Consider the following 46,601-nt stretch of genomic DNA (forward strand, 5'->3'; position numbering starts at 1 on the left):
GGCTGCAAAGGTAGTAACTTTTTCCGTCCCGCGCAAGGGGTTACCCCAAAATTTTTTTTTCTCCCCCCATCTGCTCCGCCCCCGCGCGCGCTCCCCTCCGAAAGCGGGTGCAAAAGTAGAAAAGCGTTTTTAATTACGCAAATCAATTTTCAAAATTTTTTTAAGAAAAACGACAAAAATTCAGGCAACGTTCTGTTAGACAGTAAGAAAAATTTTTAAAAATTTCATTTGAAAAGACGCAGGGAGTACTGCAGGTTAAACCTTTCTTGTTACAAATTGCGATGCAAGTTCCAGAGTATCAGGCTTACCCACGTCAATTACATCGGAATGGGATAAATCGGCACCCTGAATCAAAAATTCCTTTGATAGTTTAAGATAAGCATCAACAATTGAGAACTCACCCTTTGCTGGCAGTTGCTTGAATATTTCGGGTGAAATAACATGAATGCCAGAAAATGCATATGCAGTAAGGGCTTTGGAAGGATTAGTAATAATAACCTTACCAGTAACCATGTTCCTCCAACCAGATAGTACCATTTGCTCATTGAAAAGGAATACCCTGGAAGCCTCTCTTTTACTTACAGCTAGCGAGGCAAGCGCAGATGAGTTAAGATGATACTGATATAGGTAATGTAAATCGATGTTTGAGATTATATCGACATTGTGAACCAGAAAAGGCTCGCCCTGATCGAGAAAATTACGGGCATGAACAAGAGCACCACCGGTGTCGAGTAATCTTTCAGTTTCATCGGAAATATCGATTTGAGCATTAAAACTGCTATTACGTAAAAAATCAATAATCTGCTGTGCGTGGTGATGAACATTAACCACTATGTGATTAAAACCGAAACCAATAAGGTTGTTAATGCATATTTCAAGCAGGGTTTTTCCGTTAACCTCAATAAGGGCTTTGGGTTTATCGGCTGTCAAGGGAAGTAATCGGGTGCCTAGGCCAGCGGCCAGAATCATTGCTCTCATATAAGCTTACTTTTTAATAGGTTTACAAAGTTTATCCTTGCTATTTGAGCTAGCACCACACTTTAAGCAAGTGTAGTCCTTACCCTCAACCTTAACCCCTGCTTTACCTTTCGCACATTTCTTTTTTGGCATTCTGCTAACGCTTTTCAAGTTCGATATGCTTAACTAAAATTCTTAATCCACTATCGCCATAAGTACTTTTTAGTTGCTTAACAAGGTTCTCTGCACAAAATACTGATCGATGTTGGCCACCAGTACAACCAAAACCAACCGATAAATGTTTAAAGTTTCGGGACAAATACTTATCTATTGCCGACTTAACTAATGAAAAAGCGTTATCGCAAAAAACATTTACTTCACCCAAAGAAAGTAGATAGTCTATTACAGGCTTATCGAGTCCGGTAAGATTCTTGTACAAATCGAGTTGGCCAGGATTGGGTAAATATCGGCAATCAAATACAAAACCTCCTCCATGCTCAGGATTTAGTGGTGGATAGCCACTCTTAATAGAAAAACTAAATACCTGAACGGTAAGTCCGTTAAAATCTTCACTTTGCTCAACTTGATATCTACCTAATAGCTCTTTGTTAAGCTGACTGAGATACCTTAAACAGCTATCGTCAACATTAGCAAGCAAATTGCTGAGGTTATGCAACGCAAGAGGAACGCTTTGAATGAAATGGGTTTTACGCTCAAATAGACCTCTGAAACCATAAGCCCCAAGTGTTTGCAAAATTCTAAAGATAGCCATATAAGGAAATTGGGCCACCATTTCACTCCTGTTAATAGAACGGTATTTGGACAGCTCATCGAGGTAATGCACTAGAAACTGCTGCCGAGTAGAATCGCTGAAATTAGCCTTTGCCTGGTATAGAAAAGAAGCTATATCGTAAAGGCCTGAGCCAATTCTGGCGCTCTGATAATCAATGAAGTATGGTTGGTTGGCCAGAATCATAATATTACGGGATTGAAAATCGCGGAATTGCAGGAATTGATTATCGCCATTGAGCACCTTTTCTGCTAAATAGCCAAAGACATTTTCCAACTCAGCCTCACTAAAAGTAACCCCTGAAGGCTTAAGGAAGCAGTACTTGAAATAGTACAAATCCCACATCACCGATTTGATATCGAAATGCGAAATTGGGTATAGCTTTGATTCATCAATACCATCAAAACCCAAAATATTGAACCGGGCAAGGTTGTTTATTGCTTGCCCAATCAAATTCTGAATTTCAAGAGTATCGCTGTTAACATCAGTTATTTTATCGTACAACGACAATGAACCCAAATCGGATTGTAAGTAGTACCTTCTACAGCTTGAAATACCCAATACCCTTGGAACCGAAATATTGCGATGGTGTAGATGTTCCGTGAGGTAGTAAAAGGTTTCGTTTTCCTTTACATCATCGTTAAATGTTCCAATGCACGACAGTTGCTGTGATTCAATCCTAAAGTAGATGCGTGCAGAACCAGAACCGGGCAGCTGAACAATGTTAAGGGCCGAATGCCCATATACCTCGGAAAAGAGCTTGGAAAGATTATCGATATGGGAAATGCTATGCATGGTTTGCGAAAAGTGAAGTTAGAATAACGATGAATATTAAAGCAGGAAGCATATTGATTACGTGGAAACGTTTTATCTCTAGTATATTAAACCCTAAAGCCACTAAAAGAATACCGCCTACAGCCGATAGTTCATTTACCATGCTTCCACTTAGGCTGCTAGCCGCAAAAGAGGCAATCAATGTCAATGAACCCTGATATAGCAGCAAGGGCAAGGCGGAAAACAGAACCCCTACCCCAAGGGTTGATGCTAGCACAATGGATGAGAACCCATCCATAAGGCTTTTAAGGTAAAAAAGTTTGGGTGTTCCCCCCATACCCTCCTCAATGGCACCCAGAACAGTTAACGAACCCATGCAGTAAAGCAGGAAAGCCACAACCAGTCCTTCCGAAAAGCGATTTCCTGATATTTTAAATCGATTTTTTAACCGGTTCGATAGGTTATCGAGCCTGCTTTGCAAATCGAGTAAAGTCCCCGATAGCACACCCAGAATTAAGCTGAATACAACCAGTAAGGGTTCATTGGTTTTAATTGCCATTGATAAGCCCAGTACCAGCGTAAAGAGCCCAACCACTTGAAAAAAAACTTTACTGTACTTTTCGGGCATACGGGATCCAATAAGCAAACCTATTGAGCCCCCAGCCAATACAGCTATTACGTTAACTAAAGTCCCAGTCACCTTTTAACATTTTTAATATACTGCTAAAATAGAATGTTTACGTCAGAATAAACAATTGTTAAAAAAAAATTTAAGAGTAAATGAATAAAGTTAGTATATTTGAATTGAAAAATATGATTTATGCCCTTACCCACTAGTAGTAAAATGCGTATTAGCCTTTTGAAAAAGGACGAAATCATTGATTTCGTGGAGTTTAATATTACAGGCGACGCTGAAAACTATATCCGTTGCGATGATGAGTCGTATTACCTTCAAACAAACGTGTTCAATATCTTTGCAGGATGCTTTGAGCGAAGCCATCATTTATTCGACTACATCTCGCCAACCATGTATAACGCCCGACGTTTCATTCCTCTCCGTAATGAACTTCTTGTAAACCTTGAACAACTTTTGGTTATTAAGAATGTATCGCAATTTCAGCAGTACTTAAGCCAAGTTTTTTTAGGTAAAGATTTGCTGGAGGTTTTAAAACAAATTGATCCTGAATACGAAAGGCACTGGAAAGGATATATTAGAAGGCTTATTCAGGTTAACCGGCACATCATGAGGCTCATTGATCAATGCATTAACGAAGAGCGTGTTCTGTGGGTAATTCCTTACTAAGCCGATTGGTTAACCCAACTCAAACCCAAGCATACCAACCTTTTCAGCATCTTCTTCAATCTTTAATACTTTGAAACCGGTAAAATCGCGCCGGTAGTTATATGTATTCCTGTAATCCTCAAAATCTTTAGCTATAATTCTAATATCATCGCTTTCGATACGATACGTTTTGTCTATTAAATCTAAAATATTTTCAGCTGAGCCGATAACTTGCTTTTCAGTAAGTGGATTTGGCGTAGGCCACCAAGGGGTTAGGCCAAGGTTAAAGTAACGGCTAACAGCATCAACTACCATTTTAGTTGCCATAACCTTTCCCTCCAGCGAGTAACCAGCAATATGCGGTGTTGCCACAAGGCATCGCTTAGCAAGTTCCAAATTCAAATCAGGTTCATTCTCCCACACATCTAAAGCAACAGCTACATTAGAGTTTTGCTCCAAATAGCTATGCAGCGCCACCTCGTCAACTACCCCACCCCGCGATGAATTTAAAAAGTATGCTGTTGGCTTGCACAAAGCCAAATTCTTACTGCTTAACATATGGTAGGTAGGGTAATTACCGGCTCGCGTTATAGGAACATGAAAGGTGATGATATCGGACACCTTTAGTAATTCATGTAGATCAACATAAGATGTTATATTCTCCCTCTCAGCCCTAGGCGGATCGCAGCAAACCACATTCATGCCTAAGGCATTGCCAAGAGCAACCACCTTACTGCCCACATTTCCAATGCCTACTATACCAATGGTTAGGGTTTTGGGATTAAGGTGATTTGAACTGATCCATTTCACAAGTGCAGCACCCACCCACTGCTGGACAGCAGCAGCATTGCAACCGGGAGCGGTTACCCACCTAATACCATTTGAATCGCAGTACTGAGTATCGATATGATCATAGCCAATGGTTGCCGAAGCAATGAACTTAACCCTTGAACCTTGCAGTAAATCTTGGTTACAGATAGTGCGTGTTCGAATAATTAGCACATCGGCATCTTTTACTACCTCTCGGTTTATAAGATGCCCGGGTAAATACTCAACATCAAAAAAGGGTTCAAAAACACCTTTAAGGTAGGGGATGTGACTATCGGCAACCAACTTCATAGGTAAATTTTGTACAAAGATAGCAAGTAAAAACTGTTATACCCTGCATTGTCAAACTGTCAAAATAAACTAATTTTACAAAAAATATGCATAATGATTGTAGCACCATTATCGGAATTTGGTACCTACCTAAACCTTCATCCCCTTTTTGAGCGGGTTGAACAGGCGCTAATTACTTTAGATTTCAGCAAACCAGGAGAAAAAATTTACATCGACGGGGAAAACCTCATAGCCATCCCCTCGTTTAATAAAGCACGCAGTGCAGGAGAAGCCCCATTAGAATCGCACGATAAGTATATAGATATTCAAATATGCCTGCAGGGCGAAGAAACAATGGGATGGCGCGACAGGCAAACCTGTAGTGCTATTAAGGAGCCCTATAATAGCGATAACGACATAACCTTTTACTCCGACCATCCAACATGTTTTATCACTCTAAAACCTAATCAATTCGCAATATTCTTCCCATCCGATTGCCATGCACCGTTGATAGGAGAAGGTTTTATAAAAAAAGTGGTGTTTAAAGTTAAATTGGCCATGTAATTGCATAAAATTTGTAGTAAAATATTACCAAACCAAACTGACCAACCTATGAAACGCAATTTATTGAGAATTGCAGCTGTACTGGCAATGCTAACCATGGGTGCCTGTGCAACCATACTTAACACAACAAAGCAAAAGGTAAGTTTAACATCAAATCCAATTGGAGCTGAAGTTTACATTAATGGTAAAAGCACCAATAAAACTACACCATGTACGGTTTGGGTTAAGCGCAAGGTAAAGAAAGGACCAGCAAACGGGCGCAACCAGTATATCTATGAGTTCCGTAAGGATGGCTTTGTCCCTTACACCTATACCGATAACGCAGAGGTTAGCAGTAAAATATGGCTAAACCTGTTTCTAAACGTAGCAGCCCTACCTGCTTTTGGCGTCGATTTTATCTCAGGTGGTGCATACTACTACAATAACGATGTTTTGGCAACCCTGCAAAAGGAGTCCGCCGGTTATGTGGTAATCAGGGACACAGTTGTTAAACAGGTTTACGTAACTTCCCCTGAAGCCAAGGGTTATATGTTTGAAAAATTATCGGATGTTGATGTTGATATCCCAAACAATAACCTGGAGTATCCCTTGCGCTTTGCGCTGATAATTGGAAACGAGGACTACAGTAGCAAGCAGGTTGATCTGAATAGAGAGGTTAATGTTGATTTTGCCCGAAACGATGCCAGCGCATTTAAGGAATACGCCATAAAGGTATTAGGGATTCCCGAAAGCAACATAATCTTTCTGCTCGATGCCACTGCTGGGCAAATGAATCAGGCCATTGCAAAAACAAATCTGATAATAAAAAATGCCAAGGGCAAAGCCGAGGTATTTGTTTACTATGCAGGGCATGGCTTACCCGATGAGGTTACCCGCGAACCATACCTTATACCGGTTGACATCAGCGGACAAAATGCCCGCGATGGAATTAAACTAGCCGACTTATATGCCAAGCTAACAGAATACCCCACAAAAAGGGTGATCGTATTTCTGGATGCATGCTTCTCGGGCGGAGCCCGCAATAAGGAGTTAGTTGCAGCCCGCGGGGTTAAAGTTCGCCCCACTGAAAGCGTGCTTCAGGGCAATATTGCTACACTATCAGCCGTATCGGGTGAACAAAGCGCTCTGCCATTCAAGGATAAGCACCATGGTTTCTTTACCTATTATCTACTCAAAAAACTAAAAGAGACTAAGGGCAACATTACCTTTAAGGAACTTAGCAGCTACCTCGATGAGATAATACCCCTACAGTCAGTGCTACTGAACAGTAAGGAGCAAACCCCTGTACTTAGAATGGGTATTAACCCAACCGAGGATCTAGAAAATTGGGTTCTTACAAAATCGAACTAATATGGCATTGTATTTGTTAAAGCTAGGTGCTAAACCTAGCTTTTTTTATTCCATGATTAAAAAGATTATTGGCATACTTTTTATTACATTCCTTTGCTTCCAAGGCATAAAGGGACAGGTAAAGTATAACGTAAGCGGTTACGTTAAGGATTCCCAAACGGGCGAGGTTCTCATTGGAGCAACAGTAATAGTAAAGGGAATCAATATAGGCACTGCAACAAATAGTTACGGGTTCTTTACAATTACAGTTCCAAAAGGTGAGCATACAATCTCATTTGGATACCTGGGATATAAAACCCAAGAAATAACTTTACAAGTCATTAAGGATAGTAGGATTGATATTGAGATATCGCCCAACGCACAGGAAATCCAGGAGGTGGTTGTTAGCCGGGAGAAAGGGAATAGCAATGTTCAACGAGCCGAAATGAGCCTTGTAAAGCTTGACATGAAAAGTGTAAAACAAATACCTGCCTTAATGGGTGAGGTTGATGTAATTAAAGCTATTCAATTACTGCCGGGGGTCCAAAGTACTGCCGAAGGGGGATCAGGATTTAGCGTTCGGGGCGGTGCTTCGGATCAGAACCTGATAATACTCGATGAGGCAACCGTTTACAATGCTTCGCATTTAATGGGATTTTTCTCCGTTTTCAATAACGACGCAATTAAGGATATAAAGCTCTATAAGGGCGATATGCCAGCCTCGTTTGGAGGCAGATTATCGTCAGTGCTCGATATTAAGATGAAGGAAGGCAACAGCAAGGATTTTAACGTAACCGGAGGAATAGGAAGCATTTCGAGCCGGTTAACGGTTGAAGGTCCAATACTAAAGGATAGGAGTTCGTTCATGGTATCGGGACGCAGAACCTATGTTGATGTATTTTTTCCACTATTTAATAATGACGATTTGAAACAAAGCACACTCTACTTTTACGACCTGAACGCAAAACTGAACTTGACTCTTAATCCCAATAACCGAATTTTTGTTTCCGGGTACTTTGGACGCGACATGTTTGGCCGCGATATCAACGGCTTTGGCTTTGGTAACCAAACGCTTACGGCAAGGTGGAACCATATTTTCAAGCATAACCTTTTCATGAATACTACTTTGATATCAAGTAATTACACATACTTTTTGGAATCTAATACCAACGATGCGAACGCCATTAGGTGGGAATCGAACATGGATGAGGTTAGCGCAAAAATTGATTTTAACTACGCAATTGGTCCAAAATATCAGCTTAGGTTTGGCGTATCAAGCGCATACCTAACATTTATGCCTGGTTTGATAAAAGGGACCAACTCCCAATCGTTTATTCAGCGTTGGGAAATCCCCAAACAGCATACGTTGGAGCATGGTATATACTTATCGAATGAGTTTGATCTAGGAAGAATTTCATTTAAAGCAGGTTTACGCATATCAGCCTTTCAGAACATAGGGAAAGGCCAAAGCCTTGTCCTTTCACCCGACTACAAGGTTACCGACAGAATATCCCATCCAAAGGGTGAGATTTATAATACATATATTAGTCCTGAGCCCCGAGTGGGCTTAGTTTACAGGCTTAGCGATAGCAGCTCAATAAAAGCCAGCTACTCGCATACCACGCAGTATGTTCAGCTGGCATCAAACTCACAAGGTGGAAATCCGCTTGATGTTTGGTTTCCGGCATCGCCCAATATTAAGCCCCAGCAAGCTGACCAGTGGACCCTTGGCTACTTTAGGAACTTTTTGAACAACCAAATAGAGGCATCGGCGGAGGTTTATTATAAAAACGTAAAAAATTTTGTGGACTTTAAGGATTTTGCCGATGTTCTGCTCAACGATGAACTTGAAGCTGACATCAGGCAGGGCAAAGCATACTCTTACGGATTAGAACTATTCACACGTATCGACCTAGGGAAGTGGGAAGGATGGGTTAGCTATACTTACGGCAGAACCTTTCGCAAAACACAGGGAGTTAATATGGGAAGGGTTTATAGCGCAACCTACGATAAGCCCCATAATGCAACCGTTGTGCTTAGCTATCGACTTAATAAGCAAATTACCCTTTCAGCCAACTGGATTTACTCCACGGGTCAAACCTACACCCAGCCAACCGGACGATACGAAATTGATAATATTACCATACCCATATACTCTGAAAGGAATGCCAAACGCTACCCGGACTACCACAGGCTCGACTTTGCCGTAAACATTAAAACTAAGAAAAGTCTTAACCGGCGATGGAAAAGCGAATGGAATATCTCTGTTTACAACCTTTACAACAGACATAATGCATGGACCATAAATTTTGTTCAGGACGAAAAGAATCCGAACATAACCTATGCCGAAAAAACATACCTATTCCCAATTATACCCTCAGTAACCTACAACTTCAAGTTTTAGCTATGAGAAAAATATCGACCATTATAGGGATTTTGACCTTAGCACTAGCTGCATGCACGGAACGGATAGACATTGAACTAGATTCATCGGATTCCAGGCTTATAGTTTACGGCAATATAACCACCGATACCATGAGCCACACCGTAAGGCTAATTAAATCGGTACCGTTCTATAGTCCAACTCCCCCTCCACCCGTTTCCAATGCCACGGTTTACATCATGGAAGGCAATACCCGCTACGACCTTACCGAGGATGCCAATAACCCCGGCTACTACTACACAACCCCGGATGTTTTTGGCAAATCGGGGACAACATACACGCTTCATATTGAAGATGTGAATATTGGGGGTGTTACTTCGTTTCAGGCTCAAACACAAATGCCAACACTGCTCGAGGGATATCAAACCAATTACCTGGATTCAATAAATGTAAGCTACAACAGGAACTGGGATGGATGGGTAGTTAATGGTTATGCTAAAGAGCCCCAAAACATGAGAAACTATTACATGTTCCGGGTAAAAATAAACGACATACTATACAGCGACAGCCTCAGTAATTTGATACTAGTTGATGATAAGTTCTTTAACGGCAATAATACAGAGGGTGCTGCCTTCTACTTTATTTCTGAGAAAGATACTCTCAAGATAGGCGATAAAGTAACCCTAGAGCTTTGCGCCATAACCCAGGATTACTACCAGTACCTAAACGAAGCCTTGAAGGCCTCAAGTCCACAATTCCCATTATTTAGCCCTCCTCCAGCCAATCCGATTACTAACCTAAATAATGGAGCCATGGGATATTTTAGCGCTTACGCAATTATTCGGGCTTCGTACACCATGAAAGAAGAGGATTTTGAGGGACAAAAAATGAAGATTTACAGATAATATTTGCTCCTAAATATTATAAACCACTTCAAGAAACAGCTCAAGTCTCAATTAAATACCAGCATTGCGAAAAACAATGTTAGGTTGGCAAATACCTTGCAATACGAGCCGTAAGCTTGCGGAAACGGAAGCGCTCAACAAAACGGTTAACCACGCGGAACATATCGCTTAGTAATGTTAGGTAGAATATTACTGACATTAGCCAGATAACCACCAGATTAAACCAGAATGTAGGGATTAGCAAAGTGCCTAGAATTTTATAGTAGGAATAAAAATGTGCTCTTCCATTTCGGGCAGTTGGGTATGCGTATATGGGTTCGTAGCGGCGAACAAGCTTGTTATCTACTTCAACAATCTTGGTAAAATCGTTTCTATTAGTTACCAAAGCCTCCAAAGCATTATTGTGATGCATTCGGCCTAACTCAAAAAGCGTGATTTTACCAACCAATTCCTTTTCAAGCGATTTTACCAGCGCATCGCGCCGTTCAACCCCAGCCCTATACTTTGAGTTGAAGTGAGATTTTAGGGTATCGAGCTTAGCAAGTGTTATGTCGATATAGCTAGGCGTAACTCTACTAATGCCCAGGAGTCCTGTGTCAGGGTAAGTAAAATTAATAATCGGGAAATTGTGCTTTAACCTTTCGAGTTCCATCTGCACAATGCTTAACCTCTGCCTGGTTCGAGGCGTTTGCTTGCCAACAGCCAAATCGGTTTGCGCTTCTTGAAGCAATAACACTAGCTTAGGAATCAGCAACGTGGCATTGTAGTTGTTATTGCTGATATCTTTATTGATAAAAAAGAAATGTTTATTATACTCATTGTTACTAAACTGCTGTACACAAATAGCCTCGTAAGGCCAACGACTCAGCGTTAAATCTCCTATAATTGGAACATACTCCGAATCGGAAAGGCTCTTGTGTAACTTGTTATAGCTGATTACCACACCGCTGAACATCAGCTGCGGAACAATGATTAAGGGAATCATTACGTAAATTGCTACAACCGAGTTTAATGCGGCTGAAAGGTTCAGTCCTATCATGCTTGCACAAAATGATGTGGAGAACAGAATGGCCCAGTAGGACCAGAACATTCCATGAATCTCAAGCACATAGGTTGATATTAGAACAAATAGTAACGATTGAAATGCTGAAAAAAATGAAAGTACTACAAGTTTTGAGTTGATATAGCTGAAATAGCTGAGGTTAAGAAACTTTTCACGGAAAAGAACTTTTCGGTCGTTAATTATCTCCTCAGCACTAATAGTCAGACCTAAAAAAATCATGGCCACCACGCTCATGAAAATGAACGCGGGAATATTATCGTTTTCGCTAAAAATGTAAGCATTTGGGTTACTGAGGGTTCCATGAATATACTTGGAGAAGAAACTGATAACAATCGCTAATACTGGCGAAGCCAGAATGCTAATGTTCATGAACTGGGAGTTAGCAAGCTTACTTCGTAAATTTCTCCTAAAGTAAATCCACATCTGCTGTAGTTTCGATGGGATTTTAAAGTTATTGGGCGGAATTGGTGAAGAGCATGCTGGTTCAGCAACAATAATCTTACTTTGGATATTTTGTAGGTAAAGCTCATACCATTCCTTAGCTGAACGTTTTCGCTTTCGGGTTAAGCGGCCATACTCGTTAACAACCCGGGCTTCAACAATCCTAAGAATAATGTCGGTATTAACATTTCCACAGGTAATACACTCACTCTCCTCGGGTTTTAGAAAATTGGCCATACGCTTGAAATAAACCACGGCATCCATTGGATTACCCTGGAATATTGGCCTCCCCCCCTGGTCAAGTACAATTATCTTATCGAATATCTTAAAGACATCGGATGAAGGCTGATGGATATTGGTAATTACAAGTTTCCCCTTAAATGTTTGCTTTCGTAAAATTAGCATTATACGCTCGGCATCGAGCGATGAGAGCCCGGAGGTAGGCTCATCGACAAATAGAACCGATGGCTCACGCATTAGCTCCATGGCAATGTTAAGGCGCTTGCGCTGCCCTCCGCTTATGTACTTATTGAGCGGGTTGCCAACCTTAAGGTCGCGTGCCTCAACCAGGTCGAAATCTACGAGGGTTTTATCTACCAGCTCTACAACTTCATTTTTACTTAGATGGCTGAAACAGAAAAGGGCGTTGTAGTAAAGATTTTGAAAGACCGTAAGCTCTTCAACCAGTAAATCGTCCTGGGGAACATAACCAATTACCCCTTCAAGTTCGTTCTTGCTATTATGAACATCGTACCCGTTGATATAAACCTTACCTGAAACGGGCTTTAAATTACCATTGAGCAGGTTAATAAGGGTTGACTTACCCACGCCACTTCCGCCCATAATTCCGACCAGCTGACCGGAGTAGGCTGAGAATGAAAAGGGGTAAACTCCATTCCGACTCCCCTTGTGCTTATACTCAATATCCTTAGCTACAATGGAAACGAAAGGCTTACCAGGGGTTTGAATAAAAACCGATACAACCTTGCTGTAGTAAACAGGCGACATACGTGGTCCACGAATTACCGCACCGGGACCGAAAAGGTATGTTCTCCCCGGCTTAAGCATTCGGCTATTCATGAAAAGTTCCAGCTCCCCAAAATACTTTACCAGCAAGGTGTTGGTGCTGGCAATCCTAAGTACGTAAAGTTGCCCCTGAAGTCGCTCATTTACCAAATGTTTAATTTCCGGTATAGGGTTATCGCGTTCAGGACTTATGAGAAGAACCTGTTGGTTCCATGGTATTTGGCCGGGCGACTCGCTTAGTATAAAATCGCGGCCGTTGGAAAACTCAAAATCACTAATATTGAACTGGTTGGCTACCCTACGGGCAAACTCAAGTCTATCGGGTGTGGTAAGCCTGCTATCGGCCAGGAATTCCAGCAACTGTAAAACCAGCCAAACCTTTTGATGCTGCTCAAACTCATGGTTGATAGAATCAATTATGGCATGAACCATGGGCGACTCGGTGTAGCGGTCAAGGCTTACATCCTCTAACTCCTTACGGTAGCTTACCCCAAAGTTGGTAAATCTATCGATAAATACTTTAGCCTGCTCATCGCTAAAGTCGTGATGCAGATAATCTTCCAAGACATCGAGAGCAAAGCCACTGTCGGATTTACTCTCAATGTTCACGAGTATGGCAAAAAGCTTTATAAGTGCATCGAGCAGCGACTCGCTCATGGTTTAAGGTTTGGATAAGCAAAGATAGAATTTTTCAATTGTATTGAACCGTACGGTTATAAATTGGATTGTAATTTTATAATCGCTTTACCAAAAAAATAGTAAAAACCACCAGTACCTAGCGAGTGCTTTTAATAACCATTAAACCATCGTAAAATTAATTCAATACTCAACGCATTACTCTTCCTTAATTTAATACCTGATACTTTGAATTGCGTGTGCTGGTATTTGCAATTGAGCCATAGCATTATTGCAAATCAGATAATAGTTTATTGGTAAATCGGTGGTGTTTAGTACAACCGTTACAATACTTCCGTCGGTGTTATTGAACGATGCGGCAAGTAAATTGCTGCGCGATGGGGAGGTGCTTATTCGCCGTGCTCCAGGCCTAATAAACTTGGAAAAATGGCCAAGGTAGTAGTATGCAGGGGTAATAAAAAGCTCACCTGTTCGTGTGTCGCCATGCATGGGAGCAAAGCAAAAATTTCCAGCATGGTTAGGTCCACCCTGCTCATCGAGCAGGATATTCCAATCAATCCATCCTGATGTGCCACTATTAAAGTCGTAAATCATTGATGTAGCATACTTTTCGGCATTTGGCCAGTAATTGTAATGGTCAGGCACAAATCGTTCAACCGTTCCCTCAGTGAAAATGATATGTTTTTCGGGGTAACTTTCGTGAACATTCCTTACGTTATCGTACATCTTTTTCCCGCCCCACCAATCCTCATACCAGTGATAGCCAATACCCCAAGCATATTTCGATGCTTCAGGGTCAGAAAATATAACATCGGCACGGTAAGGCATCAAATCGCGGTTGTGGTCCCAAACAATTATCTTTTTATCCTTTAGTCCATTGTTCCAAAAGGTGGGACCAAGGTAGTGCTTCAGGAAATCGCGCTCCTCTTCGGCAGTAAATATGCACGACTCCCACGTTTGACGAGCCATAGGCTCATTCTGAACAGTAACACCCCAAACTGGGATTCCGGCTTTCTCGTATTCCTTTACGAACCGGACAAAATAATTAGCCCACGACTGGTAGTAACGCTGCATAAGCTTACCACCGTAAAGCATATTATTGTTGTCCTTCATGAAAGCCGGTGGGCTCCAAGGACTTGCAAGGAGTTTAGTGGTACTGCCCGATATTTTCATCGCTTTTTTAATGAGAGGTATCCTGTACTGCATGTCGTGCGCTATGCTAAAGGTAGCCAGTGCGCTATCGCCATCGGCAATGTAAGTATAGCTACCGCTGCTGAAATCGCAGCTATGAATACTGGTGCGAATAAATGAGTAACCTATCCCCTTTACCGGGTGAAAGTAAGCATCGAGTAGCTTCTGCTGATTATCAGGTGTTAAACGGGCAAAGGTTTCGGCAGCAGCATCGGTAATGGCTCCACCAATACCAATTATCTCCTGAAACTGTTTACTTGGATTTACAAAAACAGCCACTTCGGTTTCAAAAGGTTGACGAGCCGAATCGAATTCTCCTTTTGAAGTTAGTGCTAGTCGGGTAACCGAATCGTTTGCTGTTGTGAAAACCTCATAGCTCTTTCCGGCAAATGATATGCCTGCATTGCTATCAACCCTAGTGTTTCCACCCTTTTGGCAAGATGATAAAACAACAAAAGTAAACGCGGTAAGAGCAAACAATTGTATCGCTTTCATTCCAATCCTTTTTTTGAGTTCGTTTAACAAAGATACATCGGTGGAGTGAAGACTTATTGGAATAATTCATAATAATTTTTAATGAGCAAGATTTGAGAAAATGTTGCAAAAAAAGATTTGCTTATACCATCAATACTTACCAACCATTAGTAGGCCTACCAGCTTCAGTATTAAATGTGATTTGTGTAGATTTGAGAAGCTAATAGATAGTTATCTCCTACTACATCATCCTCGGGTTAATGAAAAAAACGCGCATCAAATAATGCGCGCTCTTTAACTATAACACAAAATCCATGCAAATACGAAACATCAATAGGCAAACCTATTAAGTTCAATGTAAGTTTTAAGGCACTCATGTTGCACTTCAAGCAATCGTTCCTTGATACTGTTGTAGCTATTTAGCTCTGTGTAGTAATCAACAATTGATATTTCACCCTTTTGAAGCGCAAGGTATAACTTACCAGCAATATCGAAACTACTGATGTTTTGGCTAAGGTTATTTGTGAGTTCTTGCAATGCTTTAACCTTATTGTAAAGTCGTTGTGAGCTTTGCCTAAATGAGAATAGGTAATCGTCAGTAAGTAATTGCATATACCTCTCATTAGCCCTTGCATACCTCACTGTATTTGATTTTTCCCATAATGGAATGGAAATACCTGCAACAATACCCTGAAAGCGTTCACCTCCAACCTTTTCGCTGGCATAACCAGCGTTAAAAGTAGGCAAAACCTCTGCCTTTGAAAGTTTAAGTTTTAAACGACTATTTTCAATTTCGCTTTTTAGGTAGGCCAGCTCCGGATTTTGCGATTCAGCAAGTCCAAACCAGTAATCAAAACTATCGGGCAATTCCGGAACAATAATTACAGAATCAGCAATAGCTATAGAAACCGAACCATTCAAAACTCCAAGCTCATCGGCTAAGCTTTTCTGCTCAAGTTTTACTTGAGTGATTCTTGAATTTAACTCATGGTAAACAAGCTCTGCCTGGGTGTATGGAATTACACCTATTTCACCAGCCTCAAACTTTTGCTTAAGCGATTGGGCAATAACCAAAGCATTTTTCAGTTGCCTATTTAGCTCAACTAAAAGAGCGTTGTGGTAAACCAGGTCGGCATAAAGCAAACCAGCTTTTTGAAGTATCTCAGTGCGCTTTGACCTATACTCATTCTCTAAAGCACTTGACAGGCCTTTGGCAAGCTTAGCCCTGTAAATATATGCAGTTGGAAAATCGAACTGCTGAGTAATACTGATTGTGGTTTTGTTTCCAATATCGATAGGACTACCCCACTGGTAAATAACCTCGGCTTGGGGGTTACCCGGCGATAACCCTATACGGGTAGCAATCCTTTCGGCTTCAAGCTTTTGCCTTAGTGCTTTTAGCATAAGGTTGTTAGAATCAACCTGCTGCAAAACCCTATCAAATGCCATTTGGGCATTTGTAATGCCAGCAAAAGCAAGCGCAACAAAAACTAAGCTAACTTTATTCCTGGTTATCATAATCACTTACAATTTCGTTTTTATCAAACATGGTGTAAACAATTGGTATAATGTATATGTTCAGAAATGTTGATGTTAAAAGTCCACCCAGAATAACCTTAGCCATTGGGCTTTGAATCTCGTTTCCGGAAAGGTGTCCCTTAAAGGCAAGTGGAATTAAAGCAAGGGCTGCAGTAAGCGCAGTCATAAGAATTGCGTTAAGCCGGTCCGACGAACCCTTAACTACCACCTCCTGAACATCAAATCCCATTTTTCTAAAACGAATGTAGTTAGATATTAACAGTATTCCATTTCGTGTAGCAATACCAAAAAGCGAGATAAATCCGATAATTGCCGGAATGCTTAAAACTCCCGAAGTAAGCCATATGGCAAAAACCCCACCAATAAGCGCCAAGGGAAGGTTCAATAGTATTATTCCAGCCAAGCTGAAGTTACGAAATTCTACGAAAAGGAGCATAAAAATTATTAAAATTGAAATGAGAGAAGCTATAAGGAGTGTCTGCGATGCACGGGCCTCGCTCTCGAATTGTCCACCATACTCAACTCTATATCCTTCAGGGAAAGTGATACTCTCATCAACCCTGCTACGAATATCGTTAACAACACCTCGCAGGTCGCGCCCTGCTACGTTGGCCGATATAACCAGCTTACGTTGAACATTCTCACGACTAATTGTGTTGGGGCCGGTAGTTGAAATCACATCGGCAACCTGGTAAAGAGGAACCTTACCATGCGTAGGCGAGTCAATAAGAATCGATTTAATCCCTTCAATGGTAGATGTATAGGTTGAATCAAGCTTAACCACTAAATCGAAACGTTGCTGCCCCTCGTAAATATCGGCAAGTTTTTCGCCCCCAAGTACAATATCAACAAACTCATTGAACTCCTCAAGGCTGATGCCGTATTCTGCCAGTAGTGCCCGGTTGGCTCTTATCTGGATTTGTGGCACCTCAACCTGCTGCTCAACGTTTACATCAACCAAACCGTTAATACCCACTATCTCGGTTTTTATCTGGTTGGCTAGGGTGTAAAGTTTAGTCAGGTCGTCGCCAAAGAGCTTAATGGCAATGCTTGCCCGCGTACCAGTAAGCATATGGTCGATACGGTGCCCTAAAGGCTGCCCAACAGTAACTGCGATGCCCGGAATGCGGGCAAGCGATGCTCGAACATCGGCGAGGAACTCATCGTTGCTGCGCTCCTTAAGCTGAAAGTTCACGTCTATCTCCGAGCTGTTGGTTGCCTGCGAATGCTCATCGAGCTCGCCTCTACCTGTTCGGCGAGCTGTTGATGTAACCTCGGGTACTGCCAGAAGCATTTTTTCGATGTAGTTTCCCACCTTATTGGTTTCATCGAGCGAGGTGCCCGGTGGTGTAACCACCGATAGCGTTAGCGAGCCCTCATTAAACTCCGGAAGGAAGCTACGCCCCATTCCAAATAAGAGTATAACTGACAAAACAAGCAGTATCAGGGTGCTACCTAACACTAATCTTTTTCTACAAAGAACCCATTGCAACGACTTTTCATAGCCATCCCTGAGCTTAGCAGCCAACCATTTCTCGTTCTCGTTTTGTTTGAGGTAGTTCTCGCCCGTTAGCAACATGCGCGCCAGCACAGGGGTAAGAGTCATAGCAACCAGTAACGACATAAAAAGCGATACAATGAATGAAATACCAAGTGGTTTAAGCATTCGCCCTTCCATGCCGCTCAAGAAAAACAAGGGAACAAAGGCTACAATAATAATCAAAGTTGCATTCAGGATTGAAGCCCTAATCTCACGTGAAGCTTCATAAACAACCGTAAAGCTCGATTGCCTTTCGTGCTCAGGTTTCTCCCTATTTTGCCTCAATCGCTTGTAAACATTTTCAACATCAATTATAGCATCGTCAACCAGCGAACCAATGGCAATTGCCATTCCGCCAAGACTCATTGTATTTATGTTGATACCGAGCAATTTCATCACCACAAAGGTGGCAAGTAACGAAATGGGTATGGCAAGCAGCGATATTATTGTTGTCCGAAAACTACCCAGGAAAAGTAGAAGAATTATGGTTACAAAGATTGCACCCTCAATTAATGCCTGCTGAACGTTACCCACTGAGCGCTCAATAAAATCGGATTGACGGAATATTTTGGTGTTAAGTTTGACATCGGGGGGTAACGATTTTTTCAGATTTTCCAGATTAGCCTCTATTTTACGAGTTACCTCAAGCGTATTAATATTGGGTTGCTTTGAGATTGATAGAATAATTGCCGGCGAGGCATTGCTAGATGCATAACCCATTTTAGGAGCAGGTGCAATACGGATTTCAGCTATGTCGCTAATCTTTACAGGCATTCCGTTACGGGTAGCAACCAGTGTTTGACCAAGCTGCTCAATATCGGAAGTGCGCGCTATTCCTCGGACTACATACTCGTTGCCAAACTCCCTTATGTTAACCCCATTGGAATTCATACTGATAAATCGGCATGCGTTGGCCAGCTCATGCATACTAACTCCCAAATGAAGCATGCGTGTGGGATTTGCCACCACCTGGTACTGCTTGTAATCGCCACCAATAATGGTAACCTGCGAAACTCCACCAGTGGCAAGAATGAGCGGCTTAACCGTCCATTCTGCAATAGTTCGAAGTTCCATCATACTTGTACTATCGGCCTGCAGGCTAATGAAAAAGATTTCGCCCATCACACTGCTCTGTGGTGCAAGCATAGGTTGGTTTACGCCTAAGGGCATTTGTTGGGCAACCGCAATAAGCTTTTCGCTAACTACCTGGCGTGCCTTTAAAACATCTACCCCCCAATCGAACTCTACCCAAACAAACGAGAAACCCTGAGCCGATACTGACCTAACCCGCCTAACATCGGTAGCGCCATTCACAGCGGTCTCAATTGGAAATGTTACTAACCTCTCAACCTCCTCCGCTGCCATGCCGTGAGCATCGGTCATTACAACAACGGTAGGCGCTGTAAGGTCAGGAAAAACGTCAATGTCCATATTGGATACAGTTCGGAGTCCAATAACCGTAAGCACTAGGGTGCTTATAAGTATGAGATATTTATTTCTCAGTGAGAAACCGATTATTCTGTCGAGCATAGCCAATTTGTTTTAGTGAACATGACCCGAGTGAGCATCGAGCGCACCCGAACTTTGTGCCATCTTTACATACACGGCACCCCGAGTTACAATCCGATTACCAGGTTGCAAGCCCGATAAAACCTCAACCCTTGAACCATCGGTAACACCTAGCTTCACCTCGCGTTTAATGAAAGTTTCCGGGGTGAGCTGCACCATCACAAAATGGTTACCCTGCTCCTCCAGGAGGGCTGAAACCGGAACAGTAAGGGAGTTGCCCTTGGGTTGGCAAAGCAGGTAAACATCAACCACTTCGCCTACTGGCAATACCTCAACATTGGGCAATTCCAGAACAACCGGAATTAAATGGTTTTCCGATGATATTGTTCTGCCTACTGCAGCTAACCTGCCTCCTGATGATTTAAGGTTTACGACCATGCCGGAAGAGCTTACCTTAATATTTGCATCGGAAATTGAGCTTAGTAAATTCAGGAAACGGGGCTGAACGTAGCACTGTATACTTGAAACTGATAGTTTACTCAGCTTTACTAAAGGCTGACCTGCGTTTACGTAATCGCCATTTGATACAAACACCTTCAGAACCTCAGCATTTGCAGGGCTTACAATTTGTTGACCCTCGGCTGAATATCCGTTTTCAAAGGCCTTAAACGCTGCAAGTGCTACCTCGTAGTCGCTTTTTGCCTTTTGGAATTCAGCAGTGGAAATAACCTGCTCAGCTGCCAAAGCTTTTTGACGCTCGTAAGCGGACTTGGCAAGCTCATACCTACTTTTAGCCTCGGCATAGCGTAATGCAAAGTTATCGTCGGCCATGCCCCTGGAAATTAAGCTAAGCAAAACCTCCGACTTACGAACCTGCATTCCGGGTAAAACAGATTTTTGGGTATAGCTCACTACTCCCGAAATACCTGCCACCAAAACCATCTCGTCAGCCTGTGCCGGCAGAACCATGCCGGTAGTTTTTACAACCTGCCCAATTGGCTGTTGGGTAACTATTTCAGTAGCAAAATCAACAGCCCAAGCCTGCTCCTTTGTAAATTTGATAGTGTTTGATGTATGGTTATGCTGGGGCGAGTCTGCCCAATCGTGTTCGCAATGGTAAATAGTAAACTGCCCCAACCGGTAAAATCCTTTAATGCCATTTATTACCATTTCAATTGAAGCATCGGCCTTACCGTTTACATCAAATTGTACTTTGAGCCTGTAAATTCCATCGTTACCTGCATTTAAAGCTGTAAAGGAATACGTTTTACCTTCGGCTGTTACGTTAAGCATTAATGAATCAACCTTTACAGGTTTGAAACTCTTCATCCCTGTTACGTGAGCGGTAAGCTCAACCTCCTTGCCGGCGATTATTGGGTTGCCAACTATGTATATCTCAAGGCTATCAGTATAAGCTGTAAAGTGCGCAACTTCCTCTTCGGCATGTTCAGCTTGTTCATGCGAATGCCCTTCATGGTTTTGACTTTGCTGCCTTTGAGTATCATTACAAGCAGTAAAAATAAATGTAGCAAGGGCTATTAGTAAATAATTTTTAACCATTCCAATTCGAATTAATTATTATCCAAAAGTTAAAACTTAAACAATGGTTAGCTATACTAACCATGAATACAAATCAGCTAAATCGATTTAGAAAGGGGGAGCCCTTAATGTGTGGCAGCTAATAATTGGAATCTGCCAGGTATTAGAAATACCAGAAATGTAGATTCTTTGTGAAAGTTCCAGCCTTACGGCAGTATCGATACATCTGTTTAGATTAGCAAAAAAATCCTTAACAACGTTAAGATTTGAGATTACCTGCGAAATATCAATAACCCTAAACTTTTCGGCCTGGGTAAGGTCATTTAAAAGGTTGCATGACTGATCGTGGGAATGGTTATGGGAGGAATCGTGATGGTTACCATTGCTATGCTGGCAACACACCTGAGCAGCCTCAGCAAAGCAAACCTCGCCATTGTGGTGGTGATGCGGAACAAGCGAATGAACCAACATCATCCCCACACCCAGCCCCAATAGTATTATTGAAATGACCCTTTTCATGAAAAGCAATTGGGTGCAAATTTATTCTTTTCGATTGAATTGCGGCTTAATGGTTTAACCAAAAAACATATATTTGCATCAAACAATTGTGCATCATGTTCATATCTTCCACTCCACAAGTAACCCTGCTTGTTATTCATTCCGTGGTGTTTGCCATTGCCATAATCTACCTTATTACCAGCAGAAAAAGGCTAAAAGAGCGGATTTTAAGATACGAACAGCAAGTTTTGCTCTCGCAAATGAATCCGCATTTTGTATTCAACTCCTTAACAGCCATTCAAAGCTATATTTTCCGCAACGAACCCCATACCGCCAGCAAGTATCTCGCAAGCTTTGCAAAGCTTACCCGCCTAATCCTTGAAAACTCCCGTTGTGAGCTGTGTAGCTTAGAGAGAGAAATTGCCACCCTAAAGCTTTACCTCGACTTACAGAAGCTAAGGTTTGAAGGAAGGTTCGACTATACCATAACCGTTGCAGAACAAATTGACCCGGATGCAACGCTAATCCCACCTATGCTTGCGCAACCGCTCATTGAAAATGCCATTGAGCATGGCTTGTCGGGCATTAACTGGGCAGGTAAAATAGAGATTCGCTATACCCTAACTAAGCCAAAGCAACTGGTTATTGAAGTGGAAGACAACGGTATAGGAATTGAAAAATCGCGCGAAGTTCAGGAGAGTAAAGGGAAACAGTACAGGTCGTTAGCTACCGAAATAACCAAGGAACGTATTAAAAACCTCAAAAAGCTAGGAAATTCGGGAATCAAACTAAACATTACCGATAAATCGACCTTAAGCGGGAATGCCTCGGGAACTATAGCCCAAATTGTAATACCCCTAAAGTAATGGTAAAAGCAGTTATAGTTGACGACGAGATACATGCGCGGGAATCACTAACCCGAATGCTTAATGTATATTACCCATCTATAACCGTAATAGGTAAAGCTGAAAGCATAAAAAGCGCCTACGATTTAATAAAAACCCAATGCCCCGATATTGTATTCCTCGACATGCAGCTAACCGATGGACATGGGTTTGACCTACTGAAGATGTTTGAAAATATACCTTTTAAGGTGATAATAATTTCCGCCTATCAGGAATATGCAGTCAAAGCCTTTAAGTTTAGCGCTGTAGACTATCTTCTAAAGCCTGTAGACCCCGATGATCTTGTTAAAGCTGTAGATATTGCCCTAGCCCAAGCCCTGAACGATAAGCAACAGGAGCGCCTTAATGCCCTTATTGAAAACACCAGGAATATTGGGAAAAAGGATAAGCTACTTGCCCTCAGGAACTCCGATGGTACCTATATTGTTAACACGTCAGAAATTGTTCGATGCGAATCCGATAACAATGCTACCATTTTTTACCTTGTGGATGGCAACCAAGTACGGGTAAACCGAACTCTCAAGGAGTTTGACGAAATGCTTAACGAGTGCGGATTTTTACGTTGTCATCAATCGCATTTGGTAAATCAACGGCATATTGAAAAGATTTCCCGATTCCCTTCATCATTAATCACCATGAACAATGGCGATGTGATTCCAGTATCGTTTAGAAAAAGAAAATCAATTTGATTTTTAACCCACTTAACATTAACTTAACATTGGGTTAACCTAAAAGTAATAGGACATTTAAGAAACCAAGCATTTGAAAGGGTAATTTTGCGCGTCAAACTATAATACAATGGAAACATACTATTTATTTATTGTAGGTATCCTTTTTCTACTGGCTGCATCGGACCTGATGGTAGGTGTGGCAAACGATGCTGTTAATTTCCTTAACTCAGCCATAGGGTCAAAAGTTGCCAAAAGGCATTGGATTCTGTTGGTTGCTTCGGCAGGGGTATTAGTAGGTTCAATATTTTCAAGCGGTATGATGGAAGTTGCCCGAAAGGGCGTATTCCGGCCGGAAAACTTCTACTTTACAGAGATGATGGTTATTTTCCTTGCCGTAATGATTACCGATGTTATTGTTCTCGACTTCTTTAATACCTTTGGACTACCCACCTCAACCACAGTTTCCCTTGTGTTTGAGCTTTTAGGTTCGGCAGTTGCTGTTTCCATTTTCAAGATAATGAATACCGAGGGTGAAACCATTTCAAACCTAGGAAATTACATAAATAGTGGTAAAGCCCTAGCAATTATTTCGGGGATATTGAGCTCAGTGGTTGTTGCCTTTGTAGTCGGAATGGTTGTTCAGTTCATTGCACGACTACTTTTCAGCTTTAACTACCAGAAAAACCTGAAATTTGTTGGTGGAATATGGGGTGGTATTGCCATGACAGCCATCTTCTATTTTATAGTAATGAAAGGCGTAAAAGATACTACCTTAATTTCCAAGGAAACCATAAACTATATATCAGATCATTCATTTAGCATAATACTTTACAGCTTTTTAGTTTGGATAGTAGTATTCCAACTTCTAATTAGCCTGTTCAAAATGAATGTACTAAGGTTTATTGTACTTATGGGTACTTTTGCCTTAGCATTATCGTTTGCCGGGAACGACCTTGTGAACTTTATTGGTGTTTCGATGGCTGGGTTAAAAGCTTACCAAATACATGCAGCAAACCCAGAAATTGCACCCGAAGCACTGAGGATGACTGAATTAGCTGGTGAGGTAAGCACTAACTCTATGTACCTATTCATTTCAGGCTTAATAATGGTAATTACCCTTTGGACATCGCGCAAAGCAAGAACAGTTACCGATACCGAAGTGGGCTTAGCCCGTCAGGATGCTGGTATGGAGCGGTTTGGAAGTACACAGCTTTCAAGAATAATTGTGCGAATAGCCCGTCGGTTTGCAGAGCATGTCGATAAAGTTACCCCCCGTTTTATCAGGAAATTTGTGGCTAAGCAGTTCGATACCACAAAAGCACCCCGATACTCTAACCCAAAGGATGCCCCATCGTTCGATTTAGTAAGAGCCTCCGTTAACCTTGTAATGGCAAGTATACTAATCAGTTCGGCTACTGCACTAAAGCTCCCTCTTTCAACCACCTACGTAACCTTTATGGTTGCTATGGGAACATCGCTGAGCGATAAAGCCTGGGGTCGCGAAAGCGCAGTTTATCGTATTACAGGAGTAATTACAGTTATTGCAGGATGGTTCTTTACTGCCTTTGTAACCTTTACAATTGCTTTTGGAATAGCTACCGCACTTTACTTTGGCAAAGCACCCGCACTTATAATTTTACTGGCTATAGCTATTGGTCTACTAATTAAATCACACGTGTTGCATAAGAAAAAGACCAAGCAATTGGCTGACGAGGAAATAGTTGATGAAGTTAGTATTGTAAACCGTTGCACCAATGAATTACGTAAATACCTAAAACAGTCAATAAAGGTTTACAATAGAACCATTGATGGGCTAACAACTGAGAACCGCCGGCAGCTTAAGGAGGTAAACGAGGAGGTGGAGGCCCTGAACATGGAAGCCAAAAAGTTAAAGTATAACGTATACTATGTACTCAAGCAGCTTGAAGCCGACTCAATTGAAACTGGTCATTACTACGTTCAGGTAATTGATTACCTGCGTGAACTTGCCCACTCCCTGGAGTTTGTCTCTCGCCCCAGCTTACAGCATGTTGAAAACCAACATAAGGGGTTAACCCGTGAGCAGGCTGCTGAGCTGAAGGATTTGAGCAACCAGCTTTCGGATCTTTTCGATGATATTCTGGAAATGATTAAGCAGAACGATTACACCCGCGTTCCCGATGCTATCAAAAAGCAGCAGGATATACTTGAAGATCTTAACAAAATACGCAAGAAACAGGTAAAACGTATTAAACAGGGTGAAACAGGAACTCGCAATAGCGTGCTTTACTTAGGCCTACTCAATGAGATTAAGAACCTGCTTTTACATACAATTAACATCCTGAAAGCTCAACGGGACTTTATTCTAAACAATATCGAGTAGTTGTTCATTTTATAATGCTAAGAAATAATATCATTATATCATTATAATAGAAATGACACAGGTTTTGTGGATTGAACTACAATTAATTCAAGACCATAAAACCTGTGTCAACCGTTTTAAAATGGAAATAAATTGTATTTACTAGACTACACCGTGTTTCTTTAAATGATCTTCGTAGGCCTTATCGCTTTTGGCAATGTGATTCTTTAACCAATCGCTCAGGAAACCAAGTACATCTGGAGCAACCATACCTTTGTTTGACGCAACATCCTTTTTAAGCTCTGCTACTTTCTGCTTGAAGTACTGATGCTCCTTAATATGCTGAAGAGCAAACGGGTAGTTAGTTACCCTAAAATACGACTCCTCTCTCCCAAAATGAAAAACAGCATACCTTTCCAGCTCTGAAATAATATCATTTAATATTTCTTTTCCTTTTCCCTTTGTCATTGACTCAAAAAGGAGGTTGAGTAAATCGAAGAGTTTTTGGTGATCCTCATCAATACTTTTAACACCAACACTATACTCGGGTTTCCAAATTGCTATTTGCATATTAATGGTTACAAAAATTGAACTATCAAATTAAAAAAAATATTTTTTCAAAATATATCTTTACAAACAATACTCCACTTGGTTTTAGGGTAATTTTACATTTTTTGGGCAAATAATATACAACATCAACCTGATTTACGAAGTAAACTTGTAACCAACCCCCTTTACAGTTTTAATGTAGTCGTCACCAAGTTTTTCGCGTAGCTTGCGGATATGAACATCAATAGTTCTATCGCCAACCACAATGTCGTCGCCCCAAACGGCCTGGTAAATTTCATCGCGGGTGAAAACCTTTTGGGGTTTGCTGTAAAGCAAAGCAAGTAGCTCAAACTCCTTTTTTGGGAGCGATAGCTCATTCCCATTAACATAAACGGAATAGCGTTCCTTATCTATATAAATTCCTTCGGCTGGTATAGTATCAGGGCTTTCAGCATCATCAATGAGGGTGCCGCTTCGTTTTAGTAAAGCCTTTATTCTGCTTATCAACACTTTGGGCTTAATTGGCTTGGTGATGTAATCGTCGCCCCCAGCATCGAATCCTGCAATTTGGCTGTAGTCCTCGCTGCGCGCTGTAAGGAAAGCAATTAAAGTATTTGAAGTTGATGGCTGTTTACGAAACTGTTCACAGGTTTCAATTCCATCCATGTCTGGCATCATTACGTCAAGGAGTATTAGGTGTGGTCGGAAATCGATAGCCCTTTCGATGGCCTCACGGCCATTGGAGGCAGTTTGAATCTGAAACCCCTCCTTTTTAAGGTTATAGCTAAGGAACTCTACAATGTCGGGTTCATCATCAACAATCAGGATTCTATACCGTGATACATTCATTCCTTTAAATTTTTGATTTTACAAATATAAAAAGCTTAGCATGTGTTTAAAGTTAACTCAAAGTTAACTTTTATACAAAAGGGGTTAGGGTTAGATTAACAAAACGGTAACGTGGAATTAAAATCTATGCCATTTAATGTGGCTTACTTTGTAGCTGTAAAAAAAGTAGGAAATACTAAACAAACTATGGTGAATACTAATAATAAGATTATATTGCTTTTGCTTTCAGGTTTTTTTGTTGTTTTTGAGGCCTGGGCACAAAAAGGATCAATTGAAGGTGTGGTTTACGACAGGTCGCACAACGAGACCCTTGTGGGTGCCAATGTAATAATTGAGGGTACCACTACCGGTACAATTACCGATTTTGATGGTAGGTTTACCTTGACAAATCTTAATCCGGGAACTTACAATGTTCTGGTTTCTTTTATCTCCTACCAACCCGTAATTTTGAATAACATTAAAGTTGAACCTAATAAAAGTACAGTAGTAAAAGTTGAGCTTGAAGAAATAACTACTGCTATTGAAGGGGTTACTGTAACAGCCGCACGTAAAACAAACACTGAGGTTGCCATGTTAAGCACCATAAAGGCAAGTCTTACTGTGGCAAGCGGAATATCGGCACAGCAAATTACCCGTTCTCAGGATCGCGATGCATCGGAGGTTATACGCCGTGTCCCCGGAGTTTCAATTATTGACGACAGGTTTGTTGTGGTGCGAGGCCTAAACCAGCGTTATAACAACGCCTGGATAAACAATGCTTCAACTCCCTCCAGCGAAGCCGATCAAAAAGCTTTTTCCTTCGATGTTATTCCAAGTGCCATGATTGACAACATGGTGATTTACAAAAGCCCTTCGCCAGAACTACCAGCGGACTTTACGGGTGGGTTTATTAAAATCTCTACGAAAAATATGCCCGATGAAAACTTTCTTAGCATTGGTTATGCAACTGGATTCAACACTAGCACAAGCTATGGCAATTTTAAACAGATAACCAAAAGCAAAACCGATTGGCTGGGCTTTGATGACGGTACAAGGAATTTACCTGCCGACTTTCCATCAACACTTAAAGGCTTAACAAACTCACAGCTAGCAGGATTAGGGCAGAAATTAAACACCAGTTGGGCGCCCCAAAGTGTACAAGCAGTACCTGACCAAAAGTTCAACCTTTCCTTTGGAAGAAAATGGCAGAAAGGGAATAAACGCTTGGGTAACATTACTTCACTTTCCTATAGCAACACCTTTGAGACTGAGGAAGTCAATCATAGTGAATACCAGGTGCAGTTAGAGCCTGGCCAGACCCCTCCCTTTAACCATAACTACACCGATAGCATATTTACCCGAAAAGTAAAAATTGGCTTGCTTCACAACTGGTCGTTTTTCACTGGTAAAGGGAGTAAAATTGAATTTCGTAACCTTTTTAACCTAATTGGTAAAAGCAATGCAATAATCCGAAATGGGCTAAATGGGCATGAAGGATTTACCATTCGTTCCTACCAGGATAACTTTCAAAACCGAACAACCTACTCAACCCAGCTTGGTGGAGAGCACCGCTGGGGCGACAATCAAAAGAATAAATTAGATTGGGTTACAGGCTATGCTCTTTCATACAGGAACGAGCCTGACCTGAAGCAGCTCCGCACTACCCTGCAGGATGAACCCCTTATTCCGCACTACAATGAGTATTATGCATCAGTTGGGATTACCCCCTCAGTAAGCGATGCGGGTAGGGTTTACATGAAGCTTGTTGAGCATATTGCCAGTTTAGGAGTCAACTACGAAAGAAAATTAATAATAGGGAATTGGGAACCTACCCTAAAAACCGGTACTTACGGGGAATTTAAGGCACGCAGTTTTGACGCACGCATTCTGGGATTTGCCAAAAATTCATCGTACACCGAATCGGTTTGGTTACCTATCGATCAGATTTTTAGTGTGGAAAACATCAATACAAGCCCCGATGGGTTTTTGCTCAGAGAGTCAACCTCAAAATCAGACTCATACAACGTTTCATCCATTTTGGGATCAGCATACATAGCCCTTAACACAAATATTACCAAAAAATTATCATTTTATGGGGGACTTAGGGCGGAAAGGATGAACCAGATACTGAACAGTTACGACCGTTACGGTAGGCCAGTTAAAGTTGAGGATGATGGCATTGATATTTTCCCATCAGCAAATATTACCTATAACTTTAACGAAAAAAACCTTATCAGGCTGGCAGCAGGTATCTCTATAAACCGTCCTGAATACCGCGAAATTGCCCCATTCTACTTCTATAACTTTACCGATGAAGCTGAATTTGTGGGGAACACAAACCTTAAGAACTGCCTCATTCATAACTACGACTTACGCTGGGAACTTTATCCCAATACCGGCGAAACCTTTTCAGTAGGGCTTTTTTATAAAAAGTTTAATGGCCCAATTGAACTTGTATTTAAACCAGCTGGCGCTCGACCCCTCTTCACATACAATAATGCTGAAGGGGCCTATAGCTTTGGTGTAGAAGTTGACCTTCGCAAGTCCCTGCAAGCCATTCCAATGCTTAAAGATTTTTACATGGTCTTGAATGCGTCGTATATACATAGTAAGGTTATTTTCCCTGAAGGAAGTATTTTCAGGAATAGACCCATGCAGGGCCAATCCCCATACGTGGTTAATGCTGGTATTTTCTACCAGAACGATAAAAACAACCTAAGCGTTTCCGTGCAGTACAATGTTATAGGTGATAGAATTCTGGCGGTTGGAATTCCTTTCCAGAACCAGGACCAGGATATTCCTGATTACTACGAAAAGCACCAACATTTAGTTGACATAACAGTATCGAAAGAGTTTGGTAAAAAGGTTGAAATTAAAGCAGGCGTAAAAAATCTTTTAAACCAAAAGTATAACACATACCAGCCTTTCATAGGTTCAAACAACAACGATTTGATTATGAACAACAAACTATACGAGCAGGGTATAACATTTTCCCTTGGTGCCAATCTTAGGTTTTAGTGTAGGTTTTAATCACCAGTGCCGGATGTTTAGATTAGTTTTAACATCCGGCTTTTCTTTTTCCCAGCATGATTTATACAATTTACATAAACTTAACATACAAATCATTTTAGGGTAATAATGAGGCAATATTGGAGTATTTACTTTGCAGTAGTTAAATGAGAAAACCATAAAGCAATGAAAAAAATACTGTCAGTTTTAATAGTTAGCATGTTGGCACTAAACCTTATAGCTGCTAACGAAGATGCTAAAAAGGAATCGGCTGAAGCTACTTCCAACATGGTTAGCACCATTAGTGGAAAGGTAGTCGATAAAACAACAGGCGAGGCTCTGGCCGGTGTAGCGGTTAAGCTTGATGAGAATACAGTTGTTTATACCGATTTTGAGGGTAACTTTACAATAAACCTCACTCAGCCTAAGGTAAAATTATGTGTTAGTTTGATATCGTATGCACCTGCTGAGGTTGAGGTGAAAAAAAGTTCAAAGGAGGTAAAGATTGAGTTAAACACAGTTGAGTAGAATTTAGTAGTTAACATAACATACTAAACCAGAGTCGGATGCCCTAATCCGGCTCTTTTTTTTTCACCTTAACCTTAATGTAACAAACTGCTAATGTAAAGCTAAGCTCACCTTAACGTTAAAGTTCGATTTGCTGGATACTTTTGGATTGTGAAAAAGAAATAAACTAACCTTTAAATACTAATTGTATGAATCGGAAAAAAAGTAATTTGTTATTAATTGCAGTAGCCCTATTAGGCTTAGTGGTAACATCGTGCGATAAGAACGACGACGATACCCCCAAAGGAACCAAAAAAACCGTATCGGGTGAAATTTCACAAAACACCCTTTGGGAAGCAAAGGACACCATTATTCTCGATGGCTATGTGTATGTTAAATCAGGAGCAACCCTAACCATTGAACCAGGCACACTGATAAAAGGGTTAAGCGACTCAAAGGCATGCCTCATTGTAGAACGTGGAGCTAGAATTGTGGCAAACGGAACAGCTGAAAAACCCATTGTTTTCACAAGCGATAAGCCAGCAGGAGAACGTAAACCTGGCGACTGGGCAGGGATAATCATTTGCGGTAAAGCCCCTATTAACCAAACCGGGGGTGAAGCAGAAATTGAAGGTGGAACCGGTGCGGTATACGGTGGAACCGACCCTAACGATAACTCAGGTATACTAAGGTATGTACGTATTGAGTTTGCCGGCTATGAAGTATCCAATGGTAACGAAATTAATGGTTTAACCATGGGCGGCGTAGGCCGAGGAACTACCATTGAGTATGTACAGGTTTCATTCGGTCGCGATGATTCATTCGAATGGTTTGGCGGAACAGTAAATGCTAAATACTTGATTTCCTACCGCGGTGGCGACGACGACTTTGATACCGATAATGGTTTCAGCGGTAATGTGCAGTTCGCTTTAATACTTCGTGGTCCGGAAGAAGCCGATAAGAGCGATGCTTCCAACGGTTTTGAATCGGATAACGATGCTAACGGTTCATCAAATAGTCCTCTTACTTCAGCAAAGTTTAGCAACATTACAATTCTTGGCCCTTATGCCACTAAAACACAAGCCAACGTAAATCCCAACCATAAATTCGGCTTAAGGTTACGCCGTAATACCCGTTTGAACCTATACAACTCCATTATAGCTGGTTTTAATACTGGTATTTCTCTTGAAGGACCATCGATGGAACTATACAATGCTGCCAGTGGTCCCGAAATCAAAAATTGTTTAATGGCTGGTATGGTAAAGAACTTTAATGCCAAAACCGATGGAACAAGCTTAACACAGGCGCAATACGAAACCATGTTTAATGCAGGTAACAATACCCTTTATGCTGAAAACACCGAACTTCAACTTACGAATGCCTGGAACTGGGGGAATGTAAACGCTATGCCACAAAGCGGTTCACCTGCATTAACCGGTGCTTCGTTTACCGGACTCACAGGATTTGAGACAGTTACTTTCCGCGGTGCTTTTGGAACCCAAAACTGGGCTCAGGGATGGACCAACTGGGATCCTGTTAATACCAATTACTAGTGCTTTTATTTCATAAAATCAATAAACTTCCCGATATTCGGGAAGTTTTTTTGCACCTTTTTTGAAGTAATTTTCGTAAAATAAGTCTAAAATGCACATTATGAAATTATTTTTAGCGTTACTCATCTCATTAACTTCGCTGGTTAACTTTGCCCAAACCAATGTTGTTGAACGCGAGGGTAGATATTATGATAGTAACGGGAAATTGTATTCCGGTCGCTACACCTCCTATTATGACAATGGAAACATTAAAGTTGAAGCCTTAATCACCAACGGACTACCCGATGGCGAAATGAAACTATTCTACCCAACCGGAAAAATTCAGGAAATTAGGACCTACAGCCTTGGTGAAAAGAATGGCCGATGGGAGAAATGGAACGAAATGGGCATAAAGGTTTCCGAAGCAAACTTTGTGAAGGGTAAAAAACATGGGAAATGGTATGTTTGGGACGATAGCGGCACTCTCCGATACGATATGACCTATACCAATGGCGAAAAAAGCGGTACCTGGATCATTTATGACGAAAACGGTAAGGAAACCTCACGGAAAGAATACTAGGTTCTCAGAATTAACTTTGTAAAAAAGTGTTACATTTGACATCAAAATTTTTGGGCATACACAAGCTCAAAGAATAATTTGATGTTTGATGATTTCATTTAAAAACCGACTTGTTTGGATAACTGGTGCCTCATCGGGCATAGGAAAGGAATTGGCTTTACAACTCGCTGAAGAAGGGGCTCATCTGATTATCTCGTCGAACGATGCCCAGGAGTTAAGCCATGTGGCCGATGAGTGCCGTGAGTTCACCTCGTTCTGCCAGGAATATCCTTTTGACCTTTCCAGTCCCCTGGAGGTAAAAAACACTGCTGAAACCATTATTAATACTTATGGTCAGATATACCTGCTAATCAATAACGGTGGCATAAGCCAACGTTCACTTGTGAAAGACACACCTGTAGAAATCGACCGTAAAATTATGGAGATAGATTTCTTCTCCTACGTAATACTCACTAAAACGGTTCTTCCAGGAATGATTGAGGCAGGTGAGGGTTTTATAGCAGCCACAAGCAGCATTTCGGGTAAATTCGGTTTTCCATTGAGGTCCTCGTATGCAGCAGCAAAACACGCCATTCAGGGTTTCTTTGAAACCCTCCGTGCGGAAATGAAACCCCACAACATTTCTGTTACCATTGCCTACCCCGGTCGTATTCAAACAAACATCTCGCTCAGAGCTATTGATCAGAATGGAAAAGAACATGGCAAAATGGATCCGGGGCAGCAGAACGGGTTAAGCGCAAAGGAATGTGCCCGACAGTACATTAAAGCCATAAAGAAACGCAAACCTGAGGTTTTTATAGGTAAAAGCGAGATTTTAATGGTGCACATTAAGCGCCTTTTCCCAAGCATCTTTTTCAGAATTGTAACAAAAATCAAACCTACATAAACACTATGTCGAAAATTATATACGGTATCCAACAGGTTGGGATAGGGGTATCAAACCTCTCCGAGGCATGGAAATGGTACAAGGAGCATCTGGGTTTTGATATTCGAATTTTTGAGGATAATACTGTGGCTGAGCTTATGCTCCCCTATACGGGTGGGCAACCTCAACAGCGCCACGCTGCCCTTGCTCTAAACATGCAAGGTGGAGGTGGATTGGAAATATGGCAGTATAAGGGACGAACTCCACTTATGCCAGAATTTCAGGTATTGCTTGGCGATAAAGGGATTTTTGCTGCAAAAATCAAATGTCCCAATGTAAAAAAAGCCTATGAGTACTTTGAAAACATGGGGGTTCCTGTTAGCCAGCTTGCGGTAAATCCAAATGGCGATGAGCATTTTTTCATTAAAGATCCATTTGGTAATTTCTTTGAAATATACAGCCACGGCTACATTTTCAAGGACGAGAAAAAGCCTGTTTCTGGGGTTGGTGGAGCAATTATTGGCGTTAGCGATATTGAAAACGCCCTTAAGGTTTACCGTGATATCCTGGGATACGATACCGTTTTATACGACAAATCAGGAAATTTTGATGATGTAGCAGAACTCCCCGGAGGCAAGGGAAACTTCCGTAGAATGCTACTCACCCACTCCGAAAACCGAAAAGGCAGCTTCAGCAATTTCTTTGGTAAATCGGAAATAGAACTGGTTCAGGCACTCGATCGCGAACCCAACAAAATATTTAAAAACCGTTTCTGGGGCGATTTAGGGTTTATTCACCTGTGTTTTGACATGAAAAACATGAACGACCTGGAAAATGAATGCGTAGCTAAGGGGTTCCCATTCACTGTAAACTCCAATGTAAAACACAACGAAAAGGGGAGCTTTGACATGGGTGAAGCAGCCGGTCATTTCTCATACATTGAGGATCCCGATGGGACTCTCATTGAATTTGTTGAAACTCACCGTCTACCTCTCATTAAGCCCCTGGGCATACAGCTTAATATGGATAAACGCGACCCACATAAACCAATTCCTAATTGGATTACAAAGCTGTTAAGCCTAAAAAGAGTAAAGAATTTGTAGAAATATAAGGCTACCCTCAAGGTAGCCTTAACTTTTATTCCTTTTGTTGTTTTTAGTAAACAACACACTTTTGCCAGCATGAATAATTGCAAAATTTTTAAACAGAGATTAGTGAATAGAAACACAAAAAAAACATGTAAATAGCTTGTTTCTATTGGCTTATAGAGGCAATCCCGACTCTAAAAATATTCCTGCGTCCATTATTTTATTAGCCCGGTTGAATTTGTTAATTCAAAATACTTTGCCTTAGCTGTTCACTTTTAACTATTCCTCTAACTTCCTCTAACTCCATCATATTCTGCCTATTCCGCCTCATTCCCGCCTAAAATCACACATTTAACTTTTCACTTTTCACAATTCCTCTAACTTCCTCTAACTCCATCATATTCTGTCTATACCGATTCATTCCTCCTCATTCCATTAACAATGTTTCTATCTTCCCATTTTTTAGCTACATCATTTCTTTCATAGCAACTATTGGCTTAATCCTTTTTGTATTTTTGAGGGTTAAGTTTTTGTTAAATGCGCATAAATTCTATTCTTTCAATTTTCCTTTTGGTACAGAGTGCCTATTCTCAAACCATTAATCACTGGGAAACAGCCATTTTTGCCAGCGATACCTGGCGGTATAGGGTAAACCAAACCACAACCCCAACAGGATGGACACTACACAGCTTTGATGATAGTCAATGGCCTCAAGGGCCCGGTGGCTTTGGGTACGGCGATAACGACGATGCCACAGTTGTTCCCAGCTGCATATCGGTAAGCATCAGAACTACCTTTATTGTTTCCGATATTGATGAAATAGCAATGGCCGTGCTAAGTGTGGATTACGACGATGCCTTTATTGCATGGATTAATCGAGTTGAAGTTGCACGCTCGGCAGGTTTACAGGGAGTAAACGTAAACTGGGATACACCATCATCGGAAAATAGAGAGGCTATGATGTACACCGGTGGAAATCCCACCGATTTTTTGATAAAAAAGGATGTTCTGAGCAGCGCACTAAGGAGCGGTTTGAATGTTTTGGCCATAGAGGTTCACAACACGGGTATCAATTCATCGGATTTGAGTATCATTCCTTTTTTATCGTTTGGTATAACGGTGAATAACACTTACTATCGCCCTACACCGGAGTGGTTTAACCCACCCGTAACCTCGCTTAGCAGCAATTTGCCCATTGTGATTATTGATACCCAAGGCCAAGCCATTCAATCCGACAACGAAATAGTGGCAACCATGAAAGTTGTTGATAAGCAAAGCCCCCCTAACAGTATAGCCGATAACGATTTTACCTACAATGGCACTATTCATCTTGAGTACCGTGGCCAATCGTCGCTTTGGAACGACTGGCCAAAGAAAAGCTACAATGTGGAGCTAATTAACGCACTGGGCGAAAACATTGACTCTGCCCTGATGGGAATGCCCCCCGGCAACGACTGGGCACTTTACGGGCCTTACAACGATAAATCGCTCATTCGTAACGCTCTTGCATACGAAATTGGTAGCCGCATGGGGCGCTATGCCCCCAGAACGGCTTTCTGTGAGCTAATCCTCAACGAACAGTATGCCGGCCTATACCTTCTTATTGAGAAAGTTCGTCGCGATAAAAACCGCGTGAATATTGCTAAACTTACCCAAAACGACATTTCAGGCGATGATTTAACTGGTGGCTACATAGTTAAAATTGATAAGGGTGATTTTGATGAGTTCGGTTGGGCATCGCCCTATACACACAACGGAAAGCCCATTAACTTCCTTTGGCACTACCCTAAACCAGAGAATATCCTACCGGTTCAAAAGAATTATATCCGCAACTACATCACCACCTTTGAGAATACCCTAAACTCATCGTACTGGAACGACCCTTTCCTTGGCTACTACCGCTACGTTAATATGGCATCGGCTGTTGATTACTTTTTGGTTAATGAATTAACGAAAAACATTGATGCCTACCGCATAAGTACTTTCCTGCACAAGGATAAGGATAGTAAGGGAGGAAAGTTAACCTTTGGCCCAATGTGGGATTACGACCTTACCTTTGGCAATGCCAACTATTACAGTGGCGACTCGCCACAGGGTTGGGTTTTCAAATCGATTAGCACCGACGATTACTACCAACCTCCCTTTTGGTGGGATAAGTTTACCACCGACGATAAGTTCAACAATATGGCTCGATGCCGATGGGAAGAGCTTAAAAGTAGTGGATTACTAACCCGTACCGGTGTACATGCCATTATCGACAGCATGACAACGCTAATACAAGATGCCAGAATACGAAACTACAATACCTTCAACTCCCTTGGTGTGTGGGTTTGGCCTAATGCATTTGTTGGAAGTACGTACGAGCAAGAGGTCAACTACCTGAAAAATTTCGTGTCCAGCCGGTTGCTTTGGCTTGATGCTAACCTGCCCGGGGTATGCAAGGACGAGCCTAACCCAATTATGATCTCAGCAATACCCAATCCGTTCAACGAATACTTTGACCTAAGGGTAATACTACCCGAAGCAGGTCAAATCACCCTAAAACTTACATCCATTTCCGGATCAGTGGTTTGGCAAATGAGCGAAAATGCAACCCTAACGTCGTTTGTGTACCGATATCAGGCCCAGGATTTGCAGAAAGGGATTTACATACTCACAGCATACCTCAATGGTAAGTATCTTGGTGCGGTTAAGGTGATTAAGGGCTAATAAGGTTTTTACTCCTCAGCTCCAAGCAAACGGTTAACCGTATCAATCACTTCGTCCAGGGCAAAGCCCCGCGAAGCGCCAAACCGAATAAGCTTATTACGCAAGTCGAACCTGTTTTTAGCCTTTACCTGGGGCATTTTCTTGTTAAGGAGGTCAAAAAGATTAATCGGATTTTCGGCATAGCTAAGCTCATTAAGGGCCTGATCGATTATATCCTTTGCAATACCCTTTGAAGCAAGCATTGCTCTAAGCTTTATTGGTCCCCATTTGTTTATTCGGCTTTTTTCCCTAACGTAAAGCCGGGCAAAGCGGTTATCGTCCACATACCCATCGGATGAGAGCTTGCCAACAATTTTATCAATTTCTGCTTGAGCAAAACCCCACTGCTTAAGCTTTTGCACCAAATCGTGAGTGCATTTCTCCTGTCGGGCACAAAGGTATTGTAAGCGCTCCATGGCCTTTTGGGGAGTTAACGCTTTATGGTTTTCGCCTTTAATCATGGGTTACACTTATGGGCTTTTACAAATCGGGGTTTGCCTCTAAAATCGTCAATCAGCAAAACATTACCAAATCCTAATGATTTTAAAAGGTTAACAATCTCTGAACCGAGAGCCTCATTAATCTCAAACCAAAGCCAGCCCATAGTTTCCAAACACCTAACGGAGTGTAGGGCTATTGCTCGGTAGAACTTTAAGGGGTCGGAATTGGGGACAAACAGAGCAATATGCGGCTCATAGTCCAGTACATTCCTGTTCATCAGCTCCTTTTCCGAATCCCTAACGTAGGGCGGATTGCTAACAATGATATCGAAGGTATAACCGTCGAGCACTGTGGGTTGTAAAATATCACCCTGGAAAAAATTCACATTCAAATTATTTGATTTTGCATTCTGCTGCGCCACATCAAGGGCATCGGTGGAAATATCGATTGCGGTAACGCTTGCTTCGGGAATATGCTTTGCCAAAGCAAGGGCAATACAACCGCTTCCTGTTCCTACATCAAGAATTCTTGGGGCAACAATCCTATTCTCCTTCACAATTAACGACACCAGCTCTTCGGTTTCGGGGCGCGGAATAAGAACCGAGGGGGTAACCTTTAAAACCAAGTCGGAAAAGTAAGCCAAACCAATGGCGTATTGCAATGGCTTACCGCTTACGAGTTCGGAAATGATTCGTTCAACCTCCTGAACATCCTCGTGCTTAACCTCATGATGCTTGTTTATAAACACCTGATGGTATGGAACATGTAACACCGCCTCTGCTATGTACTTTTTTATGGTGTGTAGTTCGTTTTCATTGAAACTTCCACTAAGGCTCCTGGAAACATGATTAAGTAAACCGCTAAGGGTGATATGCTCCATAAAATTGCTTAACTTTGTGTAAAACAAAATTACATTTTTTATGGAGAATGCCGATGTTCACCGTAAATACATGGCCCGATGCCTTGAACTTGCCTTGGGTGGGCAGGGTAATGTTGCCCCAAATCCTATGGTTGGTGCCGTTATTGTTCATAATAACCAAATAATTGGAGAGGGTTTTCACGCCATGTACGGGCAAGCCCATGCTGAGGTGAATGCAATTAATTCGGTTCAAAACAAGGAGTTACTCAAAGAATCAACACTATACGTTTCGCTTGAGCCATGCTCACATTACGGCAAAACCCCACCCTGCACCGACAGGATTGTTGAATACGAAATTCCCCGCGTGGTGATTGCCACCACCGACCCTAACCCCAAGGTAGCCGGAAGAGGGATTGAGATACTCAGACAAAACAGCAAGGAAGTTATAGTAGGTGTACTTGAGAACGAGGCCATTGAACTTAATAGGCGTTTTATTACCTTCCATACCAAGAACCGACCCTATGTAATTTTGAAATGGGCTCAAACCATGGATGGTTTCATTGATAAAAAGAGGGAGCCCAATGAACCTGTAGGCTCAAACTGGATAACCAATGAGCTGGCACGTTCACTTGTTCACCGCTGGCGCAGCGAGGAACAGGCTGTGCTTGTTGGAACTAACACGGTGGAAAAGGATAATCCCCAGCTTAACGTACGGAACTGGAGTGGTCGTTCACCAATACGCGTGGTTATTGACCGCAAGCTGCGCTTGCCCCTTAACTCCAATGTGTTTGATGGAAGCCAGCCAACCCTGCTTGTTACCGGAAACAATAGTAGCGCATTGGCGCGAAAAACTGAATTTTCAGGAATCGATAACCTTGAGATTATAACCATTGACTTTGTAAAAGGCGTAGAGGCTCAAATACTCAAGGAATTAGCAGAAAGGGAAATACTTTCAGTAATAATTGAGGGCGGAGCAATGCTACTCAACAGCTTTATACAGAAAAACCTTTGGGACGAAGCCCGAATGTTTGTGGGCAATAAGTTCTTTGGCGAAGGGGTTAAAGCCCCTACCCTCAAGGGTAAAATGGTATCGTACGATGAAATTGGCGATAGCAGGCTGTTTGTGTATAGGAACGAGTTGTAATGAATAACGACATTAAGTGTTAGTTAAGTGCACTAAATACAACAGAACAATGAGTTTATCTAAAAGGAGAAATTATATTACGGAATCATTGATTTAACTATTTATACCGCTGCAAAGTTAATTGCATCGGAATCCCAATGGGGAGCATTTAGTATTGCCGGTATTACTTCCTCCGGATTATCAACAAACTGCCAGATGGCATTATGCTCATCACGCATGAATCGTTCATCAATCATCTTTTGGAGCATCTCCTTAAGGTGGTAGTAAAAGTTGTCAGTGTTCAGTATTACAATAGGTTTGGTAAACTTACCAAGCCGTTTAAGGGTTATGACCTCCATGAGTTCCTCAAGTGTTCCACAACCGCCAGGCAGGGCTACAACCGCATCAACATCCTGAATAAGCAGCTTTTTACGCTCATGCATATCCTTAACCAGTATGAGCTGGGTAAGGTTCTTATGCCCCCACTCCACCTTCTCCATGAAACGGGGTAAAACGCCAATTACTTTACCACCATGCTCTAAAGCGGTATCGGCAATGCAGCCCATAAGCCCATGGGAGCCGCCACCGTAAACAATTGTTACATTTTTGGCCACAAGGTCCTTGGCTAAAACTTTAGTCGCCTCAAAGTACTTGGCATCTACCTTTGAGCTGGAAGCGCAGTAAACACAAACTCGCATAGCTATCAAATTAAAAAAACTAAAGCCGGGTAAAGCACACCCGGCTTATATGGTGATTGAAATACTTACAGTAATGCCTCGAGCTTAGCAACAAGAGCGCTCTTGGGTACAGCACCTACCTGTTTATCGACCATTTGCCCGTTCTTAAAGAATAAAACGGTAGGAATATTGCGAATACCATAGCGTGCGGCAATGCCTGGGTTGCTGTCAACGTCAACCTTTGCTACCACTGCCTTATCCTTATACTCCTCAGCCATTTGCTCAACGTAAGGAGCAATCATACGGCAGGGCCCACACCATTCAGCCCAAAAATCAACCATTGCGGGTTTTCCGGAGTTGAGCACAAGCTCATCAAAATTTGCGTCGGTTACTGCTAATGCCATAGTTTATATGTTTTAAGTTAGATTTGTCGATATCAAAACAATTACAAATTTAAACCAAAATTTTGATAAAAGGTTTACTCCATGGCAACTTTGTAGTTAATCTCGCTATCGTTAAGGTAATCAATAAAATCCTGAGTTATGTTTACGCGGTAAGCCCTGGAGAACAAATCCACAGCAACCTGGTACTCCGGATCGTAAACCTTAAATTTTAGTGTGATATTAGCCTTATCGCGTTGCACATACTTCAAAATATCGTCAATAAAAATATCGTTTATCTCATCGAGTGGAAGGTTAAGCGTAATGCTCTTTATCATCTTTTCACGCACATCGTATAGCATGTTAATTGACTTGATGTGTAGCTCAAGCTCCTCGGGCTTATAGGTTTTGGGCTGAACCTTACCCCTTACCATGATGTAGTAGCCGTTAAAGCAAAAGTTCCGGTAGTTCTCAAAGTCCTTACCAAAGAGCATGATATCTATGGAATCGGTGTAATCTTCAAGGGTTATGCGCCCATACTGTTTCCCATTTTTAGCTGTATCGATTCGCGAGGCTATGGTCATGCCGGCAATGGTTACATCCCTGTCGCGATACTGCTCCATGTTGGCCTTAAGGTCGGCAATGGACACATTGCAAAGGCTTTCAATTTCAAAACGGAACTCATCGAGCGGGTGGGCTGAAAGGTAAATACCTATCACCTCCTTTTCCTTGTTCAGCTTTTCAATGGTTGGCCAGGGGTCTGCCTTGGGCGGTGCAGGTTTAGGAACCTCAAAGCCGGGAACCGACCCAAAAAGCGATTGCTGGGTACTATTCTTTTCCGATTGTACCTTAATCCCGTAGCGCATTAGCTGCTCAAGGTACGATACACCCTTAGCATCAACTGCCAATAGTACACTGCGGTCAAAATCGATAAGATTATCAAAGGCGCCGGCAACTGCAAGAACCTCAAGATTCTTCTTATTTACAGTTTGTAGGTTTACCCGTTCAAAGAAATCGAAAATATTCTTGTACTTACCCCCTTTTTCTCTAATTTCAATGATGTTTTGCGCTGCATTCTCACCCATCCCTTTAATAGCGCCTAAACCAAAGCGGATATCGCCGTTTGGCATAACGGCAAACTTAATCTGACTCTCATTCACATCGGGACCAAGTACCTGAATACCCATGCGGCGGCACTCGTCCATAAAAGTGGTAATCTTTTTGATATCGGAAAGGTTACGGCTAAGCACAGCAGCCATGAACTGGCTTGGGAAGTGTGCCTTTAGGTAAGCGGTTTGGTAGGCAACGTATGCGTAGCAGGTTGAGTGCGACTTGTTAAACGCATACTCAGCAAACGATTCCCAGTCGGACCATATTTTTTCAACAATCTTTTTATCGTATCCTTTATTAAGGCAACCCTCAACAAATTTCTCCTTAAGCTCATCCATCACCTTTTTGAGCTTTTTACCCATTGCCTTACGCAGGGCGTCGGCCTGACCCTTTGAAAAGCCTGCAAGCTTTTGCGACAAAAGCATCACCTGCTCCTGGTAAACGGTGATGCCATAGGTATCCTTAAGCACCTCCTCCATCTCGGGGATGTCGTAAACAATAGGTTCACGGCCGTGCTTTCGGTTAACAAAGCTAGGAATGTAATCCATGGGGCCCGGGCGGTAAAGGGCGTTCATGGCTATAAGATCCTCAAAGCGGTTGGGCTGCAGGGCGCGCATGTACTTTTTCATCCCGGGCGACTCGAACTGGAAGATGGCAGTGGTTTCGCCTCGCGAGAAAAGTTCAAAGGTTTTAGTATCGTCAAGCGGTATGGAGTCGATATCAACCTTTTTGCCTGTTGATTGCTCAATAAGCTGAAGGGTATCCTTAATTATGGACAGGGTTTTCAACCCAAGGAAGTCCATTTTGAGCAAACCTATATCCTCCACCTGGGTGCCTTCGTACTGGGTAACAAATAGCTTTGCATCGGAGTTTGTGCAGAGCGGAATGTATTCCTCAAGGTCATCGCGGCCAATGATAATACCGCAGGCGTGCACTCCGGTTTGGCGCACAGTACCCTCTAAAACCTGAGCGTGCCTAAGGGTTTGACGAATTAACGGGTTGTCGGATTTGGTCTCCTTTTCAAGCTCAGGCACCTCCTCAAATGCTTTTTTTAGGGTGATATTTGGGCGCTCAGGAACCATTTTGGCCAACCTGTCGGCAACCGGCAGTTCCACTTCAAGGGTTCGGGCCACGTCCTTGATGGACGATTTGGCAGCCATTGTACCAAAGGTTACAATATGCGCCACGCGCTTGGCTCCATACTTGTTGACAACATACTGCAATACATCCTCGCGCCCGTCTTCATCAAAGTCGATATCGATATCGGGCATTGAAACACGTTCCGGGTTTAGGAAACGCTCAAACAGCAGGTCGTACTTAATGGGGTCGATATCGGTAATGCGCAAGCAGTAGGCCACTGCTGAACCGGCAGCGGAACCCCTACCGGGCCCAACTGATACCCCCATATCGCGAGCAGCCTTAATAAAGTCCCAAACTATAAGGAAGTAGCTGGGGTATCCCATTCGGGCAATTACTCCCAGCTCAAACTCCAGACGTTCAACAATGGTATCGCTTAGGTTCTCGCCCCAACGTTGCTTTGCCCCTTCGTAGGTGAGGTGGCGAAGGTAATCGTTATCGTCAGTAAACCCATCGGGTAAGGGGAAATAAGGCATAATAGGTTTACTGGATATATCGTAAACCTCAACCTTGTGGTAAATTTCCATGGTATTGCTTATGGCCTCGGGACAGTTGGGAAAGAGTTCCAGCATCTCCTCCTCGCTTTTCAGGTACTCCTGAAAGGTGTAGCGCATTCGGTTGGTTTCGCTTAGCTTTTTACCGGTGTTGAGGCAAATAAGTATATCGTGAGCTGATGCATCGTCGGCCAACACAAAATGCACATCGTTGGTTGCAATGCACTTAACTCCCGTCTTTTTCGATAGCTCAATAAGCGCCTCGTTTACCTTTAGCTGGTTCTCGTAAACCTCATAATCGATACGGGGCTCACCCGACTTATGCAGCATGAGTTCTAGGTAAAAATCGTCGCCAAAAATCTCCTTATACTCATATATGAGCCTTTCGGCCTCATTGATATTACCATTCAGGATGGCCTGAGGAATTTCGCCTCCCAAACAAGCGCTTGAGGCAATAATTCCCTTGCTGTACTTGCGCAGCAACTCCTTATCGATACGGGGTTTGTAGTAAAAACCCTCGGTATAGCCATAGCTAACCAATTTCATAAGGTTATGGTAACCCTCCTTGTTCTTGGCAAGCAGAATAAGGTGGTAGTTATGCCTATCCTCTTTATCGGTTCTGTCGAATCGGCTTTTTTTGGCAATGTATGTTTCACAGCCAACAATGGGCTTAAAAAGCTTGGCTTGTGCCTCCTTAAGCTTCAACCTAAGCTCCTCCAACCCGGCAGGGTTACCTCCGCCACGTTCAATTTCACCTTCGGCGTTCTCAATATCGCACTTAAGCTGTTTTATTTCATCGTTTACCTTGCCGTTTACCTTGCTTACCTTTGATAGGAACTCCTTTACCCCAAACATGTTACCATGGTCAGTAAGGGCAATACCGGGCATTCCCAGCTCCAGGGCACGTGAAATTAGCTTGTCAATACTCGATGCCCCATCGAGGATTGAGTAATGGCTATGAACATGAAGATGAACAAACTGGCCCATTTACTTATGTATTGAATTAATATCTACCTGATTACTTGCAAAGTAGCACTTAAACCTTACATGCGAAGTTAACCAAATAACCCCACTTACCCGTGAATGGAAAAGTGTAATTATTGAATTTTTATCAACAATTTTATGCAGTTAAACTCATATTACTAAGTATCAATAAAAAAATGGTTGAAAAAGAAGAAATATTAGTAACCAAGTGTGAAAAACAGCTAAATTGATGACGTTTTATAAAGGCATTTCATGTTCTACCTTCTCAATTATTATTGACCTTTAATAAAAAACACCATGAAACACCCATGTAAGGCAACTTGTACAAACACAAATGAACAACTATGGGTGTTCCATCCGCTCGATAAAGTTTGTTGAAAACAAGAGAGTAACGAGTTTGTAATTAATAATTTAAATATTTTGTACGGATGAAAAAGTTTGTTTTTTTTCTACTCCTGATGTTTGCAATTACGATGCAACTCTCAGCCAGCTCTAATGATACAATACCAGCCTTTATTGGGATTTGGTATACTCCTAAAATGAACTGGTATGTAAATTTCACTCAGCATAAGGCCATAGGTAAACCCCTTGAGGTTGATTTCAACACCTCATCGATGATGAGCGTTGAGGGGAACTTTGGCATACGGCGTATTGGTTTGCGGCTGGGTTTAAATGCGCAGTTCGAAAATAACGCAATTAGCAAAGCATACCGTTGGGGGGGATATCTTGGGTTCAAGGGCTACTGGTTGAAGATTCAACGCTCCAACATCTCTGGTACGCTATACTGGACAGGCGAATTGCCACCAGGCGATTTCAGGAGCCAAACCAGCTTTGATAACCCTTACTTCAACATCGATATCCTGAAAACTTTCAGGAAGAAAATATATATTGATGGGAAATGGGTACTTGATGTTGATGGAAACAATGCGGGATTTTACTGGGGAATTGGGTATACCTCCATGGGGTTCCCCGTAGAGATTGCCACGCTAACCACCGAGGGCAACTTCCCTGACGACCTAAAGTTTGGCAAGCCTGCATACGACTCGCTCTATAAAATCAGATCGTTCAACCTAAGTGGTGGTTTTGATTTGCTAAGGCAGCTATGCCAGGTTGGAGGCCGATATGGTCTGATACCAGGCCAACCTCCAATGAAACTGGCAGTTTATGCATCAACTGAGGACAGGATTGGTTTTGGGCCCGGTAAGCTTACCTCAAGAAGTATACAAATGGCTGAAGCCCTGAATCCAGGACGCACGGTTACCTCTTCATCGTTTTTTAATGTGAATGTGCACTACTTCCTCTCGGTAGGGTTACGGTATTACATTAAATCGGGGCCATCGCTAATAGTTTTTGCAGCAGGATACGACTTTGAGGGAACCGCGTTTACACCCTTTGGCGCAAACACACGGAAAAAGGAAGATTTGGGGCTGGATTTTGCAGGTGTTCTGCTAAACCACGGATTTACCTTTAAAATGTACATAGCTTTTGATAGGCGTTGGAACGACTAGGAATAAAGTAGTGTGCAGTGTGCAGTGTACAGTGTGCAGCGTACAGAGGAGATTGTGGTTAGTGTTTGGTGTTTAGTGTTTGGTGTTTGGTTAATTTAACCTGCGTAACTCTATTAAATCAGCGTAATCTGCGTTCTATTAATCTCAATTTCAATCATTAACAAACAACTTCATGTGTTAGGGAAAATGGTAAACAAAAAATTAAAAGTCCTTTTGATGATTTGTGAAAATATTTTACTTTTGTTTAAATAAACCTTACAAAAAATACGGTTATACACCCTAAATAGATGTATATAATTACTTTTGGTACGGTTATAAACGAGTTACAAGCAAGCCGAGAAAAAAGACAACGACAGAAAGACAATGAAATTTTTGCTGCATAAAGACAAAGAAGAAAAAAGGAAAATGCCACCGCACAAAAGCAAGAGTGTGGCTGCCCTTCACTGCAACCGTCTCTTCGCAGCCACACACATGCTTTTCTTGCCGAACCGCCTATTGATAATAAACTGTTGAAAAATAATTGAAATTTTCGGCGCCCAATGGATAAAAAATGTATTACTTTGACAAAATTAGTCAACACGAAAAATGTCAACACTAGGAATGAAATTAAGAGAATTGAGAGAGCAATCAGGATTGTCCTTGCGAAAAGCTGCAATGCAAGCAGATATTGATGTCGCGTTATTGAGCAAAATGGAACGTGGAGAGAGAAAATTCTCGAAAGAACTGG

At 41.9% G+C, this 46,601-nt stretch carries 36 protein-coding genes; 19 read left to right on the forward strand and 17 right to left on the reverse strand.

The genetic code is table 11. The annotated features are described in order from the left end of the window. Positions 1-219 (forward strand): hypothetical protein (locus WHS63_RS09445; RefSeq protein ID WP_445204892.1); only part of this gene is annotated, 219 nt, incomplete at its 5' end. Between the two features lie 36 nt (positions 220-255). Here WHS63_RS09445 and WHS63_RS09450 read toward each other — a convergent pair. The 3 genes from WHS63_RS09450 to WHS63_RS09460 all read right to left on the reverse strand — a co-directional run bounded on the left by WHS63_RS09450 (position 256) and on the right by WHS63_RS09460 (position 3,221). Next, positions 256-978, reverse strand: coding sequence for a nucleotidyltransferase family protein (locus tag WHS63_RS09450; RefSeq protein ID WP_445204893.1), 723 nt, complete (start codon positions 976-978; stop codon positions 256-258). A 136-nt stretch (positions 979-1,114) separates the two neighbouring features. Continuing rightward, complete coding sequence (locus tag WHS63_RS09455; RefSeq protein ID WP_445204894.1) at positions 1,115-2,542, reverse strand: RapZ C-terminal domain-containing protein; 1,428 nt, start codon at positions 2,540-2,542, stop codon at positions 1,115-1,117. Continuing rightward, a complete protein-coding gene (locus WHS63_RS09460) occupies positions 2,535-3,221 on the reverse strand; it encodes a DUF554 domain-containing protein (RefSeq protein WP_445204895.1) in 687 nt (228 codons plus the stop codon). The genes WHS63_RS09455 and WHS63_RS09460 overlap by 8 nt, the downstream gene beginning before the upstream one ends. A 120-nt stretch (positions 3,222-3,341) precedes the next feature. Between WHS63_RS09460 and WHS63_RS09465 the strand changes: the two genes are divergently transcribed. Next, positions 3,342-3,824 carry a hypothetical protein gene (locus WHS63_RS09465; protein ID WP_445204896.1) on the forward strand — a complete coding sequence of 161 codons (483 nt, stop codon included), beginning with the start codon at positions 3,342-3,344 and terminating at the stop codon, positions 3,822-3,824. A 9-nt stretch (positions 3,825-3,833) separates the two neighbouring features. Here WHS63_RS09465 and WHS63_RS09470 read toward each other — a convergent pair whose 3' ends face one another. Further along, the gene (locus WHS63_RS09470) at positions 3,834-4,922 is read right to left on the reverse strand and encodes a 4-phosphoerythronate dehydrogenase (RefSeq protein WP_445204897.1); all 1,089 of its coding nucleotides are present in this window, start codon (positions 4,920-4,922) and stop codon (positions 3,834-3,836) included. A gap of 93 nt (positions 4,923-5,015) precedes the next feature. On the opposite strand from WHS63_RS09470, the gene WHS63_RS09475 reads away from it, so the two are divergent. From WHS63_RS09475 to WHS63_RS09490, 4 genes are read left to right on the forward strand one after another with little or no spacing between them, the layout of a single operon-like run. Then, the gene (locus WHS63_RS09475) at positions 5,016-5,465 is read left to right on the forward strand and encodes a YhcH/YjgK/YiaL family protein (RefSeq protein WP_445204898.1); all 450 of its coding nucleotides are present in this window, start codon (positions 5,016-5,018) and stop codon (positions 5,463-5,465) included. Positions 5,466-5,513: 48 nt separating this feature from the next. Beyond that, complete coding sequence (locus WHS63_RS09480) at positions 5,514-6,815, forward strand: caspase family protein (protein ID WP_445204899.1); 1,302 nt, start codon at positions 5,514-5,516, stop codon at positions 6,813-6,815. A 1-nt stretch (position 6,816) separates the two neighbouring features. Beyond that, the gene (locus tag WHS63_RS09485; RefSeq protein WP_445204900.1) at positions 6,817-9,198 is read left to right on the forward strand and encodes a TonB-dependent receptor; all 2,382 of its coding nucleotides are present in this window, start codon (positions 6,817-6,819) and stop codon (positions 9,196-9,198) included. A 2-nt stretch (positions 9,199-9,200) separates the two neighbouring features. Further along, the gene (locus WHS63_RS09490; protein ID WP_445204901.1) at positions 9,201-10,082 is read left to right on the forward strand and encodes a DUF4249 domain-containing protein; all 882 of its coding nucleotides are present in this window, start codon (positions 9,201-9,203) and stop codon (positions 10,080-10,082) included. Positions 10,083-10,161: 79 nt separating this feature from the next. Here the strand turns inward: WHS63_RS09490 and WHS63_RS09495 are convergent, their stop codons facing one another. From WHS63_RS09495 to WHS63_RS09520, 6 genes are all read right to left on the reverse strand, one after another. After that, positions 10,162-13,269, reverse strand: a complete 3,108-nt coding sequence (locus WHS63_RS09495) for an ATP-binding cassette domain-containing protein (protein ID WP_445204902.1) — start codon at positions 13,267-13,269, stop codon at positions 10,162-10,164. A 192-nt stretch (positions 13,270-13,461) separates the two neighbouring features. After that, complete coding sequence (locus WHS63_RS09500; RefSeq protein WP_445204903.1) at positions 13,462-14,934, reverse strand: glycoside hydrolase family 30 protein; 1,473 nt, start codon at positions 14,932-14,934, stop codon at positions 13,462-13,464. A 309-nt stretch (positions 14,935-15,243) separates the two neighbouring features. Continuing rightward, a complete protein-coding gene (locus tag WHS63_RS09505) occupies positions 15,244-16,431 on the reverse strand; it encodes a TolC family protein (protein ID WP_445204904.1) in 1,188 nt (395 codons plus the stop codon). After that, a complete protein-coding gene (locus WHS63_RS09510; protein WP_445204905.1) occupies positions 16,415-19,522 on the reverse strand; it encodes an efflux RND transporter permease subunit in 3,108 nt (1,035 codons plus the stop codon). Before WHS63_RS09510 ends, WHS63_RS09505 begins: the two co-directional genes overlap by 17 nt. A gap of 12 nt (positions 19,523-19,534) precedes the next feature. Continuing rightward, on the reverse strand, positions 19,535-21,061 hold the full coding sequence (locus WHS63_RS09515) for an efflux RND transporter periplasmic adaptor subunit (RefSeq protein ID WP_445204906.1): 1,527 nt from the start codon (positions 21,059-21,061) through the stop codon (positions 19,535-19,537). An 87-nt stretch (positions 21,062-21,148) separates the two neighbouring features. Continuing rightward, positions 21,149-21,559, reverse strand: a complete 411-nt coding sequence (locus WHS63_RS09520; RefSeq protein ID WP_445204907.1) for a DUF6769 family protein — start codon at positions 21,557-21,559, stop codon at positions 21,149-21,151. 95 nt (positions 21,560-21,654) lie between these two features. Between WHS63_RS09520 and WHS63_RS09525 the strand changes: the two genes are divergently transcribed. The 3 genes from WHS63_RS09525 to WHS63_RS09535 all read left to right on the forward strand — a co-directional run bounded on the left by WHS63_RS09525 (position 21,655) and on the right by WHS63_RS09535 (position 25,476). Continuing rightward, positions 21,655-22,404, forward strand: coding sequence for a sensor histidine kinase (locus WHS63_RS09525; RefSeq protein ID WP_445204908.1), 750 nt, complete (start codon positions 21,655-21,657; stop codon positions 22,402-22,404). Then, on the forward strand, positions 22,404-23,132 hold the full coding sequence (locus WHS63_RS09530; RefSeq protein ID WP_445204909.1) for a LytR/AlgR family response regulator transcription factor: 729 nt from the start codon (positions 22,404-22,406) through the stop codon (positions 23,130-23,132). Before WHS63_RS09525 ends, WHS63_RS09530 begins: the two co-directional genes overlap by 1 nt. A gap of 109 nt (positions 23,133-23,241) precedes the next feature. Then, positions 23,242-25,476: an inorganic phosphate transporter gene (locus WHS63_RS09535; protein WP_445204910.1), complete on the forward strand. Its 2,235-nt coding sequence runs from the start codon at positions 23,242-23,244 to the stop codon at positions 25,474-25,476. Between the two features lie 141 nt (positions 25,477-25,617). Here WHS63_RS09535 and WHS63_RS09540 read toward each other — a convergent pair whose 3' ends face one another. Next, positions 25,618-26,025 carry a bacteriohemerythrin gene (locus WHS63_RS09540; RefSeq protein WP_445204911.1) on the reverse strand — a complete coding sequence of 136 codons (408 nt, stop codon included), beginning with the start codon at positions 26,023-26,025 and terminating at the stop codon, positions 25,618-25,620. Positions 26,026-26,160: 135 nt separating this feature from the next. Continuing rightward, positions 26,161-26,853: a response regulator transcription factor gene (locus WHS63_RS09545; RefSeq protein WP_445204912.1), complete on the reverse strand. Its 693-nt coding sequence runs from the start codon at positions 26,851-26,853 to the stop codon at positions 26,161-26,163. Between the two features lie 186 nt (positions 26,854-27,039). Here WHS63_RS09545 and WHS63_RS09550 point away from each other — a divergent pair, with 186 nt between their 5' ends. The 7 genes from WHS63_RS09550 to WHS63_RS09580 all read left to right on the forward strand — a co-directional run bounded on the left by WHS63_RS09550 (position 27,040) and on the right by WHS63_RS09580 (position 37,122). Next, on the forward strand, positions 27,040-29,850 hold the full coding sequence (locus WHS63_RS09550; RefSeq protein ID WP_445204913.1) for a carboxypeptidase-like regulatory domain-containing protein: 2,811 nt from the start codon (positions 27,040-27,042) through the stop codon (positions 29,848-29,850). A 177-nt stretch (positions 29,851-30,027) separates the two neighbouring features. Further along, positions 30,028-30,369, forward strand: coding sequence for a carboxypeptidase-like regulatory domain-containing protein (locus WHS63_RS09555; RefSeq protein WP_445204914.1), 342 nt, complete (start codon positions 30,028-30,030; stop codon positions 30,367-30,369). Positions 30,370-30,557: 188 nt separating this feature from the next. Continuing rightward, positions 30,558-31,901, forward strand: a complete 1,344-nt coding sequence (locus WHS63_RS09560; RefSeq protein ID WP_445204915.1) for a hypothetical protein — start codon at positions 30,558-30,560, stop codon at positions 31,899-31,901. A gap of 100 nt (positions 31,902-32,001) precedes the next feature. Then, complete coding sequence (locus WHS63_RS09565; RefSeq protein ID WP_445204916.1) at positions 32,002-32,460, forward strand: toxin-antitoxin system YwqK family antitoxin; 459 nt, start codon at positions 32,002-32,004, stop codon at positions 32,458-32,460. Positions 32,461-32,548: 88 nt separating this feature from the next. Next, positions 32,549-33,346, forward strand: a complete 798-nt coding sequence (locus tag WHS63_RS09570; protein ID WP_445204917.1) for an SDR family oxidoreductase — start codon at positions 32,549-32,551, stop codon at positions 33,344-33,346. 5 nt (positions 33,347-33,351) lie between these two features. Continuing rightward, on the forward strand, positions 33,352-34,428 hold the full coding sequence (locus tag WHS63_RS09575) for a VOC family protein (RefSeq protein ID WP_445204918.1): 1,077 nt from the start codon (positions 33,352-33,354) through the stop codon (positions 34,426-34,428). 522 nt (positions 34,429-34,950) lie between these two features. Then, a complete protein-coding gene (locus WHS63_RS09580; protein WP_445204919.1) occupies positions 34,951-37,122 on the forward strand; it encodes a CotH kinase family protein in 2,172 nt (723 codons plus the stop codon). Positions 37,123-37,130: 8 nt separating this feature from the next. Here WHS63_RS09580 and WHS63_RS09585 read toward each other — a convergent pair whose 3' ends face one another. Further along, positions 37,131-37,622 carry a regulatory protein RecX gene (locus WHS63_RS09585; RefSeq protein WP_445204920.1) on the reverse strand — a complete coding sequence of 164 codons (492 nt, stop codon included), beginning with the start codon at positions 37,620-37,622 and terminating at the stop codon, positions 37,131-37,133. Then, positions 37,619-38,509 (reverse strand): peptide chain release factor N(5)-glutamine methyltransferase, encoded by an 891-nt coding sequence (gene prmC, locus WHS63_RS09590; RefSeq protein WP_445204921.1) that lies wholly within the window; start codon positions 38,507-38,509, stop codon positions 37,619-37,621. Before prmC ends, WHS63_RS09585 begins: the two co-directional genes overlap by 4 nt. 13 nt (positions 38,510-38,522) lie before the next feature. On the opposite strand from prmC, the gene ribD reads away from it, so the two are divergent. Beyond that, entirely contained in the window at positions 38,523-39,605 is a 1,083-nt protein-coding gene (gene ribD, locus WHS63_RS09595) for a bifunctional diaminohydroxyphosphoribosylaminopyrimidine deaminase/5-amino-6-(5-phosphoribosylamino)uracil reductase RibD (RefSeq protein WP_445204922.1), read from the forward strand. Positions 39,606-39,706: 101 nt separating this feature from the next. Here the strand turns inward: ribD and WHS63_RS09600 are convergent, their stop codons facing one another. The 3 genes from WHS63_RS09600 to dnaE all read right to left on the reverse strand — a co-directional run bounded on the left by WHS63_RS09600 (position 39,707) and on the right by dnaE (position 44,369). Next, positions 39,707-40,282, reverse strand: a complete 576-nt coding sequence (locus tag WHS63_RS09600) for an LOG family protein (RefSeq protein ID WP_445204923.1) — start codon at positions 40,280-40,282, stop codon at positions 39,707-39,709. 65 nt (positions 40,283-40,347) lie between these two features. Then, entirely contained in the window at positions 40,348-40,665 is a 318-nt protein-coding gene (gene trxA, locus WHS63_RS09605; protein WP_369489720.1) for a thioredoxin, read from the reverse strand. A gap of 74 nt (positions 40,666-40,739) precedes the next feature. Beyond that, positions 40,740-44,369, reverse strand: a complete 3,630-nt coding sequence (dnaE, locus tag WHS63_RS09610; RefSeq protein ID WP_445204924.1) for a DNA polymerase III subunit alpha — start codon at positions 44,367-44,369, stop codon at positions 40,740-40,742. A 425-nt stretch (positions 44,370-44,794) separates the two neighbouring features. On the opposite strand from dnaE, the gene WHS63_RS09615 reads away from it, so the two are divergent. Both WHS63_RS09615 and WHS63_RS09620 read left to right on the forward strand, forming a co-directional pair. After that, entirely contained in the window at positions 44,795-45,874 is a 1,080-nt protein-coding gene (locus tag WHS63_RS09615; protein ID WP_445204925.1) for a hypothetical protein, read from the forward strand. A gap of 600 nt (positions 45,875-46,474) precedes the next feature. Further along, positions 46,475-46,601, forward strand: a 127-nt coding sequence (locus WHS63_RS09620; RefSeq protein WP_445204926.1) for a helix-turn-helix domain-containing protein, incomplete at its 3' end; no start/stop codon positions are given.

This window comes from Tenuifilum sp. (assembly GCF_037481895.1).
Classification (GTDB): Bacteria; Bacteroidota; Bacteroidia; order Bacteroidales; family Tenuifilaceae; genus Tenuifilum; species Tenuifilum osseticum.

Coding starts and splice junctions, on each gene's coding strand:
- dnaE (WP_445204924.1), bottom strand. CDS start 44,369: ATGGGCCAGTTTGTTCATCTTCATGTTCATAGCCATTACTCAATCCTC.
- WHS63_RS09480 (WP_445204899.1), top strand. CDS start 5,514: ATGAAACGCAATTTATTGAGAATTGCAGCTGTACTGGCAATGCTAACC.
- WHS63_RS09600 (WP_445204923.1), bottom strand. CDS start 40,282: ATGCGAGTTTGTGTTTACTGCGCTTCCAGCTCAAAGGTAGATGCCAAG.
- WHS63_RS09555 (WP_445204914.1), top strand. CDS start 30,028: ATGAAAAAAATACTGTCAGTTTTAATAGTTAGCATGTTGGCACTAAAC.
- WHS63_RS09450 (WP_445204893.1), bottom strand. CDS start 978: ATGAGAGCAATGATTCTGGCCGCTGGCCTAGGCACCCGATTACTTCCC.
- WHS63_RS09580 (WP_445204919.1), top strand. CDS start 34,951: ATGCGCATAAATTCTATTCTTTCAATTTTCCTTTTGGTACAGAGTGCC.
- WHS63_RS09615 (WP_445204925.1), top strand. CDS start 44,795: ATGAAAAAGTTTGTTTTTTTTCTACTCCTGATGTTTGCAATTACGATG.
- WHS63_RS09565 (WP_445204916.1), top strand. CDS start 32,002: ATGAAATTATTTTTAGCGTTACTCATCTCATTAACTTCGCTGGTTAAC.
- WHS63_RS09570 (WP_445204917.1), top strand. CDS start 32,549: ATGATTTCATTTAAAAACCGACTTGTTTGGATAACTGGTGCCTCATCG.
- WHS63_RS09475 (WP_445204898.1), top strand. CDS start 5,016: ATGATTGTAGCACCATTATCGGAATTTGGTACCTACCTAAACCTTCAT.
- WHS63_RS09515 (WP_445204906.1), bottom strand. CDS start 21,061: ATGGTTAAAAATTATTTACTAATAGCCCTTGCTACATTTATTTTTACT.
- WHS63_RS09485 (WP_445204900.1), top strand. CDS start 6,817: ATGGCATTGTATTTGTTAAAGCTAGGTGCTAAACCTAGCTTTTTTTAT.
- WHS63_RS09545 (WP_445204912.1), bottom strand. CDS start 26,853: ATGAATGTATCACGGTATAGAATCCTGATTGTTGATGATGAACCCGAC.
- WHS63_RS09505 (WP_445204904.1), bottom strand. CDS start 16,431: ATGATAACCAGGAATAAAGTTAGCTTAGTTTTTGTTGCGCTTGCTTTT.
- WHS63_RS09530 (WP_445204909.1), top strand. CDS start 22,404: ATGGTAAAAGCAGTTATAGTTGACGACGAGATACATGCGCGGGAATCA.
- WHS63_RS09500 (WP_445204903.1), bottom strand. CDS start 14,934: ATGAAAGCGATACAATTGTTTGCTCTTACCGCGTTTACTTTTGTTGTT.
- WHS63_RS09470 (WP_445204897.1), bottom strand. CDS start 4,922: ATGAAGTTGGTTGCCGATAGTCACATCCCCTACCTTAAAGGTGTTTTT.
- WHS63_RS09490 (WP_445204901.1), top strand. CDS start 9,201: ATGAGAAAAATATCGACCATTATAGGGATTTTGACCTTAGCACTAGCT.
- WHS63_RS09455 (WP_445204894.1), bottom strand. CDS start 2,542: ATGCATAGCATTTCCCATATCGATAATCTTTCCAAGCTCTTTTCCGAG.
- WHS63_RS09550 (WP_445204913.1), top strand. CDS start 27,040: ATGGTGAATACTAATAATAAGATTATATTGCTTTTGCTTTCAGGTTTT.
- WHS63_RS09575 (WP_445204918.1), top strand. CDS start 33,352: ATGTCGAAAATTATATACGGTATCCAACAGGTTGGGATAGGGGTATCA.
- WHS63_RS09585 (WP_445204920.1), bottom strand. CDS start 37,622: ATGATTAAAGGCGAAAACCATAAAGCGTTAACTCCCCAAAAGGCCATG.
- WHS63_RS09520 (WP_445204907.1), bottom strand. CDS start 21,559: ATGAAAAGGGTCATTTCAATAATACTATTGGGGCTGGGTGTGGGGATG.
- WHS63_RS09465 (WP_445204896.1), top strand. CDS start 3,342: ATGCCCTTACCCACTAGTAGTAAAATGCGTATTAGCCTTTTGAAAAAG.
- trxA (WP_369489720.1), bottom strand. CDS start 40,665: ATGGCATTAGCAGTAACCGACGCAAATTTTGATGAGCTTGTGCTCAAC.
- WHS63_RS09560 (WP_445204915.1), top strand. CDS start 30,558: ATGAATCGGAAAAAAAGTAATTTGTTATTAATTGCAGTAGCCCTATTA.
- WHS63_RS09540 (WP_445204911.1), bottom strand. CDS start 26,025: ATGCAAATAGCAATTTGGAAACCCGAGTATAGTGTTGGTGTTAAAAGT.
- WHS63_RS09525 (WP_445204908.1), top strand. CDS start 21,655: ATGTTCATATCTTCCACTCCACAAGTAACCCTGCTTGTTATTCATTCC.
- WHS63_RS09495 (WP_445204902.1), bottom strand. CDS start 13,269: ATGAGCGAGTCGCTGCTCGATGCACTTATAAAGCTTTTTGCCATACTC.
- ribD (WP_445204922.1), top strand. CDS start 38,523: ATGGAGAATGCCGATGTTCACCGTAAATACATGGCCCGATGCCTTGAA.
- WHS63_RS09510 (WP_445204905.1), bottom strand. CDS start 19,522: ATGCTCGACAGAATAATCGGTTTCTCACTGAGAAATAAATATCTCATA.
- WHS63_RS09535 (WP_445204910.1), top strand. CDS start 23,242: ATGGAAACATACTATTTATTTATTGTAGGTATCCTTTTTCTACTGGCT.